This is a genomic window from Gemmatimonadaceae bacterium (genome assembly GCA_036003045.1).
Taxonomy (GTDB): Bacteria; Gemmatimonadota; Gemmatimonadetes; order Gemmatimonadales; family Gemmatimonadaceae; genus JAQBQB01.
In genome coordinates this window covers 1-57,671 of record DASYSS010000022.1, presented here as the reverse complement: position 1 = coordinate 57,671, position 57,671 = coordinate 1, and the positions used below count along the sequence as shown (strand labels likewise).

At 65.9% G+C, this 57,671-nt stretch carries 39 protein-coding genes (1 of these 39 running past the window's edge); 16 read left to right on the top strand and 23 right to left on the bottom strand.

What is annotated here, in order from left to right; all coding sequences use genetic code 11:
* Positions 1-1,130, top strand: the end of a protein-coding gene (locus tag VGQ44_04255) for an ABC transporter permease (GenBank protein HEV8446001.1). It extends 1,525 nt beyond the left edge of the window; the window shows 1,130 of its 2,655 coding nt (coding positions 1,526-2,655); its start codon lies beyond the left edge, outside the window; it ends in the stop codon at positions 1,128-1,130.
* Between the two features lie 9 nt (positions 1,131-1,139).
* Here VGQ44_04255 and VGQ44_04250 read toward each other — a convergent pair whose 3' ends face one another.
* Positions 1,140-3,830, bottom strand: a complete 2,691-nt coding sequence (locus VGQ44_04250; protein HEV8446000.1) for an ADOP family duplicated permease — start codon at positions 3,828-3,830, stop codon at positions 1,140-1,142.
* Positions 3,827-4,183, bottom strand: coding sequence for a PadR family transcriptional regulator (locus tag VGQ44_04245; GenBank protein HEV8445999.1), 357 nt, complete (start codon positions 4,181-4,183; stop codon positions 3,827-3,829). The genes VGQ44_04250 and VGQ44_04245 overlap by 4 nt, the downstream gene beginning before the upstream one ends.
* Before the next feature lie 148 nt (positions 4,184-4,331).
* On the opposite strand from VGQ44_04245, the gene VGQ44_04240 reads away from it, so the two are divergent.
* Together VGQ44_04240 and VGQ44_04235 are read left to right on the top strand one after the other, a co-directional pair.
* Positions 4,332-4,844 (top strand): hypothetical protein, encoded by a 513-nt coding sequence (locus VGQ44_04240; GenBank protein ID HEV8445998.1) that lies wholly within the window; start codon positions 4,332-4,334, stop codon positions 4,842-4,844.
* A gap of 49 nt (positions 4,845-4,893) precedes the next feature.
* A complete protein-coding gene (locus tag VGQ44_04235) occupies positions 4,894-5,895 on the top strand; it encodes a DUF72 domain-containing protein (GenBank protein HEV8445997.1) in 1,002 nt (333 codons plus the stop codon).
* 11 nt (positions 5,896-5,906) lie between these two features.
* Here the strand turns inward: VGQ44_04235 and VGQ44_04230 are convergent, their stop codons facing one another.
* Positions 5,907-6,137: a hypothetical protein gene (locus tag VGQ44_04230; protein ID HEV8445996.1), complete on the bottom strand. Its 231-nt coding sequence runs from the start codon at positions 6,135-6,137 to the stop codon at positions 5,907-5,909.
* Positions 6,138-6,272: 135 nt separating this feature from the next.
* Here VGQ44_04230 and VGQ44_04225 point away from each other — a divergent pair, with 135 nt between their 5' ends.
* The gene (locus VGQ44_04225) at positions 6,273-8,351 is read left to right on the top strand and encodes a S9 family peptidase (protein HEV8445995.1); all 2,079 of its coding nucleotides are present in this window, start codon (positions 6,273-6,275) and stop codon (positions 8,349-8,351) included.
* Between the two features lie 57 nt (positions 8,352-8,408).
* Here VGQ44_04225 and VGQ44_04220 read toward each other — a convergent pair whose 3' ends face one another.
* The 5 genes from VGQ44_04220 to VGQ44_04200 all read right to left on the bottom strand — a co-directional run bounded on the left by VGQ44_04220 (position 8,409) and on the right by VGQ44_04200 (position 17,594).
* Positions 8,409-11,054 carry a S8 family serine peptidase gene (locus tag VGQ44_04220; protein HEV8445994.1) on the bottom strand — a complete coding sequence of 882 codons (2,646 nt, stop codon included), beginning with the start codon at positions 11,052-11,054 and terminating at the stop codon, positions 8,409-8,411.
* Positions 11,055-11,144: 90 nt separating this feature from the next.
* Entirely contained in the window at positions 11,145-13,541 is a 2,397-nt protein-coding gene (locus tag VGQ44_04215) for an aldehyde dehydrogenase family protein (protein HEV8445993.1), read from the bottom strand.
* A gap of 137 nt (positions 13,542-13,678) precedes the next feature.
* Entirely contained in the window at positions 13,679-14,698 is a 1,020-nt protein-coding gene (gene deoC, locus VGQ44_04210; GenBank protein HEV8445992.1) for a deoxyribose-phosphate aldolase, read from the bottom strand.
* 53 nt (positions 14,699-14,751) lie between these two features.
* A complete protein-coding gene (locus VGQ44_04205) occupies positions 14,752-16,155 on the bottom strand; it encodes a pitrilysin family protein (GenBank protein ID HEV8445991.1) in 1,404 nt (467 codons plus the stop codon).
* Complete coding sequence (locus VGQ44_04200) at positions 16,152-17,594, bottom strand: pitrilysin family protein (protein ID HEV8445990.1); 1,443 nt, start codon at positions 17,592-17,594, stop codon at positions 16,152-16,154. The genes VGQ44_04205 and VGQ44_04200 overlap by 4 nt, the downstream gene beginning before the upstream one ends.
* A 66-nt stretch (positions 17,595-17,660) precedes the next feature.
* On the opposite strand from VGQ44_04200, the gene VGQ44_04195 reads away from it, so the two are divergent.
* Entirely contained in the window at positions 17,661-19,745 is a 2,085-nt protein-coding gene (locus VGQ44_04195; GenBank protein HEV8445989.1) for a M13 family metallopeptidase, read from the top strand.
* Between the two features lie 47 nt (positions 19,746-19,792).
* Here the strand turns inward: VGQ44_04195 and metK are convergent, their stop codons facing one another.
* From metK to VGQ44_04170, 5 genes are all read right to left on the bottom strand, one after another.
* Complete coding sequence (gene metK, locus VGQ44_04190) at positions 19,793-20,878, bottom strand: methionine adenosyltransferase (GenBank protein ID HEV8445988.1); 1,086 nt, start codon at positions 20,876-20,878, stop codon at positions 19,793-19,795.
* A gap of 215 nt (positions 20,879-21,093) precedes the next feature.
* A complete protein-coding gene (locus VGQ44_04185; protein ID HEV8445987.1) occupies positions 21,094-22,197 on the bottom strand; it encodes a glycogen-binding domain-containing protein in 1,104 nt (367 codons plus the stop codon).
* A gap of 77 nt (positions 22,198-22,274) precedes the next feature.
* Positions 22,275-22,931 carry a hypothetical protein gene (locus tag VGQ44_04180; GenBank protein ID HEV8445986.1) on the bottom strand — a complete coding sequence of 219 codons (657 nt, stop codon included), beginning with the start codon at positions 22,929-22,931 and terminating at the stop codon, positions 22,275-22,277.
* Positions 22,928-23,560: a hypothetical protein gene (locus VGQ44_04175; GenBank protein HEV8445985.1), complete on the bottom strand. Its 633-nt coding sequence runs from the start codon at positions 23,558-23,560 to the stop codon at positions 22,928-22,930. The genes VGQ44_04180 and VGQ44_04175 overlap by 4 nt, the downstream gene beginning before the upstream one ends.
* Positions 23,557-24,042, bottom strand: a complete 486-nt coding sequence (locus VGQ44_04170) for an RNA polymerase sigma factor (GenBank protein HEV8445984.1) — start codon at positions 24,040-24,042, stop codon at positions 23,557-23,559. The genes VGQ44_04175 and VGQ44_04170 overlap by 4 nt, the downstream gene beginning before the upstream one ends.
* Before the next feature lie 172 nt (positions 24,043-24,214).
* Here VGQ44_04170 and VGQ44_04165 point away from each other — a divergent pair, with 172 nt between their 5' ends.
* From VGQ44_04165 to VGQ44_04150, 4 genes are all read left to right on the top strand, one after another.
* Complete coding sequence (locus VGQ44_04165; GenBank protein ID HEV8445983.1) at positions 24,215-24,985, top strand: hypothetical protein; 771 nt, start codon at positions 24,215-24,217, stop codon at positions 24,983-24,985.
* A gap of 113 nt (positions 24,986-25,098) precedes the next feature.
* Positions 25,099-28,194, top strand: coding sequence for a SusC/RagA family TonB-linked outer membrane protein (locus VGQ44_04160; protein ID HEV8445982.1), 3,096 nt, complete (start codon positions 25,099-25,101; stop codon positions 28,192-28,194).
* 12 nt (positions 28,195-28,206) lie between these two features.
* Positions 28,207-29,544, top strand: a complete 1,338-nt coding sequence (locus VGQ44_04155; GenBank protein ID HEV8445981.1) for a hypothetical protein — start codon at positions 28,207-28,209, stop codon at positions 29,542-29,544.
* A 170-nt stretch (positions 29,545-29,714) separates the two neighbouring features.
* Positions 29,715-32,381, top strand: a complete 2,667-nt coding sequence (locus VGQ44_04150; GenBank protein HEV8445980.1) for a serine/threonine-protein kinase — start codon at positions 29,715-29,717, stop codon at positions 32,379-32,381.
* A gap of 4 nt (positions 32,382-32,385) precedes the next feature.
* Here the strand turns inward: VGQ44_04150 and VGQ44_04145 are convergent, their stop codons facing one another.
* Together VGQ44_04145 and VGQ44_04140 are read right to left on the bottom strand one after the other, a co-directional pair.
* A complete protein-coding gene (locus tag VGQ44_04145; protein HEV8445979.1) occupies positions 32,386-33,696 on the bottom strand; it encodes a cytochrome c peroxidase in 1,311 nt (436 codons plus the stop codon).
* A gap of 225 nt (positions 33,697-33,921) precedes the next feature.
* A complete protein-coding gene (locus VGQ44_04140; GenBank protein HEV8445978.1) occupies positions 33,922-34,503 on the bottom strand; it encodes an ECF-type sigma factor in 582 nt (193 codons plus the stop codon).
* Between the two features lie 202 nt (positions 34,504-34,705).
* Between VGQ44_04140 and VGQ44_04135 the strand changes: the two genes are divergently transcribed.
* Together VGQ44_04135 and ahcY are read left to right on the top strand one after the other, a co-directional pair.
* Entirely contained in the window at positions 34,706-35,647 is a 942-nt protein-coding gene (locus VGQ44_04135) for a metalloregulator ArsR/SmtB family transcription factor (GenBank protein ID HEV8445977.1), read from the top strand.
* A 24-nt stretch (positions 35,648-35,671) separates the two neighbouring features.
* A complete protein-coding gene (ahcY, locus tag VGQ44_04130) occupies positions 35,672-37,156 on the top strand; it encodes an adenosylhomocysteinase (protein ID HEV8445976.1) in 1,485 nt (494 codons plus the stop codon).
* A gap of 195 nt (positions 37,157-37,351) precedes the next feature.
* On the opposite strand, the gene VGQ44_04125 is transcribed toward ahcY, so the two are convergent.
* The 5 genes from VGQ44_04125 to VGQ44_04105 all read right to left on the bottom strand — a co-directional run bounded on the left by VGQ44_04125 (position 37,352) and on the right by VGQ44_04105 (position 47,328).
* A complete protein-coding gene (locus VGQ44_04125) occupies positions 37,352-39,388 on the bottom strand; it encodes an enterotoxin (protein HEV8445975.1) in 2,037 nt (678 codons plus the stop codon).
* Positions 39,389-39,439: 51 nt separating this feature from the next.
* Positions 39,440-40,741 carry a galactokinase family protein gene (locus VGQ44_04120; GenBank protein ID HEV8445974.1) on the bottom strand — a complete coding sequence of 434 codons (1,302 nt, stop codon included), beginning with the start codon at positions 40,739-40,741 and terminating at the stop codon, positions 39,440-39,442.
* Positions 40,742-40,785: 44 nt separating this feature from the next.
* Positions 40,786-43,434, bottom strand: coding sequence for a sugar phosphate nucleotidyltransferase (locus VGQ44_04115; protein ID HEV8445973.1), 2,649 nt, complete (start codon positions 43,432-43,434; stop codon positions 40,786-40,788).
* A 278-nt stretch (positions 43,435-43,712) separates the two neighbouring features.
* Positions 43,713-46,781: an aminotransferase class III-fold pyridoxal phosphate-dependent enzyme gene (locus tag VGQ44_04110; GenBank protein HEV8445972.1), complete on the bottom strand. Its 3,069-nt coding sequence runs from the start codon at positions 46,779-46,781 to the stop codon at positions 43,713-43,715.
* Complete coding sequence (locus VGQ44_04105; protein ID HEV8445971.1) at positions 46,765-47,328, bottom strand: hypothetical protein; 564 nt, start codon at positions 47,326-47,328, stop codon at positions 46,765-46,767. The genes VGQ44_04110 and VGQ44_04105 overlap by 17 nt, the downstream gene beginning before the upstream one ends.
* A 39-nt stretch (positions 47,329-47,367) precedes the next feature.
* Here VGQ44_04105 and VGQ44_04100 point away from each other — a divergent pair, with 39 nt between their 5' ends.
* The gene (locus VGQ44_04100; protein ID HEV8445970.1) at positions 47,368-47,925 is read left to right on the top strand and encodes a hypothetical protein; all 558 of its coding nucleotides are present in this window, start codon (positions 47,368-47,370) and stop codon (positions 47,923-47,925) included.
* Between the two features lie 156 nt (positions 47,926-48,081).
* Here the strand turns inward: VGQ44_04100 and VGQ44_04095 are convergent, their stop codons facing one another.
* From VGQ44_04095 to VGQ44_04085, 3 genes are all read right to left on the bottom strand, one after another.
* Positions 48,082-49,464: an amino acid permease gene (locus VGQ44_04095; protein HEV8445969.1), complete on the bottom strand. Its 1,383-nt coding sequence runs from the start codon at positions 49,462-49,464 to the stop codon at positions 48,082-48,084.
* 412 nt (positions 49,465-49,876) lie between these two features.
* Positions 49,877-52,537, bottom strand: a complete 2,661-nt coding sequence (locus VGQ44_04090) for an ABC transporter permease (protein ID HEV8445968.1) — start codon at positions 52,535-52,537, stop codon at positions 49,877-49,879.
* Between the two features lie 10 nt (positions 52,538-52,547).
* The gene (locus VGQ44_04085) at positions 52,548-52,874 is read right to left on the bottom strand and encodes a PadR family transcriptional regulator (GenBank protein HEV8445967.1); all 327 of its coding nucleotides are present in this window, start codon (positions 52,872-52,874) and stop codon (positions 52,548-52,550) included.
* 205 nt (positions 52,875-53,079) lie between these two features.
* Between VGQ44_04085 and VGQ44_04080 the strand changes: the two genes are divergently transcribed.
* From VGQ44_04080 to VGQ44_04065, 4 genes are read left to right on the top strand one after another with little or no spacing between them, the layout of a single operon-like run.
* Positions 53,080-53,625, top strand: a complete 546-nt coding sequence (locus tag VGQ44_04080; GenBank protein HEV8445966.1) for an RNA polymerase sigma factor — start codon at positions 53,080-53,082, stop codon at positions 53,623-53,625.
* The gene (locus VGQ44_04075; protein HEV8445965.1) at positions 53,622-54,287 is read left to right on the top strand and encodes a hypothetical protein; all 666 of its coding nucleotides are present in this window, start codon (positions 53,622-53,624) and stop codon (positions 54,285-54,287) included. The genes VGQ44_04080 and VGQ44_04075 overlap by 4 nt, the downstream gene beginning before the upstream one ends.
* Before the next feature lie 10 nt (positions 54,288-54,297).
* On the top strand, positions 54,298-56,199 hold the full coding sequence (locus tag VGQ44_04070) for a HEAT repeat domain-containing protein (protein ID HEV8445964.1): 1,902 nt from the start codon (positions 54,298-54,300) through the stop codon (positions 56,197-56,199).
* Positions 56,196-57,476 carry a HEAT repeat domain-containing protein gene (locus VGQ44_04065; protein HEV8445963.1) on the top strand — a complete coding sequence of 427 codons (1,281 nt, stop codon included), beginning with the start codon at positions 56,196-56,198 and terminating at the stop codon, positions 57,474-57,476. Before VGQ44_04070 ends, VGQ44_04065 begins: the two co-directional genes overlap by 4 nt.
* Positions 57,477-57,671: the final 195 nt, after the last annotated feature.

Sequence of the window (57,671 nt, the reverse complement as noted above, 5' to 3'; positions counted from 1 at the left end):
TGGCCGTCGTACTCGTGGTCGGCGCCGGCCTCATGACACGAAGCTTCGTGAAGCTGCTGCAAGTGGATCTCGGATTCAAACGCGATCACCGCGTCGTCGTGAACTACAGCATTTCAACCGCGCGCCACTCGACGGCGGCCGAGATGCGCGACACGTATCGCGAAATGCTGAACCGCGTGCGGCAAGTACCGGGCGTCATCGCCGCCGGAGCCGTGCGAGACATTCCCTTCCGCGGCGACGGTGAGACGATCGGCTTCATGCCGCCGGGGGTGACGCGCGGTGCCGACGGCGAGCTGCCGCGCGCGACGCTGATGTTCACGAGCGATGGATTCTTTTCGACGATGGGCATCCCGCTCGTCGCCGGCCGCGATCTCTCGCAACAGGATCGCATCGGCGCGCCGATCGCGCTCGTCGTGAACGAGGCTCTGGCCAAGAAATATTTCCCCGACCGAAGCCCGATCGGGCAGACGATCACCTTCGGTGACACCAACCATTTCGCGATCGTCGGCGTGGTCGGCGACGTTCATCAAGGCACGGTCGACGAGACGCCGGCACCGCGCATCTACGCGAGCGCGTACCAGATCTTCCGGGTGAAAGTGAATCTCGTGGTGCGAGCGCAAGGCGATCCACAACTGATGATCAAACGCATCGAGGATGCCGTGCGCGCCGTCGATCGGCAGCAGACGTTCACGGGCGCGTTCACGCTCGACGACGCCGTCGGCGAGGCGGTGGCGCGTCCGCGCTTGCTCGCCGTGTTGCTCGGACTTTTCGGCACGATGGGCCTCGTCCTCGGCGCGTTGGGCATCTACGGCGTGCTGTCGTATCTCGTCACGCAGCGCACGCGCGAGATCGGCGTCCGCGTCGCGCTCGGCGCGCGAGCGTCGTCGGTGCTCGGCATGATCGTCTGGCGGGGGCTTCGCCTCGCGGGACTCGGCGTGCTCGTGGGAATCGCCGCCGCCCTCGCCCTGACGAGACTGATGCAGGGAGTTCTCTACGGCGTGACGCCGACCGATCCCCTTACGTTCGTCGGAGTGGCGCTGACGTTGCTCGCCGTGGCGGCGGGGGCGAGCTGGATTCCGGCTTGGAGAGCGACCAAGGTCGATCCGCTGGTCGCCCTCCGAGCCGAGTAGTTCCGACCGCTATTCGCGCATCGCTTCGACCGGGTCGATCTTCGCGGCACGACGTGCCGGAGCGGCGCTCGCGAGCACGGCGACGACCAGCAACACCAGGGCAGTTGCCGCGAGCACGAACGGATCGCTTGGGCTGACGTCGAAGAGCAGCGAGCGGAGCAGCCGTGTCCCCGCGAGCGCGCAGACGATGCCGAGCGCGACGCCGGCCGCGACGATCGCGAGCGATTGGCCGACGACCAATCGCGTCACCGCGCCGAGCTGCGCGCCGAGCGCGATGCGAATGCCGATTTCGCTTCGCCGCTGCCCGACGACGTACGCGATCACGCCGTAGATGCCGACGGCGCTCAACGCCAGGGCGATCGCCGCGGCGATGAGCATGAGGAGCATCGTGAACGACGTCTGGGCCATCGACTTCGCGACGACGAGCTCCATCGGTTGCACGTCGGCGACGATCGCTTTCGGCTCGACCTGCGCGAGCATCGCGCGAATCGCCGGCACCAGTGCCGACGTGCTCACGCCGGGCGCTTTGACCACGAGCGTCAAGTCCGAGCCGACGTTCCAGTCCGGCGACGCCGCCGTGCCGAGCATGGGCAGCAATACCTCTTGAATTGGCGGATTCTGAAGCCCGTTCGACCGGAGATCCTCCGTCACGGCGACGACCGGGAAAGCGTTGGTCGCGTTGAACGGCTTGACGATGTGTCCGAGCGCGCTGCGATCCTCCCAAAACCGCTTGGCGAAGGCGGTGGTGACGACCGTCGGCGCGGTGCGCGCCTCGAGCGATTCCCACGTGGGCGCCGTCCCTTGGAACTTGATCCCCATCGTCTCGAGGTAGCCGGGCGTGATCACACCCATCGGCATGCAGTTGCCCGACTCGCCGAGCGAGTTCGTCACGTCGACCGTGAGCCCGCTGCAGCCCCATCCCCCGGAAAGCGGAAGCTGGTCGACCGCGCCGGCGTGGACCACGCCGGGTATCGCGCCGACTCGCGTGATGAACGAATGCCAGAACGTCTCGGCTTGCTGCGGTACCCGGTAGCCGCGCGGCAGGATGATCGACATCGTCTCGACGCCACTCGGATCGAACCCGGGATGCACCCGCCGCAGCTTGGCGAAGCTCTCGGCCATGAGCCCGGCGCCCGCGAGTAGCACCACCGCCAGCGCGACCTGAGCGAGCACCAGTCCACGACGTGCCGTTTCACGCGACTTGGAAGACGTGAGGCCTCGGCCGCCGTCGCGCAACGACGAGACGTCGAGCTTCGCCGCACCGAGCGGAAGCACACCGAGGACGATCCCGAAAGCCAGCGCCGATCCGAGACAGAATGCCACGCCGCGCGAATCGACCGCCACCTCGGCCAGACGCGGCAGCGTTTGCGGCGCGATCGCGAGCACGACGTGCAGCAGTATCGCCGCGATAGCGATCGCCGCGATGCCGGCGGCAACCGCGAGCAAGATGCTTTCCGTGAGATAGTGGATCGCCATGTGCGCTCGATCCGCGCCGAGCGCCGTGCGCACGGCCACCTCGCGGCGACGCGCGTCGATGCGAACGAGGAATAGGTTCGCCACATTCGCCGCCGCGATCAGCAGTACGAACGCAACGGCGCCGAAGATCAGCCACAGCCGGCGCACGATCGACGCGCCGACGACGTGATCGCGAAGCGACGTCACGTTCATCGCAAATCCGGATCGGTCGAGAAACGCCTTCCGGTAGACGGTCGGATACTCCTCTTGCATGCGCTGCTGGACGAGCTTGATGTCGGCGAGCGCAGCGGCAACGGTGATGCCCGGCTTGATCAAACCGATGGCCGGATGCGTGTGGTTATTGACCGGTGGGTCGTCCGGATTGAGATGTTCGCGAATCCACACGTCCGCTTTCACGTCGGGAATCGTCGCGCCTGCTGGTAACACGCCGATGATCTCGAGCGTCGTCGTGTCGCCCGTCATCAATCGTTTCCCGACGATGTGCGGATCTCCGCCGAAACGGCGGAGCCAATAGCCGTGCGAGATCAGCGCGTAGTGGGGATCGCCGTTGGGAAGCCGTTCGTCGTCTTCGCTGATCGCGCGCCCCAGTTCGGGTCGAATGCCGAGCAACCGAAACACGCTCGCGCTCACGTCCACCTCGGGCACCCGCTCGGCGGGATGCGACGCGTCTCCCGGTACGACGAGCATGTCCTCGTCGTACATCGCGATGTCGGCGAGTACTCGGCTGTTCTTCTTGAAGTAGAAGTACTGTCCCCTGGAGAGCATGTACTCCTCGCCTTCCTTCACCTTCGGCCAGAGCGTGCCTAGATGAACGAGCCGGTCGGCGTGGGGATAGGGAAGCGGGCGAATCACCACGCGGTCGAGAAGCGTGAAAATCGTCGTCGCCGCGCCGAGGCCGAGCGCGAGCGTGAGCGCGGCGATGAGTGAGAACGAGGGCGCGCGTCCGAGCGAGCGTGCCGCGTGGCGTGTCTCGCGCGCTATGGCGTCGAACATTTCCATGCGATTCCTCCGGCGCAGCATGTCGTCGTCGATTGCGCGTGCCTGTCGGCGATAGGCCTCGTAGTCTCCGAACCGGCGCCGCGCTTCTCGTTCGGCTTCGTCGCGCGACAGCCCTTCGGCCTGCATCAGCTCTTCGACGCGTCCGTCGAGGTGAAAGCGCAGCTCGTCGTCGAGCGCGCGATCGGCGGGGCGGCCGCCGCCGGGAATTCGAAAGACGCGTCTCACCGCGTTGCTCCGGCCGCCGCGCCGCGCGCCTCGAGCACCAGACCGACGACGCCCGCGTAGCGCGTCCATCGCACGTGTTCGGCGGCGAGATGCTTTCGACCCATCGTGGTGAGGCGGTAGAACTTCGCCTTGCGATTTCGGTCGGTGTATCCCCAGTCGGCCTCGAGCCAGCCTTTGCTCTCCATGCGGTGGAGCGCGGGATAGAGCGCGCCTTCTTCGATCTGGAGTTGATCGTTGGTGGCGTTCTGGATCCAACGCACGACGGCAAGTCCGTGCATCGGTCCCCAGGACAGAGTCTTGAGGATGAGAAGATCGAGGGTGCCGCGAACGAGGTCGAGCTCGGGCTGGTTCATTTGAGCAGATCTCCGGTCACCGAAGACCACAAGCGATCCTTTACCTAAGGTTCTTAGGGTCAGACAGCAAGACCCGCGAAACGGTTGCCTCCAGCCTGGGGCCGATGGGGCGGTCTGTGACCCCGGCCTCACTCAACCAGTTTGGCAAGTGATGACTCACCGTCTGTTTCTCTTCCTCGCTGTACCCATGCTCGCGGCGTGCTCGGCGGCGCCGAATCTGGCGCCGGCCGACGGCGAGCTTCCTCTGGGCACGTGGGGCGGCGACAGCGCCGGGATGATCGTGAGCGATACGTCGCTCCACCTGCACGTCGGCTGCACGTTCGGCGACGTCTCGGGGAGAGTGCAAGTGAACTCGGACGGCACCTTTGACGTCTCGGGCAACTACACGCTGCACGCGTATCCCATCGCCGTCGGCCCGACCGACCCGGCGCGTTTTACGGGAAAAGTGAGCGGCGCGACCGCGACCGTCACGGCGATCATCACGGACACGGCACAGCATCAGACCGTCGTTCACGGCCCAGTGCTCGTGTCGCTGGGAGTCACGCCTCGACTCGGGCCGTGCCCGATCTGTGCGCGGCCAGTGATCACCAAATCGCTGTCGACGCGGATCGAAGAGCGCGTGGCGCGCGTTGTCGCCCGCATGCGCCGCGCGATCAGCTAGAACGAGGATTGGTCGTCGAAGGCCGGCCTGAGGTAAGATCCATCAGGCTATGAGCGACACGCGGCGCGACACCCGGCACGACCCCGGCACCGAGCGCGCGAGGGCACGCGGCGACGCCCACTCGTTCTCGCGGCGATTTACCGTTGGTTCGACGGATCTTCGCGTCGGTACCGCGGGGTGGACCGATCGGACGCTCACCGCGCACGGAGTCTTCTATCCGGACGACGCCAAAACGCCGGAGGACCGGCTGCGCTATTACGCGTCTCGGTTCGCGCTGGTGGAGGCCGACATGGGCTTCTACGCGATCCCGGACCGGGCGCTCACGGAGCGATGGGTCGAGCGCACACCCGGCGACTTCGTGTTCGACGTCAAAGGCCACGCGCTGATGACCGGCCATGCGACCGACGTCGCCCGCCTCCCGCGCCTGATTCGCGACGAGCTGCCTTCGGAGCTTGGTCCTCGCGTGTACGCCAAGGACCTGCCTGAGTCGATTCAGGGCGACGTATGGCGCCTCTTTAGCGACGCCATGGCGCCACTGCATGAGTCTGGAAGACTTGGAGCGATTCTTCTCCAGTTCGCGCCTTGGGTGGTCCCAAACCGGGGAACCCCGGCCATGCTCACCAAAATCCGTGAGCGGCTCGGCGACCTTCCCGTGTCCACGGAGTTCCGCCACCCAAGCTGGCTCGCTCCTCGTCTGCGAGAGCGCCTGTGGGCCCAGCTTCGCGATCACGGGATGACCTACGTGGTCGCGGACACGCCGCCAGGCACCAAGACCAGCCTGCCCATCGTTCCCGCCGTCACGACACCGGGTTTGGCGGTCGTTCGGCTGCACGGGCGGCGAAGCGAGCTCTGGGGTGCGCGCGAGGCGACTGTCCTCGAGAAATACCGCTACCTCTACGACGCCGACGAGCTCGCCGAGTGGCTGCCGACGATTCTGGAGCTCGCCGAGGCGGCCGAACGCGTGCACGTCGTCTTCAACAATTGCTACGCGAACTACGGAACGACAAACGCGGCCGAATTGGCCGCGTTGATCGATGACACGATGAAGTGATGCGCGGAGGCTTACGCCGCGAGCTTACCCGTCGGCATCCAAATCGGAGTGCCCTTTTCGGGCTCGCCAATGCACTGATAAACAGCCGGCGGAAATCCGTAGACGCCAATCTCCAGAATGTCGCCTGCCTTCACCGTGACATGCTGGCCGAGGGCATCCACCGCGGCGACGAAGGACTCGCTCTCGATGACGCCATCTTGCCGCGAGGCCAGGCCTCGCACTGAAAAACGGAATTGGGACATTTAGTTGCCTCGCGGTTGTTTCCAGATTTTAGTACCCCTGGCGTTCCCGCCGGTTGCAGGCCGCCAGAGCCCCGCCGGTGTGTTGCGGGGTATCACGTCACCGACGAACCACGTATTTCGACCACGACACTTCTGATGCGACTTACCCGTCTTGTTCCCACGCTCGTAGCAACCGGCGCCGCGCTCGTCGTCTCCGCCGGCGCACAGCAACCGCGAACGATCACCTTCGATGACTTCGCCGCCGTCCGCGGCGTCGGCGATCCGCAACCTTCGCCCGACGGGAAGCTGGTCCTGTACGCCGTTCGCACGACGGATGTTTCCGCCAACAACCGCTCGTCTCACACGTACGTCGTTCCGGCCGCCGGCGGTTCACCGAAGCCGTTCCCCGGTGCCGACGTCTCGGCGACAGAGGCGCGCTGGTCTCCAGATGGAAAACGCGTCGCATACATCGCGAGCGGACAACTGTGGATCGCGGACGCGACCGGCGGAACACGAAAGCAGCTCACCGATCTGAACGGCGGAGCGACCGGACCGATCTGGGCTCCGAACGGCGATCAAATCGTTTTCACGTCCGCCGTCTACCCCGACTGCACTACCGACACGTGCAACACCGCCAAAGCCAAGGCTGCGGCGGACAGCAAAGTGAAGGCGCACATCGCCGATCAGTTGATGTATCGGCACTGGAACGCGTGGGATGAGGGAACGCGGTCACATCTTTTCACGGTTTCGGTAGACGGCGGCGCGCCACGCGATCTCGTCCCCGGCGCGAAGTACGACATTCCCCCCGGCCCTTTCGGCGGAAGCGAAGGGTACGCGTGGTCACCCGACGAACGTGAGCTGGCGTACACCGCGAAGGATCAGGGGCGAAACGACGCGACGACGACGGACTTGAACGTCTACGTCATCGCGGCGACAGGCGGCGCTGCCACCGTGATCACCGGGGCAAACAAGGGCGCCGACGCGAACCCCGTGTATTCGCCCGACGGACGGTTCATCGCATATGCGTCGCAGGCGCGCGCCGGTTTCGAGTCGGATCGACAGCGGCTGATGCTCTATGATCGCACGCGGCGCGCGAGCCGCGAGCTGCTGCCCAAGTGGGACCGCAACGCAGACGCATACTTCTGGTCTCCGGACTCGAAGGTCGTCTACGTGCAGACCACCGATGCCGGACGCGACAAGCTCTATCGCGTCGACCTTTCCGCCGCGGGCGACGCGAGCGCGCCGCAGCTCGTCGTCGGTGAGCACAACAACACCGCGTTCGCGCTCTCCCACGACGGCCACACGCTCGCCTGGGTCCGCAACGCGACGCAGTTCCCGGCCGAGGTGTATGTCGCCGAGCCGTCGACGAGCGCGCCATACTCGGCTCGTTCCCTGACGCACGAGAACGACGCGCTCGTGGCGCAACTGGCGGTCAATCCCGCCGAGGATTTCTGGTTCACCGGCGCGGCGGGCGCCAAGGTCCAAGGCTTCGTCGTCAAACCGCCGAATTGGAAACCGGGAAAGAAATATCCGGCAATCCTTTTGATTCACGGCGGCCCGCAGGGCGCGTGGCTCGACGAGTGGCACGGACGCTGGAACTACCAGATGTTCGCGGCGACCGGCGCGGCGCTCATCATCATCAATCCGCGCGGTTCGACGGGATACGGGCAGAAATTCGTCGACGACGTTTCGAAAGGTTGGGGTGGAAAGGTCTACACCGACTTGATGAACGGTCTCGACGCCGCGCTCGCGAAGAATCCGTGGATCGATTCGACGGCGCTCGGCGCGGCCGGCGGGTCGTTCGGCGGCTACATGGTGGACTGGATCGCCGGCCACTCGACGCGGTTCAAGGCGCTCGTCTCTCACGCCGGGCCGTTCAATCTCGAGAACATGGCCACCGCGACCGAAGAGCTCTGGTTCCCCGATTGGGAGTACGGCGGGCCGTTCTGGAATGCGAAGGCGATGGCCACGCAGTACCGCGTTTACTCGCCGCATCTGTTCGTGAAGAACTTCAAGACTCCGACGCTGGTGACGGGTGGTGAGCTCGACTACCGCGTGCCGTATACGGAAGACCTGTCCATGTTCACGTCGCTCCAGCGAATGAACGTGCCGAGCAGACTCGTGATCTTTCCGGACGAAGGCCATTGGGTGCTCAAGCCGCAGAACCAGAAGCTGTGGTGGGGCGAGGTCCAGGGCTGGCTCGAGAAATACTTGAGCGCGAACCCGAAAGCGTGAAACAGAAACGGCGGTCGCGAACACGCGACCGCCGTTCTCCGTTCGTGCGACGGCTGACTAGTTGCCGGAGCGCACCTGGAGCCGATAACGGCCGTGGGGCGTGGTGAACGGTAACGAGACTTGGCTCCCTCCGACGGTGACGTAGTAGATCCCCGGCGTGAGCTGCGCGCGTACGCGGGAGCAGAACGGATTCGGCAGCGCGTTGATGTTGTCGCTCGTGCCTACGACTCCTATCACTGGAGAAGCGGAGCTCACAGCCAAGAACGTGTCGAGCTCGATTCCCAATCCGCACGTTCCGACGACTCCGGAGGTTTCGAACGTGTACGTCCCCGGAGTGGGGATCGGCACGCGATAGATATCGTTCACGTCGGGCATCGTGATGGTTCCAACGACGTAGCTTCCCACGGTGAGCAAATTGGCGTGCTGCGCGTCGTCGTTCGGCTCGGACTCGAACGGAAATCCGAGCGCTAGCGCGGCCGACTGCACGCCCGTGCTGACGTTGAACACGGTGGTGTTCCCGAGACCGCCGGCGACGGCGAACCGCCGCCCCGGCACTCCGATCAGCCCGTCGCCCGCCTCGTCTTCACCCGCTTGCAGGTAGTAGCTCGAGCCCGCCGTGAGCTTGGCGAACGCGAAGCTGCCGTCGGCGTTCACCGTCGTGGTGCGCACGAGCGCTCCCGTCGTCGCGTCGACGAGACGAGCGCTCGCTTGTCGCGCGGGTCCAGTCGTCTGCGTGAGCGCGTTGTAAGCGTTCACGATTCCCCACCCGAACGAATCGCTGCGCGACGAACCAGCCGGCCGCGTCGCGAACTGCTCGATGCGTGTTCGCAATTGTGCCGCGCTGAGACCTGGGTTCTTCGACAGTAAAAGCGCGGCGACGCCCGACACGAACGGCGCCGACGCCGAGGTTCCGTAGCCGATGATGAACTCGGCCGCACCCGCCTCGAAGTCCCAGCCCGGACCGATGACGCCGCCGCCGCCGTTGTCGTCGAGACGGAAATCACCGCCGGGAGCCGCGACGGAGATGTTGGTGCCGGCGTTCGTGTAGGTCGCGAGCGCGCCGTCCATTCCTACCGCGGCGACCGCCATCACGCCCGGGTACGCGGCCGGAAATGTCGGAATCTGTTCGTCGAGGCCGTCGTTGCCCGCCGACGCGACGATGAGCGAACCCGCGTTCGAGGCCGCAGTCACCGCGTCGCGCATCACCTGATCGTCGAACCCGCCGCCGAGGCTGACGTTGATGATGGGAGCCTTGCTCGTCTGCACCAGGTTGTTGTTGGCGCCGAGCGCGGGCAGTCCAGCGGCGTAGAGCATTCCTTGCGCGATGTCGAAGAATGAGCCGGAACCCATGATGTCGAGCACGCGCACCGGACGGATCTTCACGCTCCAGTTCACGCCGGCCACGCCGATGTTCTGATTGCCGATGGCGCCGATGATTCCCGAGGTCCAGAGGCCGTGGTCTCCCGCGGACACGTGGAACCAGCAGCCGGCGAAACTGTCGAAGCCGAGATCGTCGACGTCGGTGGGATCGGTGTCCGGCCCGTCGCCGTCGCCCGATGTCGTCGTGAACGGGAACGGCTTCCCGTCGTCACAGTTGATGTTCGTGGAGTCGAACGCGAATCCGTTGACGAAGTCGTACCCGTCGGTCGTGAGGTTCGGCGCGATGCTGTTGTGCTCGAAGCGCACTCCCATGTCGAGAACCGCGACCGTGACGCTCGAGCTCCCGGTCGTCACGGCCCACGCCTTCGGCAGGTCGACCATGTTCGCCGTCCACATCTGGTACGGATAGAAGTGGTCGTTGGGAATGAGCGTCGCCACGGAGCTCCGCAATGGAGTAGACGGCGCCGGCTCCCACGTTCGCGCGTTCGCCAGCGCCGATGCATTCGCGACGCGCATTGCCGGCGCGTTTCGAATCGTGAGCGTCATTTCGCGTTCGACGTACGCGACGTCGGCTTCGCCGCGAAGCGCGTTCATGACCGCGTCGATGCGGGTCGTATCGCCGACCGTGAGTCGCGCGGCCAGGATCGTCGGCGACACTTCGCTCTTGAGGATTCCGTTTCGTGAAGCGAGCGAGCCGACACGCTCGCTGAGCCGCGCGCCGGCGGACCGCGCGACCGACATCGAGCGATAGGACATCGAGCTCGCGGGCGCCAATCCCAACACGGCGCTCTTGAAGCCGATCACGATGCGGTTCGATCGGGCAGGAGCATGACTGGCGGTCGGCGATCGCGCCGCGGATGCCAGCGCGACGCGCGACGGCGAGCGCGAGAACGTGGCGCCGAACGGGTTCACGGCGATCGACGTCACCGTGCCCGTGATCGTCGAACCGTTCCCGGCGACGAACGACACCGATGCACCGCCGATCTGCGTGCTCGTCACCGTCACCACCTGCGTCCCCACCGTCGGTGACAACGTCCAGTGGATCGACGCCAGTCCGTTGTTGTCGGTCGTCGACGTCGTAGCGCTGAGCGACCCTCCGCCGACCACCGTCCACGCGAGCGGAACGCCGCTCACCGACTTTCCCGCGCCGTCGATCACGCGCACGACGAGCGCCGAGTCGAGCGCCGTCGCTACGTTGGCCGACTGGTTGTTCCCCGACACGATGACGATCGACGTCGGCGTATGCGGGATCGTCGTCGAGTCATGGCAGGCAACCAATGCGGCGGCAGACAATGCTACCGCGGTCGTCGCGCGAAGATTCATGGAGTGAGCTCGATGCGCCGCTGCGCGGCGCTAGCCTGCTGGAAGGTTGGCGAGCGGTTGCCGTATCAACTTCTAATCAATGTTCGCGGGTCACTCGCCGTAAGGCACCCAGACGTTCTTGACCTGAGTGGCCGCCCGAAGAAACTCCCTACCCTCGCCTTCGGTTCGATCGAGCCAATCGCGGCCGTACCAAGTGGCCCAAGTGCGCTTCATGTTCGACGCGGACGCCAGCTCGACGGCCTTGACCCCTTCCTGTCGGCCGAAGTACCAGACGGCCTCGACGTCGTCGTGCTCCGCCAGCACCTTCGCCAGCGCGTCCTTGTCGCCCGTCACGATGTTGATCACGCCGCCGGGAACGTCCGACGTCTCGAGCACCGAATAGAAATCGGTGGCGGCGAGTGGATGGTGCGGCGAGGGAATCACGATCGTCGTGTTGCCCGTTGCCATCGCCGGCCCGATGAGCGAGACGAGTCCGAGCAGCGGGAACTCGTCGGGACAGGCGACACCAATCACGCCGATGGGTTCGTTCATGGCGATCGACACGCCGCGTATCGGCACGCTGTGCACCGAACCGTCGTACTTGTCGGCCCACGCCGCATAGGTGAACAGACGCTCGACCGACGCGTCCACTTCGCGCTTGGCCCGGCGTCCGCCGCACTCGGTCATCTCGTCGATGCGCGAAGCGAATTCCTTGGCGCGCGCCGACAGATTCTCGGCGATGTAGTAGAGGATCTGACCGCGGTTGTGCCCGGTGGAGCGTCCCCACCCCGTCGCCGCATGCGCCGCTTCGACCGCGTTGCGAATGTCCTTGCGGTTTCCTTCCGGCGCCTCGCCGATGAACTTGCCGCTCGGTGAGAGAATCCGTCGCGTGTAGCCTTGATCGGGACGCGCTTGCTTGCCGGCAATGAACAGCTTGGGAGTACGATCAACGGCCGGTCCCTGGTCTCCAGTCTCCGGCCTCCGGGGAGCGGCGAGAGAGTCAACCGAGGCGTTCGCGGTATTTCCGGTGGCCGGAGACCGGTGGCCGGTCACCGCTTTCAGGTATTCCCACATCCCTTCACGCCCGCCTTCCCTCCCGAACCCACTCTCTCGGTAGCCGCCGAAGCCGGCGGCGGCATCGAACAGATTCGTCGAATTCACCCAGACGACGCCGGCCTTGATCTTCGGCGCGACGTCGAGCGCGAGGTTGATGCTCTCGGTCCATACGCTGGCAGCGAGCCCGTACGGCGTGTTGTTCGCCAGCGCGACCGACTCGTCGGGCGTACGGAAGGTCATCGTCACGAGCACCGGCCCGAAGATCTCGACCTGCGCGATCGTCGACGACGGCTGGACGTCGGTGAAGAGCGTCGGCGGATAGAAGTAGCCCTCGGTGGGGCACGCCCACGACGGCTGCCACATGGTCGCGCCTTCTTCGACGCCCTGCTTCACCAGGTCGCGAATGCGCTCGAGCTGCGCCGGCGCCACGATCGCGCCCATGTCCACCGCTTTGTCGAGCGGCGCGCCGAGTCGAAGCTTTTCCATTCGCGCGCGCAGCTTGTTCACGAGTCGGTCGGCGACGCCCTCCTGCACGAGCAGCCGTGAACCGGCGCAGCACACCTGGCCCTGGTTGAACCAGATCGCGTCGACGACGCCTTCGACGACGCTGTCGAGATCCGCGTCGTCGTAAACGATGAACGGGCTCTTTCCGCCGAGCTCGAGGCTCAGCTTCTTGCCGGAGCCGGCGGTCGCGCGCCGGATGATGCGGCCCACTTCGGTCGAACCGGTGAACGCGATCTTGTCGACGTCCGGATGCTCGACGATCGCCGCGCCCGTGGAACCGTCGCCGGTGAGGATGTTGACCACGCCGGGCGGTAGCGCGGCGTGTTCTATAATCTCGGCGAACGCCAGCGCGGTCATCGGCGTGAATTCGGCCGGCTTGAGAATCACCGTATTACCGGCCGCTAATGCGGGCGCGATCTTCCAGGCGAGCATGAGCAGCGGGAAGTTCCACGGAATGATCTGTCCGACGACACCCACCGCTTCATAGCCGGCGAACTCGGTGTCGATCAGCTGCGCCCAGCCCGCGTGATGGTAGAAATGTCGGGCGACGAGCGGGATGTCGATGTCGCGCGTCTCGCGAATCGACTTGCCGTTGTCCATGCTCTCGAGCACTGCGAGCAGCCGCGAGTGCTTCTGGACGCCGCGCGCGAGCGCGTAGAGGTAGCGCGCGCGCGCATGTGGCGAGAGCGCCTTCCATTTGGGAAGCGCGGCGCGAGCGGCACGAACCGCGGCGTCGACGTCGGCTGCCGTTCCGTTGGTGACTCGCGCGATCGTCTTGGCCGTGGAGGGATTGATCACCTCGAACATCGAAGCCGGCTCGGTCCACGCGCCGTCGATGTAATGCCCGAACACGCGTTCATGCTTACCGAGCCAGGCGAGCGCTTCCTTGTCGCTCTCCGGCGCCGGCCCGTACTCCATCGTTTGGAAGATCTCGGCGACGTTGGTCATTCTCAGAGGGAGGAGTGCGAGGGCGGGGTGCGGAGGCCTGAGACGCGGACGACGTGAGGTGTAGTTCTAGTGGAAGGTCACCGCGCTCCTCACTCCTTGCGGTTCCCCGTACACCGCCGCCGCACGCGTCCCTCGTGCTACGGCATCGGTTGGTGGTGTGCCGCGGCGTACCGTCCGGTCACGAAATGCTCGAGCTGCCGTTCGATGTCGGTAAGGAGCGAGCTGGCGCCGAAGCGGAAGAGATCGGCGCGAAGCCACCGGTCGCCCAGCTCTTCTTTCATCAAGTACAAATACTCGAGCGCGTTCTTGGCGGACCGAATCCCGCCCGCCGGCTTGAAGCCGACAGCGTAGCCGGTGCGCTCGAAGTACTCGCGAATCATTCGGCACATGACGACACCGAAAGGAAGCGTCGCGTTCACGCCTTCCTTGCCGGTCGACGTCTTGATGAAGTCTGCGCCCGCTTGCATCGCCACCACGCTCGCGCGCGCGACGTTGCCCAGCGTCGCCAGCTCACCGGTTGCGAGAATCGCTTTCATGTGCGCGTCACCGCACGCTTCGCGGAAGCGTTTGACCTCGTCGTACAGCGCCTCGTAGTTGCCGGTGAGCACGTGCGCTCGCGTGATGACGATGTCGATCTCCCGGGCGCCGGCGGCAACGCTCGCGCGAATCTCCTGAACGCGCTGATCGATCGGGCTGAGCCCCGCCGGAAATCCCGTGGATACGGCCGCGACCGGAATGTTCGATCCCGCCAACGCGTCGACCGCCGTCGGGACGAGTGAGTGGTAGACGCACACCGCGCCGACGCGAACGCCGAGCTGCCGCACGCCCAACGAGTGCGCGATGTCGTCGCGCAATGGATGGCGCGCTTTGGCGCACAGTCGTCGCACGTTGCCAGGCGTGTCATCGCCCGACAGCGTCGTGAGGTCGATCAGCGTGATGGCGCGGAGCAGCCACGCGGCCTGCCATTCCTTCTTCACCGTACGGCGCGTCGGAATCGTCGCGGCTCGGCGTTCGACGGCACTTCGATTCACCCGAATCGCCCGCACGACGTCCAGATCGAGCGCCATGCCCGGATTCCGCTCGACATGATCCGTCGGCAGCGGCCGCGGCGTGGTGACGAGCGTGAGGGTGGGCTTGGCGGAGGCGGGCGCGGTCATCGTCGCTCCAATGTACGTCCGGGTTTCAAGAACGGTAGAACGATGCGAAACCCCTATGGAGCGGAGCCCCGCTGGGGAGGCAACACGGTCACGGGAGCCAGCTTGACCGCACCCAGAACCGGCTCCAGAACGCGAGCGTCCCCGGTCACGACTATCACCAGGTGGGCGACGTCCACGTGGCGCGCTGCCGCCAACTTTAGGTCGGCCAAAGTGACGGATGACATCCGTGAGGCATACCGCTCGAAGAAATCGAGCGGCAGCCTGTCACGCGCGATCTCCACGAGCCGGGTCACGATCGAATCCGGCCCATCGATGCGGGACGGCAGCACCCCCACTCGAGCTGAGCGTACGGCGTCGAGCTCTCCGGCGGTTGGCGGACGCGTCGTGCGCAACTCGCGCAGAATCCGGAGCCACTCGGCGAGAGCGCTATCCGCCTTTTGAGCGCTCACATTGGCGCTCCCGACGAACGCGCCTTCAGCCCCCGCGTGCCGCCAGGTGAGACCCGTGGTGCTCGAGTAAATGAACGAGCGCTTCTCGCGAAGGGTCTCCTGGAGTCGAGCGGTCGCGACCGCCGCGAACGCCTCCGTGGCGACCGCGTCGGAATCGGTACGGGACGGTCCGACGGCTCCGACATACAGGTATGCCTGCGTCCCGGCGTTCGGCACGTCCTGCAGATAGATGTGGGTGTCGCGAGCGGTGACCGCCTTGACCTCGGCGTCGCGCGGTGACGACGTGGCCTGCCATCCGCCAAACGTTCGTGTGGCGGCGTCGAGCGCGGCCGAATCGGTCACATCGCCGGCGATTGCCAATGTTGTCGTCGGCGGCGTGAAGAATCGGCCGTAGAAGGCGATGACGTCCGCGCGACTGATCGATGCGACCGTCGCCTCAGTTGGAATCAGCGACCGGACGAACGGATCGTTCGCCCCATACACCAACGAGTAGAACAAGCGGCGCGGGATCGTGACCGGCGCCTGCGCGATTCGCCGCGCCGCGGCCAGTTGCGCGGTCTTTCGCCGCTCGATCGACGTCGAGTCGAACGCAGGCTTCGTGAGCATTTCGGACATGAGGCCGAGAGCGGGCACGAAGGCCGACGAGACCGTGGTGAAGCCGGTTGGAACGATCGCGGTTCCGAGAGCCGCCGCCGCGGCCGCGAGCTCGTCTGGACTCCGCGTGGTCGACCCTTCGCCCAAAGCGCCGAGCGTCACATCGTAGAGACCCTCCTTGCCTGGCGGGTCCGACGTCGAATCCGCGCCGACGATCGCGCGCACGGCGACGACCGGAATGGAGTGATCTTCGACGACGAGTAGGCGGAGTCCGTTCGGGAGTCTGTGGGCCCGAATCGTCGGAAATTTGAACGGCGCCGCGCGCGGTGCCACCGGTTGCGCAGCGCGATCGACCCGCTGGCAAAGCGCCGGTCCGGCCAGGGCGAGTCCGAAGAGACCGAGCGAGAATCTCATGGACGCGCCGCGGCGGGGCCCGCGGAACCAGGAGGCCTCGTCACGTTGGTGTACGGCGCGTTCGGCTTGCTAATCAATTCCAGTTTGCCGCCCGGGACGAGGCTCATCACGACGCGCGCCTGCGTCAGATAGCGGCGAGCGACGGCTTGTACATCCGCCGAAGTCAGAGCGAGGGCAGCGTTGTTCTGCGAAGCGTACGACGAGGGGTTGCCCGTGAACACCTCGTCATGCGCGAGCGTGTCGGCGCGGGCGACATGAAGCTGGAGCGAAGTCGATGCATTCACGCCGTTGAACGCATTGAATCGCTCGATTTCTTCGCTCGTCGCCGGCGTCGTCGTCTCGAGCGAAGCGATCGTGCTGTCCACCAACTCCTCGATCGCCGTCATCGACGCGCCGGCGTTCGGAACGACGACAATCTCGAACACGCCGGACTTCTCGAAGTCATGGTTGTCGGCGGTGACGCTCGATGCGAGCTGCCGGTCGTGGACGAGCAGTTTGGATAGACGGCCGAATCGCGGAAGGGACAGCACCGACGCGAGCGCCAACGCAGCCATGCGATCGGGACTTCCATACGAGGCGCCCCGCCAGGCGATGTGAAGCCTCGTTTGGTTGGCGCGCGCATCCTCGAGCACGAGGCGACGCTCCGCGCGGGGGGTAGGCGCTTCGACGTTCAGGTCCGCACGCGTGACCGGCGAGCCGTTGGAAATCGCCGCGAAGTACTTCTCGACCAGCGAGCGAGCCGCGGGCGTGTCGAAATCGCCGCTGATCGCCAACACGGCGTTGTTCGGCGTGTAGTACGGAGCGCACTTTGCTCGCAGCGCGGCCGGCGTGACGGTGGCCAACGCAGCGTTCTGCGAGAGTGGCTCGAGGTGATATGGATGGCCGTCTGGAAAGAGCGAGCCCGGAATGAGCTCTCGATACACGCCGAACGGCACGTTGTCGACGTTCTGCCTTCGCTCTTGTTCGACAAGTCGTCCTACGGCGGCGACGCGCTGCGAATCGGCCAGCGCCAGCGGTGCCGCCATGCGGTCCGATTCGGTCCATAGTACAGTCTCGAGCTCATTGCTGGGGACCGTGATGAAGAACTTGGTTACATCCTCGGTCGTCTGGCCGCCCGACGTTCCGCCGAGTGAGCGATAGAAAGCCTGCTGCGGTTGACTCAGATGCGGCGAACCCTGCGAGCTCAGGTGCTCGCAGAGGTGGACCAGTCCGGGCCGGCCCGGGTCGTCGTCCTTCGACCCGACGTGATACCAAACCTGCACGCTGACGATGGGCGTCGCGTGGTCCTCATTGAGGATCGCGACGAGTCCGTTTGGCAGCGTGAATCGCGTGTAGGCGAGAGGGCGGAGCGGAGCGAGCGGAGCCGTCGACTGCGCTCCGACCGAGCCGCGCGCCAACGGGCCGAGCAATAGCTCGGCGGCGCAGAAAAATGGGAACAATCGCCCTGCCCGGTTCATACATTCAAGATACCAAAACCCACCCTCCTCCACCCCGTCCTGCCTCACATGATCTCTCGATCCGCTTTCCTATTCGGGGCGCTGTTCGGCGGCCTGGCCGCGGCGACGCCGGTCGTTGCTCAGCAGACGGCCGGCGTACCGGCCGCGTCGAAGGCTGGCGCGCCCAAGGCGCTCGACCGCGCCAACCTCGACACGACCTGCGCGGCGTGCTCGGACTTCTATACGTTCGCCAACGGTGGTTGGCTCAAGCGCACGACCATCCCCGCCAAGTACGGTGAATGGGGCGCGTTCGACCAGCTCCAGGACAAGAACGAGACGATCGTTCGCGAGATCGTCGAGGCCGCGGCGCGTGACGTCAAATCCGGCAAGGCCAAGGCGCCGTCGAACCAGTTCAAAATCGGCGCGTTTTATGGCGCGTGCATCGACACGGCCGCGATCGAGGCGCTCGGCACCAAGCCGATCCAGGCGTCGATGGAGCGGATCGCGGCGATCAAATCGTCGGCCGACCTCCCGGCGGCGCTCACCACGCTCGAGAAGTCCGACGGCCTGGCGCCGTTCGGCGTCGGCGCGGGCCAGGACCTCAAGAACGCCGACCGGATCATCGCCAACGCCGGTCAGGGCGGCCTGAGTCTGCCGGAGAAGAACTATTACATCTCGCAGGACACGGCCATGAAGAGTATCCGCGACAAATTCGAGAAACACGTCGCGGCGATGTTCAAGCTCGACGGCGAAAGCGATGCCGAGGCGGCCGCGCACGCGAAGACCGTGCTGGAGATCGAGACAAAATTTGCCGGCGCGTCGATGGATCGCGTGACGATGCGCAACCCCGACGCCATTTATCACCTCATGACGGTCGCGCAGTTCGATTCGATCGCGCCGCGCATGAAGTGGGACACGTTCCTCACGACGATGGGCGCTCCGGCAGGTCTCAAGGAGATCAACGTCTCGCAGCCCGACTTCTTCAAGGCGATGGACGGCTTCATCACGTCCATCGCGGTCGACGATTGGAAGACGCTGCTCCGCTGGCGCCTGCTCAACGTCTCCGCGTCGCGGCTGCCGAAGCGTTTTGCCGACGAAAACTTCTCGTTCCAGAAGACCTTCACGGGACAGAAGGAGAAGCTTCCGCGCTGGCAGATCTGCGAGCGAAACACCGACGGCGTCCTCGGCGAAGCCGTCGGACAGGAGTACGTCGCGCGTACGTTCACGCCCGCCGCCAAGGCGCGCGCCAAAGCGATCGTCGACAACATGGTGTCGGTGCTGCACGATCAGATCGGACAGCTCGATTGGATGAGCGACTCGACCAAGAAGCAGGCGGCCGCCAAGCTCGAGGCGTTCACGCGCAAAATCGGATACCCCGACAAATGGCGTGATTACTCGAAGCTCGAGGTCCGCGTCGGCGACTACGACGGCAACTTCAAGCGGTTCAGCGACTGGTCAGCCGAGCGAAACTGGGCCAAGGTCGGCAAGCCGATCGACCGCAGCGAGTGGGGGATGACGCCGCCAGAGGTGAACGCGTACTACAACCCGCTCTGGAACGAGATCGTTTTCCCGGCGGGCATTCTCCAGCCGCCGTTCTATGATCCGAACGCCGACGACGGCGTGAACTACGGCGCGATGGGCGCGGTCATTGGCCACGAAATGTCGCACGGCTTCGACGACCAGGGCCGCCGCTTCGACGCCAGGGGCAACCTGCGCGATTGGTGGACGAAGAGCGACGCCGACAAGTACAACGCTCAAGCGCAGCGCGTCGTCGATCAATTCAACGCCTACACGATCGTCGACTCGACGACGCACGTGAACGGCAAGCTCACGCTCGGCGAGAACATCGGCGACCTCGGCGGCCTGAAGATCGCGTACCTTGCGCTCGAGAAGTCACTGAAAGAGCACGGCCGTCCCGCGAAGATCGACGGTTTCACGCCCGAGCAGCGTTTCTTCCTTGGCTGGGCTCAAGTGTGGCGCACGCTCCAAAGCGACGCCGCGGCGAAGGCTCAGGTCAACACCAACCCCCACGCCCCGGCGAAGTGGCGCGTCAACGGACCGCTCAGCAACATGCCGGAGTTCAAGGCCGCATGGGGCTGCAAGGACGGCGACCCGATGGTGCGCCCGGATTCGCTCCGCGCTCGTATTTGGTAGCCGGATCTACTCGACACAGGGGACACAGAGGGGCGTGTCCTCTGCGTCTACGCTTCCCAGCTGAGCGACGGCTTTCCGAAGTGTCCGTAGTTGGTCGTCTGTCGGTAGATCGGCCGGCGGAGCGCGAGGCGCTCGATCATCGCTTCGGGGCGATAATCGAACTCGCGCACGAAGTCCGCGGCCGCCGCGATGTCGCCCGTTCCGAACGTGTCCACACGAACCGATACCGGCTGCGCGCGGCCGATTGCATACGCGACCTGCACTTCGGCGCGCGATGCGAGCTTGTTGCGAACGACCTGACGAGCGACGAAGCGGCCAAAGTACGCGCCGCTGCGGTCCACCTTCGATGGATCCTTTCCGCTGAACGCGCCGCCGCCGTGGCGGCCCATGCCGCCGTAGGAGTCGACGATGATCTTGCGGCCGGTGACGCCGCAGTCGGCCGACGGTCCGCCTTCGATGAATTGCCCCGTGGGATTCACGAGTATCTCGACGTGCGGCCCGAACCACGGACCGAGCACCTCCGGAAGGAGGCAGCTCGCGACGAAATCGCGGATCTCGTCCTGCGCCGCCTCCTGCGTGTGCTGCGTGGAGACGAGCACCGTCTCGACGCGCACCGGACGATGGTCTTCATAGCGGACGCTGACCTGAGTCTTCGAGTCCGGCCGCAGCCACGCGCGTTCACCCCGCTTGCGCGCCGTGGCGAGTCGCTGAGATAGCCGGTGGGCGAGCTGCACCGGCAAGGGCATGAGCTCGGGCGTCTCGTCGGTCGCGTAACCGAACATGATGCCCTGGTCGCCCGCGCCGCCCGTGTCGACGCCCATCGCGATGTCGCCCGATTGCTTGGAGATGAACTGCGTGACGCGCACTCCGTCGGCGTTGAACGCTTCGTGCGGATCGACGTATCCGATCTCGCGAATCGCATCGCGCGCGATCTTCTCATAGTCGACGTTCACCTTCGACGTGATCTCGCCCGCGAGCACGACTTCGCCGCTCTTGCACAACACCTCGCAGGCGACGCGGCTGGCGGCATCGCCGGCGAGATGCGCGTCGAGGATGGAGTCGGCGATGAAATCGCAGACTTTGTCCGGATGCCCTTCGCTGACCGACTCCGACGTGAACGTGTACGAGCTCATGCGGCCGACCTCGATGCTCCAGTGGAGCGAACAAAAAAGGCCCCGACGATTTCGTCGCGGGCCTGAGGCGTCCGACGACTTAGACGGGTTTTTCCGGAATCTCGCTCCGGCGCGCGGCCCGTCAAATCGGGGAAATCGCCGCGCAAATGCAAACTACCACCGGTGTTTCGTGCGTCAAGCCATCGAGATGTTTCACCTGATGCAAAATCCTCCGATCACGGCACGGTGATCAGACCGACCGTTCCGCCGAGATCGTCGTCGCGAAGCTTTGGAACGTTGAATGGAGCGATCCACGCGCCGCCGTCGACGCGAATCGCGAGTCGGTGGAGACCGGGCGTCACCGCGCGCTCGGCGAACCATCCGTCGCCGGCGCGGGTGAGCACGATCGGTTCCCACCCGGTGAAATCAGCCATCAGTTCGACTCGCGCCATGCCGGGAGTCGACCCCGAGACGTCGATGCGCGCGATGCCTTCGCCCGAGCCTGACCGCGAGATGACGACGCGCACTCCGGCATTCGTGTCCCGTCGGAACCGCAGCGCGACATGCGGCTGCCACGCCACACGCAGACTCGCCGACGCGTATCTCGTACTCGGCGTGCCGCGCACCACGTCCGAGAGCGCGGTGCCGGCGGCGAGAACCACGGCGAGCCTGGACGAGACCCAGAGCTCCGCGTCGGCGGCCTGCCAGCCGCCGCTTCCATCGCCCGCGCGAAGCGCCGCGGTCGCGCCGATCGACGCGGCGCCCGCGTCGTGCCGCCAACCGGCGGCAAAGTCGGTGTACTGGGTGCTGCCGATGTGCGTGACCATCGCGCCGGCGAGCAGCCGCTCCCGTCCCGCCGTCCACCACGCGTCGAGCGATCCTCTGCCGACTCGGACATTATAGAAGCTGTTCGCGCTGGTGCCCGCGCCGCCGCCGAGTGAGACGCCACCGAGCGGGCCGCCGAAGCGAAGCCGCGCGTTCAGTTCGCCGCTCGTGGTGGTGATCGGCACCCCGCTTTGATTGAATGCGCTGAACGCACCGCCGAGCTCCCAGCGCACCGGATCGACGATCGTTCCGAAGATTCCGCCCATCGCGAGGGCCTGTTCCGTCCGCGCGTTGTTCGGTTGGAGCGACGCGAGTCCGACGGCGTGCAGCCAGGCGCGACTGCCGATTCCGTCTATCGTCCCCGCGAGTGTCTGCGCGACCGACTCGGGAATTCCGGTCTGTCGAAGGTGGGACAGTCCCGCATCAGCGGATGCCTGCCACTGCGCGCGCGCCAATTCAGGGAACGCCAACGACAGAACTGTCGCCAGAGTCGCGAATTCCCGGACACGCCGCATCCCCCAAAATAGTGTCCGGACCCCTCGCGAGTTCCCAGGTCCCGCGGCGACTCGACGTTACGGCTGTTTGGGGACTTCTACGGCTTCTTGGGTCCCGGGGCAGCCGGCGAGCTGGCCGTGAGGTCTCCCGCGGTCGCCGCGGTCGGCGACAAGAGGGGGGTCAAGCCGCGAAGCCGAATGTCGACGGACTCCGCTCCTTTGGCGCCTCGCTGGACGTCAGAGTTCACGTCGTTGCCAAAGTCCGCGAACTGTTTGGGCGTCGCGCCGCCTCGCACCAGCCTGATGACGATCTCGCCGGCGTGTTCCGCCGGCACCGCGTTCGCGACGAGCTGCGTGAGGAGCCCGATCGGAACGGCGATCGCGCGAGTCGGCGCGGCCCGGTGAATCCGCGTGAGGATGTCTTTCGAAATCTTGAAGGACAACGCCTCTTCGCCGGCGGCGATGTCGGCGGACAGCGTGTCGGTCGCGATGGCCGTTCTCGCCGTTTCGAGACGGTCGGCGACGGCCTTCGCCGTTTCGAGAATCCGCGCGGGCGGCGCGTGCACGACCAGCGCGAACTGGACCTTCGACACGATGTGACCACTCGGGAGGCCTCGCGCGTCCGCGTCGGCGACGATTTTCGCGAGCGACGCGCGCGTCTCGCGGTCGGCGCCTTTGAACGCGACGGAGTCTTGAGCGCGCGCGCCGCGAGCGACGAGCGCGAGAACGAAGGCGACGACGTAGCGCGATCTCACGGCCGCCCCACGATGACGACGGAACCCTCGACTCCGAGATCGGGATCGCGCGCCCGCGCGACCCGGGCGTCTTGGTCGAGGGTAAACGTCGAGTCGTTGACCATGAATCCGTACGTGTGCCGGCCCGGCGTGATCGGAATCGTCACCGACCAGAGGTCGCCGCCGGATTCGCGCGTCATCGGCGCGCTCGCGGTGTTCCACCCATTGAAGTCGCCGACCACCGCGACGCGCCGCGCCGACGAGCTCCGGAAGACGAATTGCTGCGGGATCGGCCGAACGTCCTGCGCTCCGTCGGCGCCGTTCGCCGCCGGCTGCAGCGGAGCCGCTGGACTCATTGGGGTCGGCGCGACCTCGACGGCAGGCGTGGGTCGCGCGAACTGCCCGCGAACGACGAAACCGACGATCGCCGCCGCGGCCACCAGACTGCTCAAGCCCACGAACATCCACGGCCGGCTACGCGCGCGTCGTGACGTCGGGGCGACGCTCGCCGGATCGTCCGCCGGCGGCATGAGCCGCTGCGCGGCCGCCGCTTCGACGACACGACGGATGTCGTCCGCTTCCGGCGCCGGCAGATGGCGGAGCGTCTGCACGACGCGACGAAGCACGTGATCGCGTTCGAGCTCGCTCATTCGTCCCCCGCCGGCGCGAGGCGCGCGCGCAACGCATCCGACGCGCGCTTGACCCGCATCTTGAGCGCCGATTGCCCGACGCCCGTCATCGCCTCGATCTCCTCGTACGAAAACCCTTCGACGTAATGCAGCAGAAAAATCTCCCGATTGTGCTCCGGCAGCTCGGCGAGCGCGCGTCGAACCGACTCGTCCCACTCTCGATCCACCAGCGCGCTCGCGCTGTCCTCCGCCGGAACACGAGCCAACAGCTCGTCGTCCGATACCGATCGTGCCACGCGGCGTTGCGACGCCGTGTTCGCCGTGCGGCAGCAGTTGCCAAGTATCTGAAAGAGCCACGACTCGAACCGCTGTCGCTCCTCGTAGCGCGGCAGCGCGCGGTAGAGCCGGACGAACGTCTCCTGCACGACGTCCTCGCCCTCGTCCGTGTCGTGCAACATCGACCGCGCGAACCTCAGGCAGCGCGGATAATACGTCTGCACGATGAGCGTGAAGGCGTCGATGTCACCGAGCTTCGCGCGGCGAATCGTGCGCGAATCGAGTGCGGCCGATGGAGCGGGGTGCGGCAGTGGATAGCTCGTCAGGGTTCCCTCGACAAACTCGCCTACGGCCTAACCGCCGTCGAGGTGGCGCGGTCACCGTTATTCATTCTATTCCATGCTCCGCTCGCTGGGTGTGCTCCTCCCCCTCGAAGTGGCTGCGGTCGCGCTGGTCGTGCTCCTGGCGCTTTGGCGGAGGGGACGGCGAGCGGGGCGGCTCGGCGAGCGTGGTCAGGCCGACGTCCCGGAAAGAATTCGCGATGCGCTGTGGGGCGCCGGCCTCGGTGACGGCGCCGCGTCGGCGCTCGCCACCGAAGCGGCCGTCTTCTATTACGCGCTCGCCGCGTGGAAACGGAAGCCCTTTGCGCCGCCGGGAACGCGCGCCTTCTCTTACCACCGGCGCAACGCGTACGCGGCGATTCTGTACGCCGTGGTGGGTGCCGCCGTGATCGAGATGGTCGCCGTCGACCTGATGGTGCGCGCGAGTCACGCCAAAGCCGCGAACGTGCTGTTCATCGTCGACGTTTTCGCGGCGATCTGGATGCTCGGGTTCGTGCGAGCCGTACAACTTCGCCCGATCGTGCTCACCGCAGACGCGCTCCTGATTCGCAACGGCCTCGCCGCCAGCGTCGACGTGCCGCTCGCCGGCGCGACGATCGAATTCGGCCGAGTGCGTGCGCCGGCGAAGGGCACGCCGCGATATCTCCGCGCCGCGATGGGCGAGCCGAACGCGCTGATCGCGTTGCGCGAACCGGTGATGGCCCGACGTGCGTACGGGCGAACACGTCTCGTCGACCGAATCGGCCTGGTGCTCGACGATCCGAAGAGCTTCGAATCGGCGTGGCGATCGTTCGTCCCCGAGGCACCGGATTTTATCCATCACATGTAATCCATTTTGTCGTCCGCGCGCGGCCTTGCTTGGTGTCGCGCGCTCGGATAAGGTAGGCCCGTTGGACATACTCCCCTTGTTCGGCTTCGTCATCCCCACCTGGAAGGGCCGTCATGGCAATGCCCCACCCCCACGCCCGTCGTGTGCATATGCCACGCGCGGGGCGATCACTCCTCACACGTAGCCTCATCTCTCTCGCGATCGCCGCGATCGCGACCGTTGGTTCAGCAAGTTCCGCATTCGCGCAGGGCGCCATCTCGGGCCAGGTCATCGCCGCCGGATCCGCCGAAGCGATTCCCAACGCGCAAATCACCGCGGCCGGCGGAACGCTCCGCGCCACCTCCGACAATCAGGGAAAATTTCGCATCACGGGCATCATCGGCACCAACGCGACGCTCAGCGTGCGTCGCATCGGATACCGGAACGCGGAAGTCGCGGCCCGCGTCGGACAAACCGATTTGACGATCACGCTCGTGAGCAATCCCGCGAGCCTCGAGGCGGTCGTCGTGACGGGCACCGTCGGCGCGGCGCAAAAGCGTGAAATCGGTAACTCCGTCGGCACGATCGACGCGGCGGACATCGTCGCCAACGCCCCGATCCTCTCGGTGCAAGGCCTGATCAACGGCCGGACGCCGAGCGTGGTCGTGATGCCGACGTCGGGCATGGTGGGCTCGGGCCAGCAGCTTCGGGTGCGCGGCACGGCGAGCTTCTCGCTCGGCAACAATCCGCTCATCTACATCGACGGCGTTCGCGTCAACAACGAAGTCGCGACCGGTCCCGTCAATCAGGCGTTCAGCTCGAGCTCGATCTCGCGCCTCAACGACTTGAACCCCGAAGACATCGAGTCGATCGAAGTCCTCAAGGGTCCGAGCGCGGCGACGCTCTATGGAACGGAAGCGTCGAACGGCGTCGTCAACATCATCACGAAGAAGGGCACCGGCGGAAACGCGCGTTGGAACGTGATGCTCCGTCAGGGACAGAACTACGTCCAGGACTGGAAGAGCCGTTTCGCGCAGAACTGGGGCATCATCCCCGGCACGACGACGCCGGTTCCGCTCAACATGGACTCGCTCGAAGTCGGCGCGTGCGGCGACTCGACCGCGAACAAGACCGGCCGTCGCTGCGACATCTATCGTGACGGACGCCATCAGGAGAGCGAAGTCGCCGTCAGCGGCGGAACGGGCAACCTGAACTACTACCTCAGCGGCAATCTGCTCGACTCGCAGGGCGCCGACCCGAACAACGACTTGCGCCGCTACAGCACGCGCATGAACCTCGGTCTCGCCGCGTCGCAGTCGCTCCGCATCTCGGCGAACCTCGGCCTCAACACCGGCCCGACGCAGCTCGGCTGCGAGGGCGGATGCGGCGGCCACACGTGGACCACGCTGCTGGGTACGCCGGCCAACTACAACAACCCGCGGCGCCACGGCTTTCATAGTCTTTTGCCGTACCAATACGACGACATCTATCACTACTGGCAGAATTTGGATCGATTCTCCGGCAGTCTCCGGATCGACCATACGCCGTTCACGTGGTTCCAGCAGCATCTGGCGATCGGTCTCGACCGCACGCGTGAAGAGAACGACACCTACGCGCCGCGAATCGACTCGCTGGTCTACACGGTCGGCTCCGACGCGCTCGGCTACCGCAGCGTGCAGGATCGCTCGACCACGTACAACACGCTCGACTACTCGGCGAGCGCGACGTACGACTTCAGGCCGACGACGCGCTTCATCACGTCGGGCGGCGCGCAGTTCTACCACAACTCCGTGGACTACGTCTCGGCGAGCGGCTCCGTTTTCCCGACGCCGGGGTTGAGCACCGTCCAGGCGACGACGCAGTCGAAGACGAACGACCAGGACTTCTCGGAAGACAAGACGCTCGGCGTGTACGTGCAGGAGCAGTTCGGCTGGCGCGATCGTCTCTTCCTCACGGCCGCGCTGCGCTCCGACGACGCCAGCGCGTTCGGCGCGGGCTTCAGCCGAGTGACGTACCCGAAGTACTCGGTGAGCTACGTGATCTCCGACGAGCCGTGGTTCAAGGTTCCGGTGATCGGCAACCGGTTGTCGTCGCTGCGTCTGCGCGCGGCGTACGGCGAGGCCGGCAAGGCGCCGTCGACCTACTCGGCGCTCCGCACGTACGGCTCGGCGTCCGGTCCGGGCGACACGCCGGCGGTCACGCCCCTGTTCATCGGCAACCCGAACCTCGGCCCCGAGCGCGGCAAGGAAATCGAGCTCGGCTTCGACGCCAGCATGCTCGACGACCGGCTCGGCATCGAGTACACGTATTACAATAAGAAAACCGTCGACGCGATCCTCAACCGCCAGATCGCGCCGTCCACCGGCATTCCGAGCACGCAGCCGTTCAACGCCGGCGCGATCCGCAACTGGGGCAACGAGCTCCAGGTTCGCGCGAACCCGCTCCGCACGCGAAACGCCAACCTCGACCTGACGTTCAACTTCGCGAACAACGACAACCGCGTGCTCGCGCTGTTCGACACGGTGTCGTTCGTGAACTCGGGCAGCTTCACGCGACAGGCGATCGGCTACGACGCGTTCGGATTCTGGGAGCGCCACGTGACCGACGCGAAGCTCGACGCCAACGGCAAGCTCATTCTCAGCACGCTGATGTGCTCCAACGGCAAGGGCGGCCAGGTGCAGTGCGCCGGTCCGGACAACGCGTTCGGCACCGCCGACGACGCGCCGCTCGTCTACCTCGGCCGGTCGGTGCCGCCGCACGAAGGTTCGGTGTCGGCCAACCTCGGCCTCTGGAGCCGCTTCCACGTCAGCACCTTCATCGACTTCAAGCAGGGGCACAAGAAGATCGACGGCAACACGCGCGTCCGCTGCACGCCGGTCATCGGCGGCCGCTGCCGCGAGAATTACTTCCCGCTCGACTACGACCCGGTCACGATCGCGCAGATGCAGAACTCGAACGTCGTGGATTTCCTCATCACCGACGCGAGCTTCACGAAGTGGCGCGAGTTCACCGTGTCGTACGACGTCCCGGAGCGTTTCAGCCACCACGGCAACGTGTCGCGCGCGACGGTCTCGATCTCGGGCCGCAACCTGCACACGTGGACCAACTATCAGGGCTTCGAGCCCGAAGCGAGTTGGCTCGGCGGCACCCGCGGCGGCAACGTCGCGTGGGAGCAGACGCTGACCCCACAGCTCACGACCTGGATCCTCTCCCTCAACCTCGGCTTCTAAGAGATTATAAATATGCATCCATATAATCTGAAAGCGCGGAGCCGGTGGATCGCCGCGCTGGTGGCGTCGGCGGCGACGGCGCTCGCCCTCGCCGGCTGCGACGTCAACAAGGCACTGTCGGTCGACTCGCCCAGCCGCATCCCGGCCGGGACGCTCGAGACCCCGGCCAACGCCGCGCTCCTCGTCAACGGCGCCGTCTCTGACTTCGAGTGCGCGTTCGGCGCCTACGTCGTCGTCGGCGGTCTCGTCGGCGAAGAGCTCGACGACTACACGCAGACCGCCTCACGGTGGCCCTACGACCGCCGCGACGTGCAGTCGAACCAGAGCATGTACTCCGTCAATTCGTGCGACGGTCTCGGTGTCTACACGCCGCTGCAGACCGCCCGCGTCACGGCCAACCACATCCGCACGCTGCTCGAGGGCTGGACCGACGCCGAAATTCCGGCCGGTACCAACCGGCAGGTGCTCATCGCCACGGCCGCCGCGTACGAGGCCTGGAGCATCCTCCTCCTCGGAGAAGGGTTCTGCTCCACGGTGTTGACGACGATTTCCGGAACCGATTTCGCCTACGCCGGCGAGACGACGCGGAACGACGCCTTCAAGGCCGCCGAGGACCGCTTCAACCAGGCGATCACCGTGGCACAGGCCCAGGGTGCTGCGGCGTCGAGCATTCTCAACATGGCGCTCGTCGGCCGAGCAAGGGCCCGGCAGGACCAGGGAAACCTGGCCGGTGCGCGAACCGACGCGGCGTTGGTGCCCGCCAGTTTCGTGTTCAACGCCACGGCATCCTCGGTCAGCAGCCGCCGCAACAACCGCGTGTTCGTCGAGAGCAACGCCTTGGGCGTGTCGTCGTCGGTCGGCGCTCGGTACCGCACGATGAACGATCCGCGCGTTCCGGTCCAGAACCTGAACCGGCCGAACGCGCTCGGCGTTCCGGCGTGGGCGCAGCTCAAGTACACGTCGGTCTCCTCGAACATCCCGATGGCGACGGGCGATGAAGCGCAGTTGATCATCGCCGAGGCCGACGCGTCGTCCAACTCGGCGAACACGATCTCGATCATCAATGCGTTCAGAGCCAAGGGCAGCGAAGGCACCTACACGGGTCCGACGGATGCCGCGTCGCTGCTCAACGAAGTGATCGATCAGCGCCGCCGCGCGCTCTTCCTCACGGGCACGCACATCGGCGACATCATGCGCTACAAGCTCGCGCTGACGCCGGCGACGGGCACCAACTTCCCGGCCGGTCTGACGTACGGATCGCAGGCGTGCGTCGGCGACGCCCGAATCGGGCTGCCGTTGCCGGATGTCGAGCGCCAGAGCAACCCCAAGCTCGGCGGGTCGGGAGACTGACCTGACATGATTTGATGCAGGCGCCCGCGCTTTTTGGCGGGCGAGCGGTTACCGAAGTTCCGTTCGCCTCGGCGCCCCGACCTTGCGGCCTTGCCGTCTTGGTCGGGGCGCTGAACGTTTGACCGAAGCGCCGGCGCCGGCGCTTCACGTCTTACCCGTGTCGGTCGTCCATGACGACGAACGTCGATACGGATCGTTGGCAGCGACTCGCCGAGATACTCGATGCGGCGCTCGCGCACGATCCGAACGATTGGCCGCAAGTGCTCGACGCCGCATGCGCGGGGGCCCCGGACCTGCGGCGCGAAGCGCAGCTCCTGCTCGAGCGCGTCGACGACGCCCGGCAGTTTCTGACGACGCCACCGTCCAACGTCGCGGCGGCAGTTGTCGCCGAGGCTGACGATGCGGCCGAATACGCGACGGGGCGTCGAATCGGCGCCTACTCGATCGAGCGAGAAATCGGCCGCGGTGGAATGTCGCGCGTGCTGTTGGCTCGCCGCGCCGACGGGCACTTCGAGCAGCACGTCGCGCTCAAGCTGCTGCGCGCCGGACTCGACTCGGAACTCGATCACGCGCGATTCCGCGCTGAGCGACAGATCGTCGCGTCCCTCAACCATCCGAACATCGCGCGGCTGCTCGACGGCGGACGCACCGACGCAGGGCAGCCGTATCTGGTGCTCGAGTACGTCGACGGCCAACCGATCGACGTCTACTGCAACACGCGCGCACTCTCTGTTGGCGGACGAGTCGAGCTCTTCCTCTTGGCGGCGGGTGCGACGCAGTTCGCGCATCGCAATCTGGTCATCCACCGCGACATCAAACCGTCGAACATCCTCGTCGGCGCCGACGGCACAGTGAAGCTGCTCGACTTCGGCCTGGCGAAGCTGCTCGAACCCGGCGCTCGATCGCGGGACGAGACCGCGGCGCACACCGGCGCGCATTGGATGACGCCCGAATACGCCGCACCCGAGCAGATTCGGAGACATCCCGTCACGACGCTGACCGACGTGTACCAGCTCGGCGTCGTGCTCTATCGAGTGCTGTCCGGTCGGTTGCCCTTTACGGCGGACGACGGAGATCTTCGGGAACTCGAGGCGGCGATTCTCAAGGGTGAGCCGGCTCCACCGTCGGCGGCTGTCCGCGACAGCGATCCCGCGCGCGCGAAAGCTCTCGCCGGCGACTTGGACGCCATCGTGCTCAAGGCCATCCGCAGGGAGCCCGACGAGCGCTACGCTTCGGTCGACGCGCTCGCCGACGACCTGCGCCGCTATCTCCACGGCCACGCGGTTCACGCGCGACGCGGATCGGCGTGGTATCGAGCTCGGCGGCTCGTGCGGCGTCACCGTGTCGAGGCAATCGCGACGCTCGGTGTCTCGCTTTCCTTGATCGTCGGAGCCGGAGTCGCGTTGACCCAAGCCCATCGGGCGGCGGCGGAGCGCGACATCGCGGCAGCGGCGTCGCGAGAGTCGGAGGCCATCACCGCGTTCCTCATGGGCCTGTTCGAAACGAGCGACCCATCGGAGGCGAGGGGCGACACGCTAACGGCGCACGAGCTCCTGCAACGAGCGGCTGCCCGCGCCGAGAAACTCCAAAGCCATCCGCTGGCGCAAGCGCGCATGCTCGAAGTCACAGCCCGGTTGTATCGGGGACTTGGCCAATACGCGAAGGCCGGCCAGATGTTTGCGCGCGCGCTTTCGATCGAGCAAAACGCCGGCGCCGGGAGGACGCCCGAAGCGGCGGCCACGCTCGACGAGCTGTCGGCAGAGCTCATTCGCCTGGACCGCTACGCCGCGGCCGATTCGGCGGCGCGCGAGGCGCTTCGAATTCAGGTGGCGGCGCTCGGCCCCAACCACCCGAGTGTGGCCGTCACGCTCCATCGGATCGCCAATGTCGCGGTCTACCAAGGACGGTTAGCCGTCGCGGACACTTTCAATCGGCGCGCTTTGGCTCTCCGTGAGAACTCGCTCGGGCCAGATGACTCGTTGACCGCCGAAAGCTATCTCACGCTCGGTTCGACCCTGCGGCGCGAGGGTCGCTTCGTGGAGGCGGAAAACGAATATCGAGCGTCGCTCGCCGCCGCCGAACGTTCGGGCGGCCGCGACAATCCGCATGTTGCCGACGCCCTCGTCCAAATCGCGTATCTGCTGGACGAAGACCGGCGCGACTACAATCGCGCCGGACCTTTCTATAGCCGCGCGCTCGAGATCCGGCGTGCTCGATTCGGCGATGCCCACCCGATGGTCGCGGCTACGCTGAGCGACATCGCGGGGTTCCTTTCGCGGCGCGGGGACGATTCGGCGGCCATCGCCACGTCGCGACAGGCGTTGTACGTCATCCGTCGCGCGTATGGACCGGAGCATCCATTCGTCGCGACTTACATGAGCAGTTTGGCCAGCACCCTTCGTCACGCCGGCAGGCTCGACGAGGCGGCGAACCTGTATCGCGACGCCATCGCGATGGACCGCCGCCTTCGCGGTCCGGAGCACGAAACGATCGCCGGCCTCGAAATCGGCCTTACTCGCCTTCTCGTCCAGCGGCACGACTTGACCGAGGCCGAACGAACTGTACGAGACGCGATCCGAATTCGCGGGCGCCTCGGCAACAGCGCCTCGCCGGGCGACGCCTACGCGCAAGGATTGCTCGGCATGGTGCTGACGCGCGAAGGCCGATACGTCGAGGCGGACTCCGCGTTGCGAGGGTCACTACGCAAACTGGAACGCCAGGTCGGACGAGAGCAGCACGACGTGCGCGAGGTCTACGGTTGGCTCGCCGACCTCGACGATGCGGTCGGGCGACGCGACGACGCGTTGCGTCATCGCGTCATTGCCGACGCCCGTTAACTCACTACGGCTTGTCGATAGGCAGCTTGCTCGGCACTCGGACCGGCGTTGAGCGCGACAAGTTGCGGGCCGCGGGATCGGTGAGAGCGCTCATGTAATCCATGAGCTGGTCGACCAAGTCGGGAGTCAACACGACGCCCGCGAGAAGCGGGTCGCGCTGCGCGAGAATGGCGGATTGGTTCGGCTGAAGCGTGCCTTGCAGCGCGGCTTCGAGCTGCGTCGGGTCGTAGTTCTGCAGTTTGAGATCGGACTGGCTGTAGTGCTCGACGAACGCGCGGAGCGTGACGATCGCGCCGTCGTGGCCGTACGGTCCGGTCAATTCCACGTTGCGCAGGGGCGTCGTACGGAAGAGGTACTTGTCGGCCGCGTTCCCGGTCACTCGCATGCGGCCGAAGTCGTCGTGCCCTGAGACTCCGTCGCCTTCGCCGGGTCCGATCTGCGCGACGGCAACGTCGTGGAACTCCTCGTCGCTGAACGTCGACCCATTGTGGCAGAGCGAGCACTTGAGCGTGAGAAAAGTCTGCGCGCCGGCGAGTTGCCGCGGCGTCAGCGCGTTGTCGTTGCCGGCGAGGAACCGATCCCACGGCGAGTTGTTGAACGTGAACTGATCGATGATGAAACCGGCGATCGCGTTCGATGCGTGCGCGAACGTCATATCCTCGAACTTCGTGCCGGGGTACGCCGCCTCGAACAATCCGCGGTATTCGCCGATCGCGCCGAGCCGCTTCATGATGCCCGCCCAGATACCTGGGAGATCGTTGTCGTCGATTTGGGCCAGCTCGTTGCTGTTCCCAAATGCGCGCATCTCGAATCGATTGGTCGGCGGGAACATCGGCTGCGCCGACAGCGCGCCGAACTCGAACACCTTCGCGATCTCGGGGGGGATCTGATTTCCGGCCGGTGTATGGAAGCCGCCCTGTGCATCGACCTCGACGCGTCCGTCCCAGAACAGATGCTTCATCGCGTGCAGGTTGAAGAGCGCGGGGCCATTGCGCGGAATGAAGCCCGTCGCGGGCGGCTCGCGCGTCGGCCCGAGGCCGGTGCCACCCTGGCCGACCGCCAAGCTCTTGTCATCGCCCGTGGAGAACGCCGGGAGGTGACATGTCATGCACGAGATGTCGCGATTACCGCTCAGAATCTTGTCGAACGCGAGCGCCTGGCCGAGCTTCGCGAGCGCAGGGCGGACGTGCGGCGCCGGAGGGAGGGGAACGATTCCACGCCCGGCGGCAAGCTGTCGAATCAGTTGCGGCGTGATGACGTCGGCCGAAGCGGCGTCGGGTCGCGCGGCGCTCGGTGCGGTCGGGGCTTCGGTCATTCTGTCGGAGCATGCGACCGGACCAAAAACGGCTGACAACAGTAACGCTCGCCTGCTCCACTGGAGGCGGTTCATCGGACTGTCCCCTCGGATCTTTTCGCGGCTTACTGCGGATGGGTCCCGGGCGCATCGACTTCGACGCGGCCCCTTGAGGGACATGCGCAAAAGCGCGAGGATTTCCGACACCGGCCCCCCGGAAGTGCGGTGGGGGGCCGGCTGATCCGGCTATTCGGTCGTCGAGTCCTCGCGCCCGGCGAGTTTTCGCGCCGTCGCCGACTCGAGCTCACGAAGGAGGAACAGGCGGGCCTTGAGCCAGTCCCGCTCGATCGTTCGCGCCGAGACCCGAAGCAGCTCCGATATCTCCTTCTCCGAGAAGCCGCCGAAGAATCGCAGTTCTACGATGCGACGCAGCCGCTCGTCGACCACGGCGAGCCGTCCGAGCGCTTCGTCCAGCGCGAGGATGTCGTCGAGCTGCATCTCCAGCGCGACGTCGCCTTCGCTGAGCGAGACACGCGTTGCATCGCCGCCTCGCTTCGTCGCCCCTCGGCGGCGGGCGAAATCGACGAGCACCTCGCGCATCGCTCGCGCGGCGGCGCCGAAGAAATGGGCTCGTCCCTCCCAATCCGCCTGGCCGTGAAGCTTGAGATAGGCCTCGTGAACGAGTTCCGTGGTCGACAGGGTCACGGCGTCGGCACCACGAAGGTGGTGGCGCGCCATCCGTTTCAGCTCCGCGTAGACGCGCCCATACAGCTCTGGATCGGTCGCCGGCTGATCGTCCTTCGAGAGGCTCACAATAGAGTATGACAACGGAGGCGTGTGGGTGGCCGGGTCGGACATCACAGCATGAGTGCCACAAATCAGGTCGTTAGTTCCGGTCTGCGTCTCTCCGTTGAGCAGTTGCGGTTTGGCGGCTCTTGATAAGTGACTCAAGTCGCTATAAAGCAGCCACTTAACGCATGCGTTGACGGATCGAACGAGTCGTTATACGTTTCATCCGGATAGACGGATAATGAGTTCCGGACCCAACGTACTCGAACAGCTTTCCATCCTCGCCGACCCCACCCGGAGCCGGGTGTTGCTGCTGCTCGAGCGGCACGAGCTCACCGTCGGAGAGCTGTGCACGATTCTGCAGTTGCCGCAGTCGACGGTGAGCCGGCATCTCAAGCTGCTCGCCGATGACGGCTGGCTGGTCTCGCGCGGCGAGGGCACGAGCCGGTTCTATCGAATGCTCGGCGACCGTCTCGATGAATCCACAAAGTCGCTCTGGTCGGTCGTGCGCGGGCAAATCTCCGCCGGCGCCGGCTCGCGGCAGGATGAGCGGCGCGCCGAGGGCGTTCTCGCCAAGCGGCGCGACAAAGCGATCGTGTTCTTTCGCGACTCGTCGAAGCTGTGGGACGTGATGCGCTCGGAGATGATCGGCGAGCGCGCCGACCTGCTTGCGTTGCTCCATCTGCTCGACGAGAGCTGGGTCGTGGGCGACCTGGGCTGCGGAACGGGGCACGTCGCCGAAGCGCTCGCGCCGTGCGTCGCGAAGGTCGTCGCCGTGGACGAGTCGGGCCCGATGCTCGAGTCCGCACGCACGCGACTCGCGTCGCACGACAACGTCGAGCTGCGCGTCGGCACGATCGAATCGCTGCCGATCGACGATGGCGCGCTCGATGCGGCGATTCTGTTTCTCGTCGCGCACTTCGTCACCGACCCGGCGCGCGCGATGGCGGAGGTTCGGCGCGTACTTCGGCCCGGTGGACGGCTGCTGGTCGTGGACCTCATGTCGCACGACCGCGTCGACTACGTCGTGCAGCTCGGACACGTCTGGCAGGGGTTCGACGGAGCGCAGATGATCGCATGGCTCGAAGGTGCCGGTTTCGCGAACTGCCGCTATCAACCGCTTCCTGTCGCGCCGGAAGCGAAAGGTCCCACGCTGTTCGTGGCCACAGGCCGCAAGCAATGACAAATCACTCTCGAGGAATCTGAAATGGGCGTCGCCGAGTTGACCGAGAAGCAGCGGGAGCAAGCCACCGATCGTCCGCCGTTCAAGGTGGCCGACCTTTCGCTCGCCGAGTTCGGGCGCAAGGAAATCCGCCTCGCCGAGCAGGAAATGCCCGGCCTGATGTCGATCCGCGAGGAGTACAAGGGCAAGAAGCCGCTCGCTGGCGCGCGCATCATGGGCTCGCTGCACATGACGGTGCAGACCGCCGTCCTCATCGAAACGCTCGTCGACCTCGGCGCCGACGTGCGTTGGGTGTCGTGCAACATTTTCTCGACGCAAGACCACGCCGCGGCCGCTGTCGCCGTCGGCCGAACGGGCACCGTGATCCAGCCCGCCGGCACGCCGGTCTTTGCCTGGAAAGGCGAGACGCTGGAGGAGTACTGGTGGTGCACCGAACAAGCACTCATGTGGCCCGATGGCGGCGGCCCCAACATGCTGCTCGACGACGGCGGCGATGCGACGCTCCTCGTGCACAAAGGCGTCGAATATGAGAAGGCCGGTCGCGTGCCCGACTTCGATCCTGGCAAGGATCCCGAAGAGTGGGGCGTGATTCTCGACTTGCTTCGTACTGAACAGCGGAAGAATCCCGGCCGCTGGACGAAGGTTGCCGCCGCCATCAAGGGCGTGACCGAGGAGACCACGACCGGGGTCCACCGTCTCTACGAAATGATGAAGGCGGGCACGCTGCTGTTCCCGGCGATCAACGTCAACGACTCGGTGACGAAGTCGAAGTTCGACAACATCTACGGGTGTCGGCACTCCGTCATTGATGGACTGAATCGCGCGACCGACGTGATGATCGCCGGCAAGCTCGCCGTGGTCTGCGGTTACGGCGAAGTCGGCAAGGGCTGCGCCGAAGCGCTACGCGGGCAAGGCGCGCGCGTCGTGATTACCGAGATCGATCCGATCTGCGCGCTCCAGGCGTGCATGGCCGGCTACCAGGTCGTGACGCTCGACGACGTCGTCTCGACCGCCGACATCTTCATCACCGCGACCGGCAACTTCGACATCATCACCGCCGCCCACATGGGCCGCATGAAGGACAAGGCGATCGTCGGCAACATCGGCCACTTCGACAACGAAATCGACATGGCCGGCTTGAAGAAGGTGGCGGGCATCAAGCGAATCAACATCAAGCCGCAGTACGACGAATGGGCGTTTCCCGACGGCCATTCCGTAATGATCCTCGCCGAGGGACGCCTGATGAACCTCGGCTGCGCGACCGGTCACCCGAGCTTCGTCATGTCGTCGAGCTTCACGAATCAGGTGATGGCGCAGATCGAGTTGTTCGGCAACACCGCGAAGTACAAGAAAGAGGTGTACGTGCTGCCGAAGTGGTTGGACGAAAAGGTGGCACGGTTACACCTCGGCAAGCTCGGCGCTCGGCTGACCACTCTGAGCAAGGATCAGGCGGAGTACATCGGAGTGAACGTCGACGGCCCGTATAAGCCGGATCACTACCGATACTAGGGACCTTTGCTTGGACCTTCTGTCAGGCGAGCTCGTGGAACTGCTTTACCGCAGAGAGACGCAGAGAACAACCAGTCCATGTCGCGCACCAAGCCGGAATTTTGGGCAGACAGGCGGCGGCGTAGCTCAGGCGTCTTGGCTGTCTCCGCGTCCTCTGCGTCCCTGCCATGAGGCAGTTGCAGGTACAGCGCTCGATCAACGTGGCACGAATTCGATCGTCAGCACCTCGAACGGCGCTAGAGATATTCGCTGCTCTTCCCCCGCCCGAAAGGCTCGCGGCACGTCGCGCCCCACGAACGGGTTGCGTGCGGCGTAGCCGGTCGGCGCACGGGACGGCAACTCCAAGTCCCGCCCAAGTTCGATTCCGATCGTCCGCGGCCGCTCGCTCGGGTTTCTCACCGTGACGATACCCTTCTTCTCCGACCAAGCCGCCCAGCCATAGGGCTCGAGTCGCAGCGGATCGCCGCCGATCCAGTGCGTGTCGAACAGGGTATCCGCGTTCGCGCGCGACCACTTCGCGTGCTCGGCAATCGCATCCCAATTCTCCTTCGAGAGAAGCGCGGGCGTGATGTACATCTCTTGCAGCTGGGTGCCGTTGCCGAAGTACGCGTGAACCTCGTTGGCGAAGTCGTTGCCTGGGTCGGTGTTCAGATTGTGCGCCGATTTGGCGTAGATCAGACCGTGCAGCATCAATGAGCTGAGCGGGAAGAGCGCGCCGGCTCGGACGACGTGGTCGTACGTGTCCGCGTCGCGATACGTGATCCATCGTTGGCGGCTCGAGCCCACTCCGGCGAATGAATGATCTTCGCCCCCACGCCAAATCGAATCGGCCCAGCGAAGCCAGAACGGCGACGGATACGTTCCGGTCGTGAGGTTCACGTACAAGTCCGGCTTCTCCGCTCGCAGCTCGGCGATCAAATGGATCGCCGCATCGAAGTCGCTGTCGAACGCGCTGCCCGGCGCCGTGCTTGCGGCGTTTCCCGTGCCATCGAACTTGAACTGATTCACGCCGTACCGGCGGATCATGTCCATGCACGTGTCGCGAAAGCGCTGATAGTACACGGGCCCCGAGAGCGCGAACCCGCGGTCGTTCGTCTCGAAACCCTGCTGTTTGCCGAATGCGACACGGTCGTCGTGCGGTTTGCCGTAGCCGCCCCAGGGCGACATCCATACGCCCGGCGCCGAGCCAAACTTGTGCGTCGCGTCGCGCACGGCGCTGAATCCGTTTGGAAATCCGGAATTGAACCGCCAGAGCGTCGTTGGGTCGTCCCAACCGTCGTCGAACAGGAACGAATCGAGCGCAACGCCGCGCTGTTCGTGGAGCTCCGTCCCGAACGCGTTCACCGCGCCGAGCGCGTCCGACTCGCTGAACTTCGAGAAGTAGCCGATGTCGTACCAGGAGTTGTAGTGCAGGAACGTGCGATAGGGATGCGCGCGCTCGCGTTCGACATAGGCGAGAAAGTCGCGTCGGAGCTGGCCGCTGCGCGTCACGCCGACGACCGAGCTGACCTCGAGCGTCGTGCCCGGCTTGAGTGGCAGCGTGCGCGGCATTCGGCAGCGCACGCGGTCGCCGTCCACTCCGTTGTTCGCGAGCGGATGCTCGAATGCGTAGTACGCGTCGTCGACGACGATCGGCGAGCCGTGCACCGTGCCGCTCACCCACGTTCGTGGGGCGGTGAAGTCGAAGAGGGTGACGTCGCGCAGCGGCACTTCGCCGGAGAGCGCCCGCACCGACAACTCCTGCCGCACGTACGTCGAGCCGTCGCGCAGCACGCCGCGCCAACCGACCTCGAGCCGGCCCTCGGGGTCGCGGAGCGTGACCACGACACTGTTCCCCGGCAGGCGCTCCGATTTTCTCGACGCCGATGCGTTTGCCGAAAGCGTCTCCGTGCGCGCGTCACCGACGATTCGAAACGCGCTCGATGGAAGCACGGTCGCCGTCGGCCCGGCACCGAGCGTCAGCGTGAACAACTCGCTCGAGACGGGAAGATCGGCGCGGTTCAGCCGGTCGGTCAGCTTCGCCGGATGCAGCGAATTGTTGGCGAGACTCCACGTCGCGATGATCGACTCGTTGCCGAGCGTCAGCACGCGATCCTGCAGCCGCGCGCTCGATCTGAGCGCGTTCGCACCGGCGAATGGAATCATGGCATCGATGCTCTCGCCGGCGCGCAGAATGCCCGCACCAAGCGCGAGACGCCCGCTTCGATCGAGAAACTCTCGGCGTGATATCATGCGGATAAGGTGCACGGCGGCCCGTCGCGCGGAAGTACCGCGGCGGCGGCGTTAGATGCGCGTCGCCGCGGGCCCGGCTCTCGTGACGAAGAACGACGCCTTTGCCGCCGCGGACGGAAAACGCTCCTTGTACCGCTCCGACCACTGCGCCTTGAACGGCAGCGCCTCCGCCGACGGAACGAGCGCCCAAACGGCGCCGCCAAATCCCGCGCCGAACGCCGACGCGGCCGTGGCGCCCATGTTCCGTGCGTCGCGCACCAGCCGGATCGTCTCCTCGATTTGGTTCTTGAGCAGACGTTCGGCGCCCGCTTGCGACCGATCCACCAGATCGCCAAGCGCAGAAAGATCGCCGCGAAGCAACGCGTCGCCAGACCCCGGAATCAACTCCGCGCTCTCGTGCACGAATTGCTCGAGGCGTTCGCGCAGCTCTGCGTCGCAATCCGACGCCATCGCGAGCAGGCGCGCGGCGCCGTCCGGCGACGACGCGAGGGCGTCGCCGAGCGTGGCGTCGCCTCGTCCCGTCGTTTCGCGCCACCGCGCCGCCAACTCCTGCGTCGACCGCGACAGCCGATTGTAGGCCTCGCGCGCGCCGCCGATCTTTTCGGCCACCACGCCGCACGATGCGAGGACCAGCTCGTGGTCCTTCGGCAGCGGAACCTGCCGCTCGAATCGTACGGGGCAGAACGAGTATTGGATCAACGCGTCGGGCCGAGCGCAGAGGATCGCCGTGTGGTCTTCACTGCCCCCGAACGTTCCCACGCCTGTGTCGCCCGCGAACGCCTCGAAGGCGTAACCATTCTCGACCGCGCCGAGATATCCAGCGAGAACGTCAGTTCTGGGAAAGACTCTCTGATAGAGATCGCGCGACGCGAGTCCGTTGACGTCGGCCAGCGCCAGGAAGGTCGCCACGACCAACGCGCTCGAGCTGCTCATGCCCGATGCCGCCGGGAGGTCGCTCGCGAACGCGATGTCGGCGCCGACCAGCGACTCGGCCTCGCCGAAATCGCGCGCGATCCGGCGCGCGACGGTGAACGGATACGTCGACCAATGTCCATCGGTCGCGCGCACGTAGGGATCGACCGTGCCTTCGACAACCTCGCCAATCCGCGCGTCGGCGATCCGCAGCCGACGGTCTGAGCGCGGTAGCGCGACGATACAGATGCCCCGCTCGATCGCGCAGAGCAGACTGCGGCCGCCCGCGTAGTCCGTGTGCTTTCCCAGAAACTCCACACGGCCGGGGACCCAGAACGCCCGCGCCGAATTGGAGCCGCGTTCGCGGGCGCGGAGCGTGGCCAGCGCCGCCTCCGCGTTCTGGAACAACGCCACCTTTGCTTCGACGGCCTCTTCGCTCAAGCCGATGGCGCGAAACCGGGCGGCAGCGGGCGGCGGGCGTTCGGTCAGAGGCGCACCGCCACATCGCGAAGCCGCTCGGCGACTTTCGAGACGTCGGAGCGACGCGACAGGTCGAGGACCGACGCGTCGGCCGCAATCATCTCGAAGCGTTCGCCGAGGACGTCGATGGCGTATTGAATCGCGTGCGGCAGCTCGAGCTCGTCGCGCGACGACGGCGGCACGTCGCGACACGCCCGAAAGATCTTGGAATCGAGCCGCCAACAGTTCATGCTCACCGGTGAGTCGCTCCGAGCCGATGCCGTCGCCGCGTCCGGCTTCTCGACGATGCGCCGAAGAACGCCGCCCTCGACGTCGAGCACGGCGTACGACGCGATTCGATTGGCGGGAATGTCGCCGGTGCGAAGCAGCCCGCCGCGCGAGAACGCCACGCCCGCCGGTCCACTCGCGGTGCGAAGTCGAGTCAGGAGGTCGGTCGGATAGTAGTTATCGGCGTTGACCACGACGAACGGCTCGCCGCCGACAAACTCCTCCGCCGCGAGCACCGCGTCCGCGGTGCCAAGGGGTTTTGCCTGCACCGCGAACTGAACCTGAAGCCGCGTCGGGATCGCCGCGCGCGCGTAGCGGTCGGACATCTCGGTGTGTTGCGGAGCGACGACGAGGCAGACGTCCGTGAACCCGGCGTCGGCGAGTCCGCTCAGCACGTAGTCGAGGAACGGCCGGCCGACCGGAATCATCGCCTTCGCGCCCGCGTCCGCGACGGCGGCTTGTTCGGTCGACAGCCGAGCTCCGTCGTCGGACTCGCGCATTCGGTTTCCCAGTCCGCGCGCGAGAATGACGGCCTTGGTACATGGCCGCTTGGCCGCGACCGACGACGTCTCGCTTCCTCCTAGTTCCGGCTCGCTCGCCCACGTTTTCCTCACGACGTTCACGAGCACGACTCCACTGACGACGAACAGCACCGCCCAGACGAACGTGTGACCCATTCGTCCGTAGATCAGACTCCCGGTCCCGAACAGACCCGCGTACACGAACGTGACGCCGGCGGTCCATCCGAGCAGCATCTGCGGAAAGCTGTCGCTCGACGGCGGCAGGTTCGATTCGGCGCGAATCGTATTCCAACCGGGCCCCGCCGGTCGCGTCAGCTCGTAGAACCTCACGAGCGACGCGCGATCCGCCGGCTCGGTGAGCATCGTGACGGCGATCCACACGACCGTCGTCACGGCGACGGTGATGAGCAGCGGCGCCGGGTCGGCGATCGCGTAGCCTTCCTTCTTCGCGACGAAAAAACCGAACGCGACGAGGAAGGACGACACCATCGCCGAGATCTCGCTCCACGCGTTGATGCGCCACCAGAACCACCGGAGCAGGTAGATGAGCCCCGTCCCCGCGCCGATCGACAGCAACAACTGAAACGCTTCGCTCGCCGTCGACAGCGCGAGCGTGAACGCACCGGCGGCGATCATGAGAAACGCCGTCAGCGCCCGCGACATCCAGAGGTAGTGACGCTCCGACTTGCCGCGCCCAATGAAGCGCTGATAGAAATCGATGATGAGATACGACGAGCCCCAGTTGAGGTGTGTTTCCATCGTCGAGCGATAGGCGGCGAAGAGCGACGCGATGAGAAGTCCCTTCATGCCGACCGGCAGCAGCGTGAGCATCGCCGGATAAGCGAGGTCGTTCCCGATGAGCGCCGGGTCCACGTGCGGCAGGGCGCGCTGGATGTCGGTCAGCGAGGGAAAGACGAGCATCGAACAGAGCGCGACGATGATCCACGGCCACGGCCGGAGCGCGTAGTGCGCGACGTTGAACCAGAGCGTCGCACCCATCGCGTGCCGCTCGTTCTTCGACGCCAGGATGCGTTGCGCGATGTAGCTCCCGCCGCCCGGCTCGGCGCCGGGATACCACACCGACCACCACTGCACGGTGAGCGGAATGACGAGCACCGTGAGCGTGAGCGACGTGTCGTTGAAATCGGGAAGGAGCGACAGCGTGCGCGGGTCGATCTTGCTCAGCATCGCCGACAGCCCGCCCACGGCCGGCTGCCGCAGCGCGACGATCGCCGCGCCGATCACCCCGACCATCGCCAGGGCGAACTGCACGATGTCCGTCGCCAGCACGCCCCACAACCCGGCCACCGACGCGAAGATCACGCATGCCGTGCCGGCCACGACGATCGTCTCGACGCGCCCCCAACCGAGCATCACGTTCGCGATCTTGACGGCGGCCAGGGTGACCGTCGACATGATCATGATGTTGAAGAAGAGACCGAGGTACACGGCGCGAAATCCGCGCACGACCGCGGCCGGCTTCCCCGAATACCGAAGCTCGTAGAACTCGAGATCCGTGAGCACGCGCGAGCGTCGCCAGAGCTGCGCATAGAAGAAGACGGTCGCCATGCCGGTGAGCAGAAACGCCCACCATACCCAGTTGTACGACACGCCGTGCGATCGCACGAAGTCCGTCACGAGATTCGGCGTATCCGTGCTGAACGTCGTCGCCACCATCGACGTTCCCACCAACCACCATGGTGCCGACTGGCCCGACGCGAAGAACTCCGCCGTGCTCGACCCCGCCCGCTTGAGGTAGAACATCGCGGGGAGATAGCACAGCACGAGACTGATGCCGACGACGTACCAGTCGAGTGTCGTGAGTTGGGTCAGATCGAGCTCTTGTGAGGTTCGAGTTGACTGCAACCGCAACCGCAACTGAAATGCAACTACTTACCGCAGAGCACGCAGAGCACGACCCCGAGCAAGCTACTTGGCGCAACGACCCGAGATGCTTTGGTTAAAGCCGCTCGGGAAGCCTAGTTCTGTCGGCGCGGATTTCCCGGCACGCGTAGCCTCGCGGGCGGCCCCAAAAAGAATCCGGCTCGTTTGCGGAGAGGACCCAAGTCCCTAGCCGTTCTCTGCGTTCTCGCGTTCTCCGCGTCTCCGCGGTGAGCAGTTAAGTGGTTCAGCAGTCGTGCTGTTCAACTAAGCTCGCCGAGCGACCTGTCCAAAGCCTCCGCAAGCAACTCGGCGTCCTCTACGTCAAACGGCATTGGCGGCCGGATCTTGATCACGTTGTGGTACGGTCCGTCGGTCCCGAGCAGGATGCCCTTCTCTTTCATTCGGTTCGCCACGAACGACGCCTCTTCGCCGGCGGGCTCGCGTGTATGACGGTCTTTCACCAGCTCGACGCCCAAGAAGAGCCCGGATCCGCGGACGTCGCCGATGATTTCGTATCGGTCGGCGAGCGGCCGCAACCGATCGAGTAGGTGCGCCCCGACGCGTAGCGCGTGCGCCTGGAGCTTCTCGATGCGCACCGTGTCCAGCACGGCGAGTCCGACCGCACATGAAACGGTATTGCCGCCGAACGTGCTGAAGTACTCCATCCCATTGTCGAATGCGTCGGCGATGGCGCGCGTCGTCGCGATCGCTCCAATCGGATGCCCGTTGCCGAGCGGCTTTCCCATCACGACGATGTCGGGCATGACATGTTGATCCTCGAACGCCCAGAAGCTCGTGCCCATTCGTCCGAGACCAGTCTGCACCTCGTCCGCAATGCAAACCCCGCCGCCCGCACGCACGTGCGCGTACGCCGACTCGAGATATCGCGGCGGGGGAATCAGCTGGCCACCGACACTCGGACAGGTCTCCGCGATGAACGCGGCGACGCCGCGGCCGGACGCAGTCAGGTCATCGACGATCGCGCCGACGTGCGACGCGTACTTCGCACCCGCGTCGGGATCGCCGCGCCGATACAGGCCGCGATAGTCGTCGGGCACCGGCGCCACGTGAACCCAGTCCGGCGCTCCTGTCCCACCCGGGCCAGCATGCTTGTATGGACTGATGTCGATCAGCGACGTCGTATTGCCGTGGTACGCGGCCTCCAGGACGATCGTGTCCTTCCGCCCGGTCGCGGCGCGCGCCAGGCGCAGTGCGAGCTCGTTCCCCTCGCTGGCCGAGCTGACGAAATAGCACACCTCCAGTTCGCGCGGCATCGTCGCGAGCAGGGCCTCGGCGTATCGCTCGAGCAGGTCGGTCAGATAGCGCGTGTTCGTGTTCAGCACGCGCATCTGTCTTTCCGCGGCTTCTACCACCCGCGGATGACAGTGACCCACGTGCGGAACGTTGTTGTACGCGTCTACGTAGCGACGCCCGTCGCGGTCGAACAGGTACTGCATCCATCCGCGGATCACTTCGACCGGCTCGCGATACGAAAGACTAAGGTTCCCGCCGAGCGACTTCTCTCTCGCCGTGAGCGATTCTCGCCGCGCCCGTTCCACCGGCGGGAATCGATCCGCCGGAACGCGAACGATGAGGTTCGGATCGGGGCAGAGCGAAGTCCACACCGTCCGCTGCGTCGGCCGCGCGACCCCTGGGAAGTCGGTCCCAAGCTCCAGCAAATCGGTGATCACCTGCAAGTGCAAATGCGGCGTCCATCCGCCGTTCACGTTCGCGGCGCCGAGTGTCGCGATGCGATCGCCGGCTTTCACTCGCTTGCCCACCGCGAGACCCTCGAGCGACTCACGGCTCAAGTGGCCGTAGAGCGTGAAGAACTCGGTTCCGTCGTCGGTACGGTGCCGCAGGATGATCACCGGACCGTAGTCCTGGTTCATCCCGTTGTCCTTGAACGCCGCGATCTCGCCGTCGAGCGGCGCGAACACCGGCGTTCCCGCGTCGGCGAACAGGTCGAGCCCGATGTGGATCGTGCGGTGTTCGTCGGTGGGGCGCGGGCCGAGTGCGAACGCCGGCGCGACGTAGAGCAGCCGCGGCTCGTCGTATCGACCGATCGACACTCGAACTTCCGCTTCGCGCATCACATCGAACACGTGCCGCGTGAGCACCGGCTCGACGTTTCCGCCCTCGGCGGCCGAAAGCATCGGGCTCGAGACGCTCAAGTCGAGCACGATCGACGGCTGTGTCCGCGCGTCGATCGCGAGCACAGATGGAAAAGCCGCGCGCCCGCGAAGAAACTCGACGACGCGCGCGTGGTGCGGTGCGGGCTCCATCCCCGCGGCTTCCCGAACGACAGCCGTCGCGAGGCCGAACGGGATTTTCGCGAGACGCGGCAGCGTGCGCGCGATCGCCGCCTGGCTCACGCCGAGGTAGTCGTGATCGGGCTGGGCGCCGAGCTGCGACGCCGCGATGGACGCGCTTCCGCACAACCGCATCGTCGCGAGGCCGAACACAGCAGCCAATTCGTTTTCGTTGAGCCGCACCGCCTCTCTGAATCCGCGTACGAGCCGCGCGGCGACGGCGAGCGGATCCGCCGCGTCGAGCATCAGGTACGCCATGGCGATCGCCAGATCGGCGACGCGGTAGCTGTACACCATGTCGCCGAAGTCGACGATGCCGGTCACTTGTTGGCCGCGCGACTCGACGTCGGCGTCGCCTCCGACGAGGATGTTGTAGTCGTTCGGATCGCCGTGCACGACGCCGCGCGGCAGTCGGTCCAGGAGCGGCACCGTGTAGCGGTCGAAGCGATCGACGAGCGCATCGATTGCCCCGGCGAGCGCAGCGTCCGCGAGCATCGACCGATTGTTCGAGACCGTCGCGCGAGCGTTCGCGATGTCCCAGTAAAAATCGCGATGCACGGCGGGATGATCGAAATCGGCGAGTGCCGCGTCGATCGCGCCGAGTTGGCGGCCAAGCTCCTCGAAGAGCCGCCGCGATCGGTAGCGAGCCTGTGCGAGCGGCCGGCCCGGCAGATAGCTCACCGCCCAAGCCAGATGGGAGCGTCCGTCATCGCCACGAACGTCAAAGAGTGAGTCTCCGTGCCGCGCGACGAACACGCGCGGAGTCGTCGACACTGTGCGCGCGAGGTGGGCGAGCGCGGCCTGCTGCGCCTCCAGGATCCCCCGTTCTTCGGCCGCGCTCGCGACCTTGAGCACCGCCGAAGGCTCGCCGCCGGCGACGATCAGAAAATTCTGGTCCCGCTCACTCGGTAGCGGAGTGGCTCGGCCGTCGATCCCGAAATGCGTCCGCGCGACTCCCGCGGCGGTGTCGGGTGACAGCGCGGGGGACTCGCGCAGCAGACTATCGCTTGTCGCCACGGACTTCCTTGGGGATTCGGCCCTCGCGTGCGGCGCGCCAAGTATCGCCGGAGCGCAGGACTTGATACGCGCGCTCGAATCGCAGCGGCGTGGTGTACCCCGACGACGCGTTGTCGTAGTTCTGCGCGAAGAGATAGACCTCGACCGTGTCACCCGCCATCGCGAAGACCGGCGAAAACCGGACGATGTAGCCGGGGAGCGCGGCGGCGCACTTTACCGTCTTGCGAGAGGCCGTGATCGCCGGCTGACAGACTCCTTTGATCGATCCGAGCCGCCGCATTTCGGTCTCGACGGCCTCGGGCCACGTGTCGGCTGCCGCGAGCCCCACCGTGCGAGGTAACCCGCGTCGATCGAGCAGCAGCGACTGATTTGGGTCATTGAGGTCGAACGCGGCACGAGCCGCCGCGTCGTACACGCGGCCCTGAGCCTCCGGCGAAAGCGTGGCGACCGAGAGGCCGTGACCCCTCAAAACGGCCGAATCGTCACCACCGCATCCGCTCGCGACGTGCGCGGCGAGAGCGATGGCGACGATTCGAATTGGGTGCATCCCGGGAAATTAGCGCCCGCCAGGTCTCCGGAAATCCCGGTGATCGTCGTTCCGGTGGGCGTCGTTCCTATGATCGTCGTTTCGATGGTCGCTCCAACGACGATCCGCGTCGCGGTTGCGGTCGTGGTTGTCACGATCGCGAATCGCCTGCGCATGGAGCCGAGCCTCTTCAGCCTCGCGAGCACGGATCTGCTGCTGGCGGAGGATCTCACGCTGCTGCGCCATCTGGAACTCACGCTCGCGTTCGATCTGCAGCTGACGCTCGCGCGCGATCTCGATCTCACGCTGCCGGCGGATCTCGTCCTGGTAGATCCGATCGTTGTTGTAGTAGCCGTTGTTTCCGTACGCGCCCGGACCATAGATGAGGTGCGCGTTCACCGGCAGACGCCTCGCCGCGACTTCGCAATTCATCGGCGCAGGCTGACGGCCCGGTGGAACGCCATCGATCCAGATCCTGCACATGCCGGCAGGCGGCATCTGACCCGGCGGAACCCTGAAGATTCCCTGGGCCAGCATCGGGGTCGCGAAGGCAAGAGCGCCCGCGGCCGTCAAAAGGTGGAGTTTGCGCATTGCTTCTCCTTTGGTGGGTTGAGCTGAAGTCGCTCGCGCTACCAAAAGGCATGGACGGTGCCGAGTCGGCCATGCCGCGTAAATGCCGTACTTATAATGGTTTACGCTGAAGCAGGCTCGAGTGACCCGCCTCACATCGTCCGATAGGCGCGAAGATTTCGTCCTCCAGGGAGGACGTCTCGCTCAGGCTGGTTTGGGCGGCGCGATTCGCCGCGCCCAGAACCAATAGACCGCGACGCCTATCAGCAGTATGCCCACGCCGATCCCGGCATTCTCGGGATACTGAATGATCGTCGACGCGGATATCGCCCAGCACGCCAACACGAAAACCATGGTGGTCGCTGGATGGCCGGGGACGCGAAGTCCGCCGACTCTTGGCTCGTTCGCTCGACCCTCCCGCGCGCGAAAAACGAGAAGCGACGCCCCGGTCAGTCCGAAAAACAACACGTCGATCGACACGACGTAGTTGAGGATCTGATCGTATTTCCCAGCGAGCGCGATCACCATCGCCCAGATCCCCTGCACCACGATCGCGACGACCGGAACGCGAGAGCGAGGATCCAGCTTCGCCACCGCCCTGAAGAACACCCCATCGCGCGCCATCGCGAAATAGACGCGAGGGGCCGTCAGCACACCCTGGCTGAGAAACCCGACCGTCGAGATCGCGATACCGAGCGCGATGAGCCGCGCGCCGCGCTCGCCGAGTGCCGACCTCAATACCATCGACGCCGGCGTCGACGTCGCCGCGAGCCCGTCCATGCCGAGCACGCGCAAACAAACGATCGTGACCGCGAGGTAGAGCGCGATCACACCGATCACGCCGATCAATAACCCGCGCGGCAGATCGCGGCGCGAGTCGCGCATCTCACCGCTCACGAAGCTCGCCGTCTGCCAACCGCCATACGCGAACAACACCGGCACCATGGCCGCCCCGAAGCCGGCGAGACCACCCGTGCCGTTTGGAAGCGACGCGGATGCCAGGCTCGCCGCTGGCGCCGCGAACATGAAGCCGACGACGATCAGCAGCCCGATCGCCGCGAGCTTAGTGATCATCAGGGCCGACTGCACGTTGCTGCCGGCGCGCACGCCGAAACAATTCACCAACGTCAGAAGGCCGAGCGCAATCGCGGCGATCGCTTGCTCCGGGATCGCCCACCCGGTCAGCTCGCGCGTGTAGCGGCCGAAGATGATCGCCGACCCGGCCATCCCGCCCGTCTGAATCACGAGCAGCAGCGTCCATCCATATAGGAACGCGACGATCGGATGGTACGCATCGCGGAGATATGCGTATTGTCCCCCGACACCCGGGCGCAGCCTCGCCAGCTCGCCGTAAACAAACGCGCCGATCAGCGCGATCATGCCCCCGGCGACCCACGCGCCGATGACGAGCAACGGCGTGTGCACCGCACGCGCGACCACGCTCGGGTTCACGAAAATCCCCGAGCCGATGATCCCGCCCATCACGATCATCGTCGCGTCGAACGCGCCCAGACGCCGAGCGAGCGTCGGCTCGGCGCCGGTTCTTTCCGTCGCCGGAATCTCGACGTCGGTGAGCGGCTCGGTCATGGGGCGCGAGGATACGCGTGAGACCCCGCTCGGTCAACCAGGACTCCGGATCGCGGCCACTCGGCGCCCGCGCCCTGATGCGCCGAACAGACCCCGAGCGTCAGCCGGCCCAAGGCAGCTGGGACATGACAGACTCGGGACGCCAGGGCATGGGCTTCTCCGCGTGAAGCCCATAACGTGCAGCCCGACTGACCGATCATCCCGGTCACGACTTACCAAACATCCCGGTCTGTACCTCTCTTCGGTTCAGGGCCCGCTCGGGCCGGGGCTAGAGGAGCTTCCCCTCTGAGCCGACCGCCGTATGGCGAGGGCTGGTCTGACGTCAGATGTCCGAATTCAGACGTCCGACGTCCCACAGGAACGTGGCCTGCTCGGCGCGACAGCCGCGAATGGCTGCGCGCCGTTTGCTCTCCTATTCCGCCTGCAACGCCACCGCCGGATCCACCTTCGTCGCCCTCTTCGCCGGCACGATCGTCGCCGACACGGCGGCTACGCCAAGCACGATCGACACGAGCGCCAAAGTCACCGGATCGCGCGCTCCGATTCCGTAGAGCATCCCGGCGACGAATCTCCCGAGGAGCAGCGACGACGCGATGCCGATCGTCACTCCGGCGGCCGCCATCCACGCACCGTGACGAACCACGAGCATCACGAGACTTCGCGTTTGCGCGCCGAGTGCCACGCGGATGCCGAGCTCGCGCGTGCGCTGTGCGACGGAGTAGCTCACGACGCCGTACACACCGATCAGCGCGAGCACGAGCGTCGCCGCGGCGAACGCGCCGATGAGCAGCAGCGGGAATCGACGCATGAAGACCGAAGACGAATTCGTGATCAACTGATCCATCGCCATCGGGTTGACCACTCCGGCGCCGGGAGCCGTTTCCTCGACGATCCGCGTCAGCTCGCGCGCCAACTCGCCGACGTCGCGTTGTGACCGGATCGCGATGCTCATGTACGTCTCTGGATCTTGAGCAAACGGAACGTAGAGCGTTGGCGGAATGTGTTCGTCGATATTGCCGATCGGAACGTCGCCGACCTGGCCGACGATGTGAATCGTGTCGCGTCCGCCGCCCATCACGACCGACTGCCCGATTGCGTTTCCGTTCTTGAAGTAGGCCTCGGCGAACGCGCGATTCACGATGCCCGCGGGCGGCGCATTGGCGACGCCGTCGCCCGCGCCGAAATCACGTCCATGCGAAAGGGGAATCTCGAGCGCGGAGAAGTAGCCCGGGCTAGACGTCCGATAGCTCGCCGTCGGTTCCTTCCCTGGCTCGGTCGGCGCCTGTCCGACGATGTCGAAGCCGACGCTGTTCCCCCAATCGAGCGGGAGTTTCGTGACCAGACCGGCGGCGTCCACGCCGGGCAGCGCGCGCGCTCGGCTGACGATTTGGTCGAAGGTCGCGACGCGCAGCTCCGGCTTCACGTAGTTCGCGTCAGGCAAGAACACGCCCGCGATCGTCAGATGCTCGGCCTGAAAGCCGAGCTGGATCGACATGAGCTTGACGAGGCTGCGTCCGAAGAGCGCGGCGCCCGACATCAATACCATCGTGAGCGCGACTTCGCCGACGACCAGCGCGTCGCGCACCGCTCCGGCCCGCGCGCTGCCGCGCACGCCCTGTTTCAGCACCTCCGCCATCTGCGGACGCGCTTCGCGCAGCGCGGGCACGAGGCCGAACAACACGCCGGCGACGACCGAGATGAGGCAACTGTAGATCGCCACCGGACCGTTGACACCGACGTCGGCCAGCGCAGGCGGCCGTTGCCCAGGCGGAATGACGCCGACGAGCGTGTGGATCCCGTAGTGCGCGACGACCAGCCCCGCCGCACCCCCCAGCACCGCGAGCAGCAGGCTCTCCGTCATCAGTTGGCGCACGAGCCGCCCGCGCCCCGCGCCGAGCGCGATGCGGACCGCGACCTCTCGGCGGCGATCGGCGCCGCGCATCAGCAGCAGGTTCGCGACGTTCGCGCACGCGACGAGCAGCATCACAGCGACAGCGCCGTATAGAAGCACCACGAGTGGCCGCACCGAACCGATGAGCTGATCGCGCAGCGCGATCACTTGGGCGTCACGCCCGTTGTTCGTCGGTGGATACTCGCGCGCGAGCTGTCCCATTATCGCCGACATGTTCAGAGACGCAGTGCGAAGCGTGACACCATCCTTGAGTCGAGCGACGATGTTGAGCCAGTGCATGCCGCGCTGTTGCCGCGAGCGGTCGAGTCGATCGATCGGCGCCCAGATCGAGACGTTCCCCACGCGGGCGAATTGAAAATCCTTCGGCAACACGCCGATGATCGTCGCGTTCGTCCCGTCGAGCGTGATCGTGCGGCCGATGACCGATCGATCACCCGCGAAGCCGCGTTGCCAGAAGCCGTAGCCGAGCAGCACACGACGCGGTGCACCGACGGCGTCTTCGCCCTCGGCGAATGTCCGCCCGAGCTCGGCGTGCACACCGAGCACGTCGAAGAAGTTCGCTGTCGTTTTGCCGGCGCGGACGATCTGTGGGTGTTCGGCGCCGTACACGAACGCACCGGCGTAGTAGCCGGCCATATCGGAGAACGATCGGTTCCGCGCGCGCCAATCGAGATAGTCCGGGTACGACGCCTCCGACCGGTTGTCGACTCTCGACTGGTAGACTTCCCAGAGGTGAACCAGCCGGTCGGGCCGTGAGAACGGAAGCGGTTTGATCAGCACCGCTTCGACGACGCTGAAGATCGCCGCGTTGGCGCCGATCCCGAGCGCGAGGGTGAGCAGCACCGCGGCCGCAAATCCCGGACGCTTGCGCAGCGAGCGCGCCGCGAACTTGATGTCTTGACCGACCGAGGCGATCCACTCGGTCGCGGCGAATTTTCTGACGCGGCGCCGGTCCATCGACGCCAGCTCCGCGCGGGCGGCTTTCACGTCGCCGAATTCTCTGACGGCCAACTCACGCGCGTCGTCCGCCGACATTCCTCGTGCGACGAGGTCGTCGATGCGCTGCTCCAGATGGAACCGCATCTCGTCGTCGACGTCGCGCTGAACGGTTCGACGGGTCGCTTCGTGGTGGAAGAGCTTTTTGGGCGTGTCGTCGGTCATGGAAACGTCCTCACGCGATTCGCAGGATCTTGAACACCGCGTTGGCGTACTCCGTCCAGTCCGCTGACCGCTGCTTGAGCTGCCCCCGCCCGGCCGCGGTCAACTGGTAGTACTTCGCTTTCCGATTGTTCTCGGAGAGCCCCCACTTCGACTCGACGAGCCGCCTCTCTTCCAGCCGGTGGAGGGCGACGTAAAGGGCTCGATCCTCGACGTTGATCGTCCCATCGCTCGTCGCCTTGATCCACTGCGCGACCGCATAGCCATGGCGTGGGCCCCAAGACAGGGTCTTGAGAACCAGGGTGTCGAGCGTACCCTGGAGGAGGTCGAGATCAGCCACTTTCAAGTCCCCGGAAAGGTTCCGGGGAGATTAGACCCGGCGACGGTCAAAAAGGTTTGCACCGGCTACCGGTCCACCGGTCCACCGGTCCACCTGTCCACCTGTCCACCTGTCCATGCGCCCCATCGAACGCTTTCCCAACACCTTGCATCTAAGCATGCAACACGTGACCAGACCGGCCGTTGCCTTACAGACCGCCCACCGGGTGAGCGAACCCGAACTGATCGCTCGGGTCCTCGCCGGAGACCGGATCGCAGCGCGCGAGCTCTATGACGCGCACTCGCCCCGGGTATTCCGGCTCGCCTTCCGGTTGACCGGAGACGCCGACCTGGCTCGCGAGTTCACGCAGGACACGTTCGTGCGCGCCTTCAGTCAGCTGGCCCGCTTTCGCGGGGACTCGGCGCTCTCCACCTGGCTACATCGAGTCACCGTCACAGTCGTGGCGAACGCGATGCGAAAGGTGAAGCGGTTCAGGGAACGGGAGACGTCGCTCGAGGACGTCCATCCGTTCGCCGGTTCGGACTCGGGTGTCGACCCCGTGCTTCGCGACCGACTGCACCGCGCGATCGATGCCCTGCCGGAGATCTACCGCACGACAGTCATCATGCACGACATCGAGGGCTACACCCACACCGAGATCGCCGAAGTCCTCGGCGTGGCCGAAGGAACCTGCAAGAGCCGGCTGTCGCAGGCCCGCGCGCAACTTCGCGCCGCGCTCAGCGACCTGGCACCCGGAGAGTTGGAATCATGAAGGAAGATCGATTCGAAGCACTCATGCGCGACGCCGCGCGAACGTATCGCAAACCGCCTCAGCCCGATCTCGACGGCATGTGGTCCGAGATCGAGCGTGAAACTTGGGGCGTGGTCGCGACGACGAAGCCGGCTCGCATCGAGGCGCGATGGCTCGGAACGCGCGCATCGGGTTGGCTCGCCGCGGCTACGCTGGTGATCGGTATTGGATTGGGCCGCGCGTCCACGATGATGAAGCACGACGCTGCACCTGCGAAGCAGTCGGAAGTCGCGATGGCGAGCGTCTCACCGGTTCGGCAGTCGGACACCGCGTTCGACGCGCCCTACAACGTCGAGACGTCGCAGTACCTCGGCCAGACCGCGGCGCTGTTGATCGCGCTGCCGTCCGAGACGCGCTCCGGGCACCCGGACGACAAGTTCGTCGGCCGGGCCGCCGAGCTGCTGACGCGCACGCGGTTGCTGCTGGACTCGCCGGCCGCGAACGATACGCAGATGCGCGCCCTGCTCGAGGATCTCGAGTTGGTGCTCGCGCAGGTCGTCCGGCTTCAGAACGGACAGAATGGGCAGGATCGCACGGAGCTGGACCTCATCAACCGCGCGCTCGAACAGCGCGACGTCATCCCGCGGCTGCGTACGGCGGTCGCTGACATTTCTGCGAATTAGGAGAAGAGCGATGAAACGGATCACGCTCGCCTTTGTTGCGCTCACTGCCGGATCGGTCGTCGGCCTGGCCCAGGAGCCGCCGACACCACCCACACCGCCGGCGAGACCGGTGCCGGCGCCCGCGCCGTCCCCCGTGTCACCGGTTCCACCGACCGCGCCGGTCCCGGCACCGCGCGCTGTGCGAATCCCGAGAGATCTCGACTACGACATCGATCGGGACTATGAGCGAGAGATCGCGCGACACGCGGCGGACGTAGCGCGAGAAGCCGCGCGCATCGACCAGGATCAGGCGCGGGAGATCGCGCGCCAAGCGCAGGAAGCGGCCCGCCAGGCGGTTCGCATCGACCAGGACAACATCCGCGAGATCGCTCGCGTCAACGCCGAGCGCTTCTCACGAGACTTTGCGGCGGCGCCGATGGCGCTCTCCACGCCGTACATTTCGTCTCCGCGGGCGATCGCTCCGATGGCGCCGATGGCTCCAATCGTGACTCCGGCTCCATTCGTCACTTTCGGTGGTCGCGATTTCACGGATCGATCGGTGCCCGCGCCGTGGGTGCAGGGTGACCCGGCGGACTCCGTTTATCGTATCGCCCGCGAGGCGCTCAACAACGGCGATTACGGCCGTGCGGCGCGGATGTTCAATGAGGTCGTGCAGAAGTACGCCTCGAAGTCGCAGCTGACGGACGCCTCGCAGTACTACGAGGCACTCGCTCGGTACAAGATCGGCACGACCGACGAGCTCCATCAATCGGCGAAGATTCTCAAGCCGATGGTCGCCAAGTTGCCCCCGCGCGCCACGAACACGACGAATTCGGGCGAAGTTTCCAATGCGGTCCGCGTCGGCATTGGCCAGGGCTGTGGCGGCTACGGTTGCACGATGGTCTACAACACACGCAACGGTTTCGGCGATTCCGAGGTGGCCACGCTCTACATTCGCGTGAACGGCGCGCTCGCTCAGCGTGGCGATGCGGAAGCGCAGCAGGAGCTCAACCGCGTGGCTCCGTCCATCGGATCGCCGTGCGACCGCGAGGACACCGAAGTCAAGGTCGAGATCCTCAACAACATCGCGCGGATGGACGCCCCGACCTGGCTGCCGGCCATCAAGAGGGTGCTCGAGCGCAAGGACGACTGTTCGGTCTCGCTCCGTCGGGCAGCCGTGTTCGTACTCGGCGGCAAGTCCGAAGCCGACGTGGCGCCGCTCCTGATCGCGACGGCGAAGTCCGATCCGAGTATCGACGTGCGCATCTCGGCGATCAACTTCCTGGGCCGCCTGCCCGGTGACGCCGGCCTCGCTACGCTCGACGACCTGCTCAAGAACGATCCGGACGAGCGCATTCAGCGCGCTGTGATCCGTGCGCTCAACTCGAGCGACAACCCGAAGGCTCGTTCGGGCATGCGCACTCTGATCGACCGCAAGGACGCGCCGTTGAATCTCCGGATCGAAGCGATCAACAGCTTCAGCTCCGACCGCGCCACGACCGACGACGCGGCGTATCTGCGCGGGCTCTATCCCAGAGCCGAGAACGATCAGATGAAGGAAGCAATTCTGAACACCCTGTCTCGCATCGGCGGCACGGACAACGACGTATTCGTCCTATCGGTCGCCAAGAACTCCAACGAGTCGAGCCGCACCCGCTCTGCCGCGCTCTCGCGTCTCTCGCGTTCTCCGACGGTCACGACCGCGGACCTGGCGAAGATCTACGACGCCGCCGAGAGCTACGATGTCCGCTCGCGCATCGTCCAGATCCTGGGCAGCCGCAGGGATTCGGAGTCAGCCGACAAGCTGATCGACATCGCGAAGACCAGCACCGTGCCGCAAATCAAGAAGGAAGCCGTTCAGGCGATCATTCGCCGCAACGATCCCCGGGCCACGCAGCTTCTCAATGACATGATCGAAGGGAAGAAGCCATGAGATCAAACATCTTCGCTCTCGCAGCACTCGTTGCCGCGCCCGCTCTCGCCGGCGCGCAGGGTGGCGCCCTCGCGGCACGCGTCGACGCCGCACCCGACGGACGAGTGCAGTTCAACTTCCCCGCCCGCGCCGGCGTCTGCGGCAATGGCCGCAGCTGGATCCAGACGGGGCCGAACAGCTACAGCGGCAATTTCTACGGCGACAACTGGCGCCTGGAGCCGTGCGTCCCCGGACCGGTGCGCGTCGTCGTCGATCGCGCGGACAAGCTTCCACTCTCGGTGCAGACGTACGTCGGTCCGGCCGACTCGACGCTGCGCGGCGTGACCGACCTCGGTCACGTCAGCGGGCAAGCGGCCGCCGACTATCTGCTCTCGCTTTCGGGGAAGAGTGACGGCCGAGTCGGACGCGACGCGATCATGCCGGCGATGCTCGCCGACAGCGCCAACACCTCCGTGCTGCTCGTCGCGATCGCCAAGAACGGCGCGCTCCCGCGCGAGACGCGCCGCCAGGCTCTCTCGTACCTGGGCCGCTCGACCGACGGCATGCAGACGATTCCCGCCGCCGTCACTGAACCGATCCTCGGCATCGTGAAAGACGAGAGCGACAATCAGTCGGTCCGCCAACAAGGGCTCGCCGTGCTCGGTCGCCTCGACCATGGCGCCGGCATCGAGCCGTTGATCCAACTGTCGCAGCAGAACCAGAGCACGTGGCTGGCGAAAGAGTCGATGTCCGCGCTCGCGCGCTCCGGCGATCCGCGCGCCCGTCAATATCTGCGCACCGCCGTCAAGCGCACGGACCTCCCCGACGAGGTGCTCACCGTCGCGCTCCGGGCGCTGGGCCAGGACTTCGCGACCGCGCAGGACGCCGCCCTGCTCCGCCAAGTGTACCCGACGCTCTCCAGCGATCGGACGCGCGAAGCGGTGTTCAACTCGCTGTCCGAGATGGGTGGCTCGGAGAACACGAGGTGGCTGCTCGCGCTCGCCCAAAACGGCGACACGCCGATCCAGACGCGCCGCCGCGCCGTCGACGCCGCCAGCCGCGCCGGCGCGCCGATCGCCGAGCTGATTCACATCTACGACACGACCACCGATCCGAACATGAAGGAGACGCTGATCAACGTCTACATGCGCAGCGGCGACAAGGCCGCCGTCGACAAGCTGCTCACGATCGTGAAGGGCGAAGAGAACATCACCGTCCGCCGCCGCGCCATCTCGCAGCTCTCGCGCTCCGACGACCCGCGCATCAAAGCCGCGCTTCAGGATATCGTGATGAAGTAACGGGGCCGGTGGGCCGGCCAGTCGGTGGGCCGGAACAAGAAGCTGGGCATGGAGGGCGGTCTCCGCGGGGGGAACCGCCCTTTGTGTTTGCGCCGCTAACGCGGCGGGTGGAACGAGTGCGGAGGCGGGGTGCGGAGACGTGGCACGTGTGAGGCGCAGGAGGGCGGAGTCGAATCAAGACCCGCCCCCGCCCCC

Excerpts from the sequence above, each read along its gene's own strand:
- VGQ44_04225 (HEV8445995.1), top strand. The coding sequence starts at position 6,273 with ATGCGACTTACCCGTCTTGTTCCCACGCTCGTAGCAACCGGCGCCGCG.
- VGQ44_04125 (HEV8445975.1), bottom strand. The coding sequence starts at position 39,388 with ATGATATCACGCCGAGAGTTTCTCGATCGAAGCGGGCGTCTCGCGCTT.
- VGQ44_04105 (HEV8445971.1), bottom strand. The coding sequence starts at position 47,328 with ATGCACCCAATTCGAATCGTCGCCATCGCTCTCGCCGCGCACGTCGCG.
- VGQ44_04175 (HEV8445985.1), bottom strand. The coding sequence starts at position 23,560 with ATGAGCGAGCTCGAACGCGATCACGTGCTTCGTCGCGTCGTGCAGACG.
- VGQ44_04235 (HEV8445997.1), top strand. The coding sequence starts at position 4,894 with ATGAGCGACACGCGGCGCGACACCCGGCACGACCCCGGCACCGAGCGC.
- VGQ44_04070 (HEV8445964.1), top strand. The coding sequence starts at position 54,298 with ATGAAACGGATCACGCTCGCCTTTGTTGCGCTCACTGCCGGATCGGTC.
- VGQ44_04195 (HEV8445989.1), top strand. The coding sequence starts at position 17,661 with ATGATCTCTCGATCCGCTTTCCTATTCGGGGCGCTGTTCGGCGGCCTG.
- deoC (HEV8445992.1), bottom strand. The coding sequence starts at position 14,698 with ATGACCGCGCCCGCCTCCGCCAAGCCCACCCTCACGCTCGTCACCACG.
- VGQ44_04135 (HEV8445977.1), top strand. The coding sequence starts at position 34,706 with ATGAGTTCCGGACCCAACGTACTCGAACAGCTTTCCATCCTCGCCGAC.
- VGQ44_04090 (HEV8445968.1), bottom strand. The coding sequence starts at position 52,537 with ATGACCGACGACACGCCCAAAAAGCTCTTCCACCACGAAGCGACCCGT.
- VGQ44_04075 (HEV8445965.1), top strand. The coding sequence starts at position 53,622 with ATGAAGGAAGATCGATTCGAAGCACTCATGCGCGACGCCGCGCGAACG.
- VGQ44_04185 (HEV8445987.1), bottom strand. The coding sequence starts at position 22,197 with ATGCGGCGTGTCCGGGAATTCGCGACTCTGGCGACAGTTCTGTCGTTG.
- VGQ44_04245 (HEV8445999.1), bottom strand. The coding sequence starts at position 4,183 with ATGAACCAGCCCGAGCTCGACCTCGTTCGCGGCACCCTCGATCTTCTC.
- VGQ44_04155 (HEV8445981.1), top strand. The coding sequence starts at position 28,207 with ATGCATCCATATAATCTGAAAGCGCGGAGCCGGTGGATCGCCGCGCTG.
- VGQ44_04205 (HEV8445991.1), bottom strand. The coding sequence starts at position 16,155 with ATGAGATTCTCGCTCGGTCTCTTCGGACTCGCCCTGGCCGGACCGGCG.
- VGQ44_04150 (HEV8445980.1), top strand. The coding sequence starts at position 29,715 with ATGACGACGAACGTCGATACGGATCGTTGGCAGCGACTCGCCGAGATA.
- VGQ44_04215 (HEV8445993.1), bottom strand. The coding sequence starts at position 13,541 with ATGACCAACGTCGCCGAGATCTTCCAAACGATGGAGTACGGGCCGGCG.
- ahcY (HEV8445976.1), top strand. The coding sequence starts at position 35,672 with ATGGGCGTCGCCGAGTTGACCGAGAAGCAGCGGGAGCAAGCCACCGAT.
- VGQ44_04160 (HEV8445982.1), top strand. The coding sequence starts at position 25,099 with ATGGCAATGCCCCACCCCCACGCCCGTCGTGTGCATATGCCACGCGCG.
- VGQ44_04230 (HEV8445996.1), bottom strand. The coding sequence starts at position 6,137 with ATGTCCCAATTCCGTTTTTCAGTGCGAGGCCTGGCCTCGCGGCAAGAT.
- VGQ44_04065 (HEV8445963.1), top strand. The coding sequence starts at position 56,196 with ATGAGATCAAACATCTTCGCTCTCGCAGCACTCGTTGCCGCGCCCGCT.
- VGQ44_04095 (HEV8445969.1), bottom strand. The coding sequence starts at position 49,464 with ATGACCGAGCCGCTCACCGACGTCGAGATTCCGGCGACGGAAAGAACC.
- metK (HEV8445988.1), bottom strand. The coding sequence starts at position 20,878 with ATGAGCTCGTACACGTTCACGTCGGAGTCGGTCAGCGAAGGGCATCCG.
- VGQ44_04220 (HEV8445994.1), bottom strand. The coding sequence starts at position 11,054 with ATGAATCTTCGCGCGACGACCGCGGTAGCATTGTCTGCCGCCGCATTG.
- VGQ44_04145 (HEV8445979.1), bottom strand. The coding sequence starts at position 33,696 with ATGACCGAAGCCCCGACCGCACCGAGCGCCGCGCGACCCGACGCCGCT.
- VGQ44_04165 (HEV8445983.1), top strand. The coding sequence starts at position 24,215 with ATGCTCCGCTCGCTGGGTGTGCTCCTCCCCCTCGAAGTGGCTGCGGTC.